General features: G+C 67.2%; 48 protein-coding genes (2 of these 48 cut by a window edge). 20 read left to right on the top strand and 28 right to left on the bottom strand.

Annotated features, from left to right (window positions below; all coding sequences use genetic code 11):
- The 17 genes from NWF24_RS15450 to NWF24_RS15530 form a co-directional block, all read right to left on the bottom strand.
- Positions 1–434, bottom strand: partial view of a type II secretion system F family protein gene (locus tag NWF24_RS15450; protein WP_258354937.1) — the beginning only. 478 nt of this gene lie to the left of the window's left edge; the window shows 434 of its 912 coding nt (coding positions 1–434); it begins with the start codon at positions 432–434; the stop codon falls past the left edge of the window.
- Between the two features lie 12 nt (positions 435–446).
- Complete coding sequence (locus tag NWF24_RS15455) at positions 447–1439, bottom strand: type II secretion system F family protein (RefSeq protein WP_258354938.1); 993 nt, start codon at positions 1437–1439, stop codon at positions 447–449.
- A 9-nt stretch (positions 1440–1448) separates the two neighbouring features.
- Positions 1449–2819, bottom strand: coding sequence for a CpaF family protein (locus NWF24_RS15460; RefSeq protein ID WP_258354939.1), 1371 nt, complete (start codon positions 2817–2819; stop codon positions 1449–1451).
- 42 nt (positions 2820–2861) lie between these two features.
- Entirely contained in the window at positions 2862–4013 is a 1152-nt protein-coding gene (locus NWF24_RS15465; RefSeq protein WP_258354940.1) for an AAA family ATPase, read from the bottom strand.
- 19 nt (positions 4014–4032) lie between these two features.
- Entirely contained in the window at positions 4033–4461 is a 429-nt protein-coding gene (locus NWF24_RS15470; protein ID WP_258354941.1) for a TadE family protein, read from the bottom strand.
- Positions 4458–4916, bottom strand: a complete 459-nt coding sequence (locus NWF24_RS15475) for a TadE/TadG family type IV pilus assembly protein (RefSeq protein ID WP_258354942.1) — start codon at positions 4914–4916, stop codon at positions 4458–4460. Before NWF24_RS15475 ends, NWF24_RS15470 begins: the two co-directional genes overlap by 4 nt.
- A 5-nt stretch (positions 4917–4921) precedes the next feature.
- On the bottom strand, positions 4922–6193 hold the full coding sequence (locus NWF24_RS15480; protein WP_258354943.1) for a pilus assembly protein TadG-related protein: 1272 nt from the start codon (positions 6191–6193) through the stop codon (positions 4922–4924).
- A gap of 42 nt (positions 6194–6235) precedes the next feature.
- Complete coding sequence (locus NWF24_RS15485; RefSeq protein ID WP_258354944.1) at positions 6236–6412, bottom strand: Flp family type IVb pilin; 177 nt, start codon at positions 6410–6412, stop codon at positions 6236–6238.
- 106 nt (positions 6413–6518) lie between these two features.
- On the bottom strand, positions 6519–6728 hold the full coding sequence (locus tag NWF24_RS15490) for a Flp family type IVb pilin (RefSeq protein ID WP_258354945.1): 210 nt from the start codon (positions 6726–6728) through the stop codon (positions 6519–6521).
- A gap of 145 nt (positions 6729–6873) precedes the next feature.
- Complete coding sequence (locus tag NWF24_RS15495; RefSeq protein WP_258354946.1) at positions 6874–7167, bottom strand: hypothetical protein; 294 nt, start codon at positions 7165–7167, stop codon at positions 6874–6876.
- Positions 7168–7178: 11 nt separating this feature from the next.
- Positions 7179–8714, bottom strand: a complete 1536-nt coding sequence (locus tag NWF24_RS15500; protein WP_258354947.1) for a type II and III secretion system protein family protein — start codon at positions 8712–8714, stop codon at positions 7179–7181.
- Positions 8715–8739: 25 nt separating this feature from the next.
- A complete protein-coding gene (gene cpaB / locus NWF24_RS15505; RefSeq protein WP_258354948.1) occupies positions 8740–9582 on the bottom strand; it encodes a Flp pilus assembly protein CpaB in 843 nt (280 codons plus the stop codon).
- Positions 9583–9615: 33 nt separating this feature from the next.
- Entirely contained in the window at positions 9616–10200 is a 585-nt protein-coding gene (locus tag NWF24_RS15510; protein ID WP_258354949.1) for an A24 family peptidase, read from the bottom strand.
- Between the two features lie 16 nt (positions 10201–10216).
- On the bottom strand, positions 10217–10363 hold the full coding sequence (locus tag NWF24_RS15515; protein ID WP_177192718.1) for a hypothetical protein: 147 nt from the start codon (positions 10361–10363) through the stop codon (positions 10217–10219).
- A gap of 210 nt (positions 10364–10573) precedes the next feature.
- Positions 10574–12316 (bottom strand): Mur ligase, encoded by a 1743-nt coding sequence (locus NWF24_RS15520; RefSeq protein WP_258354950.1) that lies wholly within the window; start codon positions 12314–12316, stop codon positions 10574–10576.
- Complete coding sequence (locus tag NWF24_RS15525) at positions 12313–13338, bottom strand: hypothetical protein (RefSeq protein WP_258354951.1); 1026 nt, start codon at positions 13336–13338, stop codon at positions 12313–12315. Before NWF24_RS15525 ends, NWF24_RS15520 begins: the two co-directional genes overlap by 4 nt.
- A 6-nt stretch (positions 13339–13344) precedes the next feature.
- Positions 13345–13968, bottom strand: a complete 624-nt coding sequence (locus NWF24_RS15530) for an aspartyl/asparaginyl beta-hydroxylase domain-containing protein (protein ID WP_258354952.1) — start codon at positions 13966–13968, stop codon at positions 13345–13347.
- 279 nt (positions 13969–14247) lie between these two features.
- On the opposite strand from NWF24_RS15530, the gene NWF24_RS15535 reads away from it, so the two are divergent.
- Positions 14248–14439: a hypothetical protein gene (locus NWF24_RS15535; RefSeq protein WP_143062559.1), complete on the top strand. Its 192-nt coding sequence runs from the start codon at positions 14248–14250 to the stop codon at positions 14437–14439.
- 58 nt (positions 14440–14497) lie between these two features.
- Here NWF24_RS15535 and NWF24_RS15540 read toward each other — a convergent pair whose 3' ends face one another.
- The 5 genes from NWF24_RS15540 to NWF24_RS15560 all read right to left on the bottom strand — a co-directional run bounded on the left by NWF24_RS15540 (position 14498) and on the right by NWF24_RS15560 (position 20250).
- The gene (locus NWF24_RS15540) at positions 14498–17125 is read right to left on the bottom strand and encodes an AAA family ATPase (RefSeq protein WP_258354953.1); all 2628 of its coding nucleotides are present in this window, start codon (positions 17123–17125) and stop codon (positions 14498–14500) included.
- Positions 17122–18234, bottom strand: a complete 1113-nt coding sequence (locus NWF24_RS15545) for a metallophosphoesterase family protein (RefSeq protein WP_258354954.1) — start codon at positions 18232–18234, stop codon at positions 17122–17124. The genes NWF24_RS15540 and NWF24_RS15545 overlap by 4 nt, the downstream gene beginning before the upstream one ends.
- A 99-nt stretch (positions 18235–18333) precedes the next feature.
- Positions 18334–18516, bottom strand: coding sequence for a hypothetical protein (locus NWF24_RS15550; protein WP_258354955.1), 183 nt, complete (start codon positions 18514–18516; stop codon positions 18334–18336).
- Positions 18517–18621: 105 nt separating this feature from the next.
- Entirely contained in the window at positions 18622–19356 is a 735-nt protein-coding gene (locus tag NWF24_RS15555; RefSeq protein ID WP_258354956.1) for a peptidoglycan DD-metalloendopeptidase family protein, read from the bottom strand.
- 96 nt (positions 19357–19452) lie between these two features.
- Positions 19453–20250, bottom strand: a complete 798-nt coding sequence (locus NWF24_RS15560; protein ID WP_258354957.1) for a class I SAM-dependent methyltransferase — start codon at positions 20248–20250, stop codon at positions 19453–19455.
- A gap of 630 nt (positions 20251–20880) precedes the next feature.
- On the opposite strand from NWF24_RS15560, the gene NWF24_RS15565 reads away from it, so the two are divergent.
- The 18 genes from NWF24_RS15565 (at position 20881) to NWF24_RS15650 (ending at position 51546) form a co-directional block, all read left to right on the top strand.
- Positions 20881–28194, top strand: a complete 7314-nt coding sequence (locus NWF24_RS15565) for an amino acid adenylation domain-containing protein (RefSeq protein ID WP_375338459.1) — start codon at positions 20881–20883, stop codon at positions 28192–28194.
- Positions 28191–33188, top strand: a complete 4998-nt coding sequence (locus NWF24_RS15570; protein ID WP_258354959.1) for a non-ribosomal peptide synthetase — start codon at positions 28191–28193, stop codon at positions 33186–33188. The genes NWF24_RS15565 and NWF24_RS15570 overlap by 4 nt, the downstream gene beginning before the upstream one ends.
- A gap of 5 nt (positions 33189–33193) precedes the next feature.
- A complete protein-coding gene (locus NWF24_RS15575; protein WP_258354960.1) occupies positions 33194–33967 on the top strand; it encodes a 4'-phosphopantetheinyl transferase family protein in 774 nt (257 codons plus the stop codon).
- Complete coding sequence (locus tag NWF24_RS15580; RefSeq protein ID WP_258354961.1) at positions 33964–34785, top strand: serine aminopeptidase domain-containing protein; 822 nt, start codon at positions 33964–33966, stop codon at positions 34783–34785. The genes NWF24_RS15575 and NWF24_RS15580 overlap by 4 nt, the downstream gene beginning before the upstream one ends.
- 1 nt (position 34786) lies before the next feature.
- Positions 34787–35725: a hypothetical protein gene (locus NWF24_RS15585; protein ID WP_258354962.1), complete on the top strand. Its 939-nt coding sequence runs from the start codon at positions 34787–34789 to the stop codon at positions 35723–35725.
- A gap of 67 nt (positions 35726–35792) precedes the next feature.
- Positions 35793–37004, top strand: a complete 1212-nt coding sequence (locus NWF24_RS15590) for a polysaccharide biosynthesis/export family protein (protein WP_258354963.1) — start codon at positions 35793–35795, stop codon at positions 37002–37004.
- Between the two features lie 37 nt (positions 37005–37041).
- Positions 37042–39375 carry a polysaccharide biosynthesis tyrosine autokinase gene (locus NWF24_RS15595; RefSeq protein ID WP_258354964.1) on the top strand — a complete coding sequence of 778 codons (2334 nt, stop codon included), beginning with the start codon at positions 37042–37044 and terminating at the stop codon, positions 39373–39375.
- The gene (locus NWF24_RS15600) at positions 39372–40088 is read left to right on the top strand and encodes a sugar transferase (RefSeq protein ID WP_258354965.1); all 717 of its coding nucleotides are present in this window, start codon (positions 39372–39374) and stop codon (positions 40086–40088) included. Before NWF24_RS15595 ends, NWF24_RS15600 begins: the two co-directional genes overlap by 4 nt.
- A gap of 79 nt (positions 40089–40167) precedes the next feature.
- Entirely contained in the window at positions 40168–41166 is a 999-nt protein-coding gene (locus NWF24_RS15605; RefSeq protein WP_258354966.1) for a GDP-L-fucose synthase family protein, read from the top strand.
- A gap of 34 nt (positions 41167–41200) precedes the next feature.
- Positions 41201–42526: a hypothetical protein gene (locus tag NWF24_RS15610; protein WP_093074422.1), complete on the top strand. Its 1326-nt coding sequence runs from the start codon at positions 41201–41203 to the stop codon at positions 42524–42526.
- A gap of 11 nt (positions 42527–42537) precedes the next feature.
- Complete coding sequence (locus NWF24_RS15615) at positions 42538–43635, top strand: glycosyltransferase (protein ID WP_258354967.1); 1098 nt, start codon at positions 42538–42540, stop codon at positions 43633–43635.
- The gene (locus NWF24_RS15620) at positions 43632–44591 is read left to right on the top strand and encodes a hypothetical protein (protein ID WP_258354968.1); all 960 of its coding nucleotides are present in this window, start codon (positions 43632–43634) and stop codon (positions 44589–44591) included. Before NWF24_RS15615 ends, NWF24_RS15620 begins: the two co-directional genes overlap by 4 nt.
- 45 nt (positions 44592–44636) lie before the next feature.
- Positions 44637–45569, top strand: a complete 933-nt coding sequence (locus NWF24_RS15625) for a hypothetical protein (RefSeq protein ID WP_093074426.1) — start codon at positions 44637–44639, stop codon at positions 45567–45569.
- A gap of 20 nt (positions 45570–45589) precedes the next feature.
- On the top strand, positions 45590–46849 hold the full coding sequence (locus NWF24_RS15630; protein ID WP_258354969.1) for a lipopolysaccharide biosynthesis protein: 1260 nt from the start codon (positions 45590–45592) through the stop codon (positions 46847–46849).
- On the top strand, positions 46846–48093 hold the full coding sequence (locus tag NWF24_RS15635; RefSeq protein ID WP_258354970.1) for a glycosyltransferase WbuB: 1248 nt from the start codon (positions 46846–46848) through the stop codon (positions 48091–48093). Before NWF24_RS15630 ends, NWF24_RS15635 begins: the two co-directional genes overlap by 4 nt.
- A 28-nt stretch (positions 48094–48121) precedes the next feature.
- Positions 48122–49246 carry a UDP-glucose 4-epimerase GalE gene (gene galE, locus NWF24_RS15640; protein ID WP_258354971.1) on the top strand — a complete coding sequence of 375 codons (1125 nt, stop codon included), beginning with the start codon at positions 48122–48124 and terminating at the stop codon, positions 49244–49246.
- Positions 49239–50018 (top strand): LuxR C-terminal-related transcriptional regulator, encoded by a 780-nt coding sequence (locus NWF24_RS15645; RefSeq protein ID WP_093058343.1) that lies wholly within the window; start codon positions 49239–49241, stop codon positions 50016–50018. The genes galE and NWF24_RS15645 overlap by 8 nt, the downstream gene beginning before the upstream one ends.
- A 31-nt stretch (positions 50019–50049) precedes the next feature.
- On the top strand, positions 50050–51546 hold the full coding sequence (locus NWF24_RS15650) for a mannose-1-phosphate guanylyltransferase/mannose-6-phosphate isomerase (protein ID WP_258354972.1): 1497 nt from the start codon (positions 50050–50052) through the stop codon (positions 51544–51546).
- A gap of 26 nt (positions 51547–51572) precedes the next feature.
- On the opposite strand, the gene NWF24_RS15655 is transcribed toward NWF24_RS15650, so the two are convergent.
- Complete coding sequence (locus NWF24_RS15655) at positions 51573–52175, bottom strand: DJ-1/PfpI family protein (protein WP_258354973.1); 603 nt, start codon at positions 52173–52175, stop codon at positions 51573–51575.
- Between the two features lie 84 nt (positions 52176–52259).
- On the opposite strand from NWF24_RS15655, the gene NWF24_RS15660 reads away from it, so the two are divergent.
- Positions 52260–53594: an aminotransferase-like domain-containing protein gene (locus NWF24_RS15660; protein ID WP_258355298.1), complete on the top strand. Its 1335-nt coding sequence runs from the start codon at positions 52260–52262 to the stop codon at positions 53592–53594.
- Positions 53595–53601: 7 nt separating this feature from the next.
- Here the strand turns inward: NWF24_RS15660 and NWF24_RS15665 are convergent, their stop codons facing one another.
- The 5 genes from NWF24_RS15665 to NWF24_RS15685 all read right to left on the bottom strand — a co-directional run.
- Positions 53602–54603, bottom strand: coding sequence for an NADP-dependent oxidoreductase (locus NWF24_RS15665; RefSeq protein WP_258354974.1), 1002 nt, complete (start codon positions 54601–54603; stop codon positions 53602–53604).
- Positions 54603–55439 (bottom strand): oxidoreductase, encoded by an 837-nt coding sequence (locus NWF24_RS15670; RefSeq protein WP_258354975.1) that lies wholly within the window; start codon positions 55437–55439, stop codon positions 54603–54605. Before NWF24_RS15670 ends, NWF24_RS15665 begins: the two co-directional genes overlap by 1 nt.
- Positions 55440–55544: 105 nt before the next feature.
- Positions 55545–56126, bottom strand: a complete 582-nt coding sequence (locus tag NWF24_RS15675; RefSeq protein WP_258354976.1) for a TetR/AcrR family transcriptional regulator — start codon at positions 56124–56126, stop codon at positions 55545–55547.
- An 87-nt stretch (positions 56127–56213) separates the two neighbouring features.
- Positions 56214–57350, bottom strand: coding sequence for a DSD1 family PLP-dependent enzyme (locus tag NWF24_RS15680; protein ID WP_375338460.1), 1137 nt, complete (start codon positions 57348–57350; stop codon positions 56214–56216).
- 11 nt (positions 57351–57361) lie between these two features.
- Positions 57362–57671, bottom strand: the end of a protein-coding gene (locus tag NWF24_RS15685; RefSeq protein WP_258354978.1) for an HAD family hydrolase. Its footprint extends 335 nt past the window's final position; only the last 310 of its 645 coding nucleotides appear in the window; its start codon lies beyond the right edge, outside the window — the gene reads right to left on this strand; the stop codon is at positions 57362–57364.

Below are 57671 nucleotides of genomic sequence, written 5' to 3' on the forward strand. Positions count from 1 at the left end.
CGCGCGCGAATGAGCAGGCGCAGCACCAGGTTGGGCAAGTAGCAGCCGGCCAGAGCCGCCACCGCGAGGTACAGCAGCATCTCCGTGCCGTCCGCCGCCCCCGTCGCCCGCATCCCCAGGAACGCGAGCGCGGCAAAGCCCAGCGGCAGCAGCGTCTTCATGCCGAAGTAGACAAGGTAGGCGTCCGGGTAGCGGATGCCGGCGTTCAGGAACCGCACGCGCAGCGGCGACAGGGCAGCGTCACTGGTGGGCGAAGACAACTGCGCGAAGGGACCGACGATCTTGACGGCAGTCTCGGCCCAGGCCGACTTGCCGGCCGACGGCGTCACCGCCTGCAGGCGCTGCTCGGTGCGCGTCGGAGACATCCAGACCGCAAGGCCGGCTATCGCCAGCGACACAGCCAGGAAAACGAGGATGGGAAACAGCATGGTCATGATCCTTCTCCTTCAGACGCGAATCTTCGCGATCTTGCGCAAGAGCACGATGCCCACGAGCATCAGCACCAGCATGTACTTGATCACCATCTGCCCGATCGGGTCCGTCCACAGCGGCGACATGAATTCGGGGTTGAAGACGTTCATGAGCGCCGCCAGGGCAAATGGCATGAGCCCCAGGATCCAGGCCGACAGCCGCCCTTCCGACGAAAGCACCCGCACCCGTGCGAGCAGCTTGAGCCGGTCGCGGATGAGCCGGCTCAGGTTGCCCAGCACCTCCGTCAGGTTGCCGCCGGAGTCGCGCTGGATCAGCACCGCCACCACGAAATAGCGCAGGTCGGTGAGCGGCATGCGTTCGCTGAGGTTGGTCAGGGCCTGCTGCAGCGAGACGCCGAAATTCACCTCGTCGGCGACCATGCGGAACTCGCTGGCAATGGGGTCGGCCATTTCTTCGCCGATCATCTGCACGCCGCTGGCGAACGAGTGCCCCGCGCGCAGCGCGCGCGTCACCAGGTCCAGCGCATCCGGAAGTTGCCTCTCCATGCGGGCCAGCCGGCGGCTGCGCTGGCGCTGCAGGTAGAGCACCGGAAGCATCGCCGCGCAGACCCCGGCGGCGAGCGCCAGCAGCATCGGCTGGCGTGCCATCGACGCCGTCACGAAGAACGCGAGCACGCCGAGCGCACCGCATACCAGCAGGAAGCTGGAAACCGTCCAGTCCAGCCCCGCCTGCAGGATGAAGCGGTCAAGCCGGTGCGCCCGCGGCAGCGTCAGCAGCATGCGCTGCATCCACGGCACCTCGCTGAGCATGCGTTCCTTGACCAGATGGGCCTGCGACGTGCGATCGACCGCGGCGGAAAACGCCTGCAGCCGCTTCTCGATCTTGCGCGCCTCGGGCCCCTTGTAGGAGCGCCACAGCAGGTACAGGCCCTCGATCATGAGCAACACGGTCACGAAGACCAGCACGGTGACGGTGATGAGGGTGTGCCCCCCCAGGTTGTCGAACATGGCTGTCTCCTATTCGTAGTGTTTGCTCGGCTCGAACATGGTGTCGGGCAGATCCACGCCGTAGGCATGGAGCCGCTCCGCGAATTTCGGCCTGACACCGGTCGCGTGGAAATGGCCGCGCACCATGCCGTCGGGCCCCATGCCGGTCTGGTGGAAAGTGAAGATCTCCTGCATGGTGACCACCTCGCCTTCCATGCCGGTGATCTCCTGGATGCTGGTGACCTTGCGCCGCCCATCGACCAGCCGCAGCACCTGCACCACCACCGTGATGGCCGACGCGATCTGCTGGCGCACAGTGCGATGCGGCAGGTTCAGGTTCGCCATGCCGATCATGTTTTCCAGTCGCGCCAGCGCATCGCGCGGCGTGTTGGCGTGGATGGTGGTGAGCGAGCCTTCGTGGCCTGTGTTCATCGCCTGCAGCATGTCGACCGCCTCGGCGCCGCGCACTTCGCCGATGACGATGCGGTCGGGCCGCATGCGCAGCGCGTTGCGCACCAGCGCGCGCTGCGTGATCTCGCCCTTGCCCTCGATGTTCATCGGCCGCGTTTCCATGCGCGCCACGTGCGGCTGCTGCAGCTGCAACTCCGCCGCATCCTCGATGGTGATGATGCGTTCGGTCGGCGGAATGAAGCCGGAGAGGATATTCAGCAGCGTCGTCTTGCCAGCGCCCGTGCCGCCGGAGATGAGCATGTTGACCTTCGCCTGGGCCAGCCCCTCGAGCATCTGCGCCATCGGCGGCGTCAGCGTCTTGAGCTCGTTCACGAGGTTCTCCATGCGCAGCGGGATCTTCGCGAAACGCCGGATCGACATCATCGGTCCGTCCAGCGCCACCGGCGCGATGACTGCATTGACGCGCGAGCCGTCGGGCAGCCGCGCATCGACCATGGGGCTGGACTCGTCGATGCGCCGCCCCACCAGCGAGACGATCTTGTCGATGATGCGCAGCAGGTGCTTCTCGTCGGTGAAGCTGACGTTGGTCAGCTCCAGCCGGCCCCGGCGCTCCACGTAGACCTTCTCGTGCGAATTGATCAGGATGTCCGAGACGGACGGATCCGCCATCAGCAGCTCGATCGGCCCGAAACCGAGCATCTCGTGCTGGATGTCGCGGATCAGCGTGCGCCGCTCGATGTCGTTGAGCGCCTCGGGCTCCTCCTGCAGCAGCCGCGTGACCATGGTCGAGATTTCCTGGCGCAGCACTTCGGGCTTCAGGGTTTCGAGCGCCGCCAGGTCGAAGCGCTCCAGCAGCTTCAGGTGCATGCGCTCCTTCAGCAACTTGTAGGCATCCGACGCAAAGGGCGACGCGGTCAGGTCGGCTGCGTGCCCATCGGGCTGCGCAGTGGGATCGGCGTCGATCGCATTGAGCTGTTCTCTGAATGACATGGGAGCCTGCCTTGCTGTTGAAGAAGAATGAGCCGGTGGTGCTCAGGCACGGCGGAAGAGCCGTCCGATGAAGCCGGGCGCCGCCTCCTGCCGCGGACTGAGTGAGTGAGCGATCTCGGCGAGCCGCTTGGCGAGCGTGCTGCCTCGCGACATCTCCGCCAGCGGCACGCCCCGGTTGATGGACGCATCCACGTCCTTGCCACCGTCGGGAACGATCGTGAGCGTCGCGCCGACCAGCGAGCGGCGCATGTCCGACAACCCGATTTCCCCGCCACCGGCGCTTCGGTTCACGAGCAGCTCGACCTTGCCGGGGGCATAGCCGAGCGACTTGAACACCTGCATCAGGCGCGTCACGTTGCGGATGTGCGGCAGGCTCGGCTGCAGCACCGGGAAGATGCGGTCGGCGCGGTCCAGCACCTTGATCGAGAGCGTGTCGATGCGCGTGCCGAGGTCGAACAGCACGAAGTCGTACATCGGCAGCGCAACCTGCAGGATCGCGTCGATGTGCTCGGCCTTCACCTCCAGCGCGCGCGAAAGATCGTCGGGTGCGGGCAGGATGCTGAAGCCCGGCGCCACGCGCACCACGCTGGCCGCGAGCAGCGACGCGTCGAGGCGGCCGATGTCGCGCGCAACGTCCGCCATCGTGGAACTCGGCCGCACGTCGCTCACGTACGACAGCGCATCGCCGAACTGCAGGTTCAGGTCGATCAGCAGCACCGAGCGCTCCCGCGAGAGCTGGTGAGCGATGTTGGTCGCGAGAAAGGTCGATCCGCTGCCGCCCTTGCAGGGCATGAACGCCACGACCTGGCCAGGGCCGCGCGCCTGGGTGCCGGCCATCTTGAGCCCGATGCGCTCGACGGCAGCCTCGAGCGCGGCAGTGTCGGATGGCGACGGCAGCACCTCGCGCACGCCAGCGCGCATCGCGTGGATCAGGAACTCCGGCGTCTGCATGGCGCACAGCAGCACCACCGCGATTGCCGGGTGCTGCATCGTGAGCTTCTCCACCAGCGCGAGCTCCTGAAGGTCGCAGCACATGCCGTCGACCAGCAGGAGCTCCGGGGCCGCCTTCTCGACGACCCATTGCATCCGGCTCTTGCCGCCCTCGAACAGCGACACGTGGTGGGAGCGCGCCTCGAGGACCTTGCGCATGTCCTGGAGATGGTTCGGATTGGGGGAAATGATGGCGATCTTCATGGTCGTGTCCGGTGCGTTGCTAGGAACAGATGGCTGCGCTGTTCGGGTCTTTGCGCATCACCTCGCGCGGCAGGTAGGTGGAAAAGCCCGGCATCGGGATCAGCGGCGCGACACCACCCGCGATGGGGGAGATCCACTGGTAGTTGAGCCCGGTGATGCTGACGGTGACGCCCTGACAGGTCGCGGCCGTGCAGCCCGACGGCGCCCACGCCACCGACACAGTGCTGATCTGCGGCAGCAGCGCCTTCATGCGGGCAAGCACCAGCGCCTGCTGGCCGGTGTCGTCGCACACCACGGCATACCTGGCCCCCGCGCGTGTTGCCTCCTGGGCCGCATTCCACGTGAACAGCATGCGCGAGAAGTCGACGATGCCCAGCACGAACATGAGGAAGATGAGCAGACCCAAGGCGAATTCGACCGTGGTCGCGCCGGTAATGCGTTTTCTCATGATGGCGCCCTCATGGTGGCTGCGATTTCGCTGAAGACGATGTTGCCGTTCGCATCGGCGAAGACGACGCCGATCACCGAGGGAAACAGCGAATGGAATGTGTAGCTGCTGACGCGCACCGTCACCGTGGTGATGATCGGATTCGCCCCTACCGACTGCCAGGTGCAGCAGCTGCCAGCCGGCACATTCGAAAGACTCAGCCCGCGCACCAGCCGCGCACCGGTGCCGGCCGTGTTGCCGTACACGATCAGGTTGCGCGCCTCGGTGACGTGCGTGCCAGGCGTCTGCACGGACAGGTAGCGCACCGCGTCGCGGGTCGACTTGACGACCGCGTTGTACTCGTACATCGCGCGGCCGAACTCGGTTGCGATGAAGGTCAGCAGCAGAAGCAGCGGCGTGATCAGCGCCAGCTCGATCAGTGCCGCGCCGTGCTGTGTGCGATGGGATCTTTTCATGGTGTTCACCTCACCAGTACCGGAACCAGCGGGCCCGCCGATCCGCCAGCCAGCCCGCTGGTGGTGCAGGGGCTGCCCACGGCGCCCGCGTTGCCGCGGAATTCCAGCTGCGTGTCGGTCATCGGAATGCTCAGCGGCTGCAGCATCAGCATGCAGGCGTAGTCGATCACGTGGTTGCTGCCGTCAATGACCGGCACCGTGACGATGCGGCGGTCGAAGCCGTACTGCATGTGGCCTCCGGCAACGTTGCCCGGGTTGGCCAGCTTCTGGAAGCTGTTGAGCGACAGCCCCGTGATCGATTCGCAGCTGTTCGCGCCCTTCACTTTGGTGCCGGTGTCGGCGCAGGACGCGAAGGCGGCCCGCTTGGTCACGAAGTTCTGAGCGGTCGCATCGGCTCCTGCACCCGGCGCGCCGTTGTAGGCATTGAACTGCGTGGGCCAGTTGGATGATGTGTAGGCATAGCCGGTGTAGTCGGGCCGGTCCACGCTCGGATCGCCGCTGTTCTTGTAGATGCCGAAGCGCTGGTTCCAGGTGTCGGCCACCGTGGTCTGTACGCCGGGGGTGCCGAGCGTGTCTCCCACCTTGGTGCCGCAGTGGTTGTTGAGCTCGGATTCGGTTTCCGAGGCGCTGTTGCTGCCGTCGAGATTGGCCCAGCCGATCTGGCCGCCCACGGCCGCGTTCTGCGCCTGGATGAGCGTCACCCAATCGCCTACGGCGAAGCCGTAGTTCGGTGCCGTGCCGCCCGGCTTGGGTTTCAAGGCGACGGGAATGGGGCACGTGGTCTGTGCGCTGGCACGGGTGGCGACTGCGCTCGCCGTGACGCTGCGCGTAGCGGGATTGCCGGCGGTATTGCCCGAAAAGGCGCCCATGGCCTTCATGAGCCAGATGTTGACGTTGGCCTGCGTGTGCGTGCACTGCGCATAGCGAGCCACGGCGGGCGTGGTCGTAAGGGCGTAGGCCGAGTCGCGGAACGTGATGTCGGCCGTGACGATCTTGCCCTGCCCGCTCCAGGTGCTCGATTGCATGTTCACGCGGTTCGCATTGCCGGCGGTCTGGCCTGCGCTCGTGGCTCGCGTGAGGGCTGTGCCCTGTCCGTCGAGCTCGCGCGCGGCGGCCAGGGCGCAGCTGTCCACCGCTGTCTGCAGTTCGGTCCTGATGACGAACAGGTGGCCGAAGTCGAGTGCGATGCCCATGAAGCCCATCAGGAACAACAGGAACAGCGCGGCTGTGACGATCATCGCGCCACGCTGGCGGCGATGCTGGCGGCAGGTGAACATGATCGGCTTTCTTGCAAGTTGGAACAACGCAGGAAAGCCGCGTCAGGTGCAGCTCGTGCCGCCCAGACAGGTAGTGACCCGGGTGATGAATGCGCCCAGGCCGGTACTGCCGGACAGCGCTTGCAACGCGACCACCAGTGCGATGGAAACCACGGCGATGATCAATGCGTACTCGACCACTTGTGCGCCGCTCTCGTCTGTCATGAATGACTTGAACATGGTGATGACCCCAATTCGGTGTTGAAGAAGAATGAGTGGGAGCGGATGGGTGGGTGGAACGAAGCGGGCCGGAAAACCGGACCCGCTTCCCTCCACGACAGACTGCTCAGGTGCAGGTCGTCCCGGTCAGGCAGGTCGTGACGCGAGTGATGAAACTCGTGAAGCCGCCGTTGTTGGCCGTAAGGCCCTTCAGTGCAACGACCAGTGCGATCGAGACGACGGCGATGATCAGCGCGTACTCGACGACCTGGGCGCCATCTTCCTCGAGCATGAAGCCGCGGGTGGATTGGCCGATGGCCTGGAGAAAGTTCTTCATGGTTCTTTCCTTTCAAGGTTTGAACAGTTGGAAATCAGGTTTGAAAACAATGACGTGATGGGGAAGAAAGTTCGTTGCAGTTCGTGGCGCTCTCCTTTCCAGGTAAAGACTTCGAGGATCGAATTCGAGAGAAAAACACAGCCCGTCACTTGCCCGAGCCGCCACCCTGACCACCGATCTGGCCGCCGATGTTGATGACGTTGACTGCCGGCGGCGGCGACTTGTAGGACTCGTGGTACTGATTCATCGACTCGCGCGCCGAGCGGCCGTCCATGCCCGCGATCGGATCGCCGTTCTTGCCGGCGTTCGGGTTCAGCGTCATCTTTTTCTTTGCGTCGCGCACCGCGTCGCCGAAGCGCGCGTCGTAGTTGGGCGTGACGGTCGAGCAACTGGCGCCAAGAAGGCAGACGAGCGCGACGGTGGTCGATCTGATGAACATGACAGTGCTCCTCACGGGGTTTCGCTGGCCGGGGCGGCCGGTGCCGGGGTGGCGCTTTCGAGGGCGCCGTTGAGGTAGACCTCGGCGCGGCTAGGAACGACGTGGTTGTCCGTCGGTACCCGCGGCGACTCGGCCAGCGGACGAACCAGGCGCGGCGTGATGACGAACATCAGCTCGGTCTGCTCGTTCTGGAATTCAGTGCTGCGAAACAGCGCACCCATCACCGGCACTTCGCCCAGGCCCGGATAGCGCTTGATGGTCTCGTTCACATTGCTCTTGATGAGCCCGGCGATGACGAAACTCTGCCCGTCGTTGAGTTGCACGGTGGTGTCGGCGCGCCGCACCGTCAGCGAAGGCAGCACGGCGGTAACGCCCGAGACCGTGGTGAAGGGCGAGCCGGTCTGCGTCAGGTCCGACACCTCGGACACCATCTTGAGGTTGATCCGGTCGCCGTTGAGCACGGTCGGGGTGAACTTGACCCCGATGCCGAACTCCTTTTCTTCCAGCGTGATGTTCGTCCCGCCGCCGCCAGCGGCGCTCTGCGCCACCGGAATGAAGATCTTGCCGCCCGACAGGAAGCTGGCCTGCTGGCCGCTGATGGCCATGATGTTGGGTTCCGCAAGAATGCGCACCAGCCCGTCGTCCTTCTGGCCGTCGATGGTCAGCGAGGTGCGGCCGATGCGCAGTGCCTGGACCAGGCCCGCGCCCGTGCTCAGGAAATTGGAAATCAGCGAGTAGTTGTTCAGCCCGCCGTTGCCCGAACGCGCAATCCCGACGCGCGAGCCCAGCCGGTCGAGCAGCGTCTTGCTGACCTCGGCGATCTTCACCTCGAGCATCACCTGCTGCGGTGTCGCGATGCGCAGCAGGTTCACCACCTTCTTGCCGTCCGCGCCGTAGGCCGACGCCAGGCTCATCACGTCGTCGAGCTTGAGCGCGTCGCTGATCTCGCCGGTGAGCACGATGGATTTTTCTGCACTGCGCACGCGGATGCGGCGCTCTTCGGGCATCAACTCAGCCAGCTTGGCCTGCAGCGCCATCGGATCGATGGTGACGATCACGTCCTTGATGTAGCAGGTGCCATCGGCGCTCTGGAGCACGACGTTCATCGAGCCCGCCTGGCGGCCACGGAAGAACAGGTCGGTCGGGCTCAGCAGCGTCACATCGACATCGGCGACGCCGTCGCCGGTATTCGCATTCGCGGCCATCGCCGGAGAGGGTTGCATGCCCGCCGGCACGGCCGCGGCCGCAGGCGCCGGCGCCCGGTTCGAAGGCTGGCCGCCGACCACGATGCGCACCACGCGCGCCTTCAGCGGAATGACCACCGACTTGCCCAGCACGGCCTGGGTCGGCTGGTCGTCCGGAATGATGGCGGTGCAGCGTCGGGCGTTGGCGGCGTTGCCCGCTGCCGCCGGAGGCGTTGCAAGTGCTGCGGCGGGCATGGCGGCCGTGGCCGAGGCGGTTGCCGCGACCTCCGCGCCCATGGCGGGAGCCGCCACTGTCGCGAGGGTCGCCAGCAGACTGGCTAGTGTTGTTGAGAGATGGCGCACTTGGTGTTCCTCCTGATGAACCGGATCAGAAACAGGTCAGCGAGCTGCCCGCGTGCTGGACGACTTCCACGCACTGGGAAGCCGGCTGCGCGGCGGGGCCTGCACGATGAATACGCGGGCGGGCCGGGGCAGGCGCCGCAGCGGTGGAGACCTGCACGATCTCCTTCGCGCCGAACAACTGGCCCTTGGTGATGCCGCCGGTGGCGACCGTGGTCTTGTCCATCTGGTTGCGAAGCACCAGGGACAGCGTTCCCACGCTGCGTGCCAGGTCGAGCTTTTCCGAGTCTTCGAGCGAGAGTTCGAGCGTCACGGCGCTCACGACCTTGGGCTTGGTGTCGTCGCGGTTGGCCTCCTGCGCCACCGCCAGCACCAGCACTTTCTCGAGCACGGTCTTGCTGATCTGCGACGCCTCCTCGCCGCGGCCCTTGTCCTGCTGGGCGTTGACCATCACGTCGACGTAGTTGCCCGGCAACGCGAAGCCGGCGACGCCGACCACGTCGTTGACGCGCACCGTCATGGCTCGCTTGCCACTGGCGATCACCGCCGACAACCCGCCCTGGGTTCCCACCGGCGCCAGCTTGCCTTCAATGAGCGCTTCGCCGCGCAGCACGCCAACCCTCACCACGCGGTCGTCCAGCGCCTTGATGTCGCCGAACGAGCCATTCGGCACGGAGCCGCTGGGCCAGTCGACCGTGGACAGCATCTGCGCGTTGACGCGGCTGCCCAGTTCGATGTCGACGGCGGCCACCACGACCTTGTTGGACGCGATGCCGCTTTGCCTGGAGATCCACCCGGCCGCGTAGACCGCGGCCGCCAGCCCCGTCAGAAGGGCCAGAAGGATCAGCCCGATCGCCTTGATGTTCTTCATACGAACCTCCGTCGCAGGTAAAAGATGGGAGGGCTAGACATAGCCCAGTTGATGCGCGAACACTTCGACCACCGTGCCCGCCGCGATGCAGATGCCGTAGGGCAGCTTTCCCACGGACTGGCTCATGTGGACGTGCCCCGTGGGGCGGATGCCCGCCATGCTCGAGAACGCCATGCCTTGTGCCGCCGTCTTGACGTTGGCCAGCATGTGAGCGAGGCGGCGACGGTGGATGGCGAACACCAGCGCCGCCATACCACCGGCAATGAAGGTGAAGAGCACCGCCATCAGCGTCTGCTGCGGACCGATGAAGGCCCCTGCCATGGCCATGAGCTTCACGTCGCCCGCCCCCATCAATCCCAGGACATAGAACGGCAGCATCGCGGCGAAGCCCACACCCAGGCCACCGAAAGCGCTCATTGCACCTGCGGCCGGCGTGCGGGCAGCGAGAGTGCCGTAGATGAGCGCGAAGAGCGCGCCACCGAAGGTCAGCCAGTTGGGAATGCGGTAGGAGCGCCAGTCGCTGACGGCGGCTACCCCGAGCAGCGCGAAAAGCGCGAGCATTCGAACGTCTGTAGCCAGCATTGCCAGCAGTTCGAGAACGGCGTCGAGTTCTTGCATGGTCGGCTCCGTGGGTTCAGGCGCTGCGCCGGATGGCGAGCAGCAGGAGCAGGCACACGACCATCACAAGAGCGCCGATCAGAGCGAACTCCATGAACGACATGCCTGCGTCTTCCCGCAGCAGGTTCATGAAGGGTCTCGGCAGCAATGCGAGCAGTTCCATGCGTGTTCCCCGGTTGTCGTGACCGGCCTGAACCGCCTCTCTGCCCGGTATGGACAGAAGCGTTCGGCCTGGGGATGACTGTAGGAATCACGCTGTCTTCGCACATGAGCGAAGCGCCCCTTTGCAGGGGAGTCAAGCGCCCTGCCCGCTTGGGCTCGGGACCATGACAAAACGCCTACCCGGAGCGTTTCCGGGCAGCAGGAGGCACCGCTACGTCTGCGCGATGGCGGCCGGTGCCGCTTGCCTTGCCTCTTCCTGTTGCGTCAGGGAAGGCCGCCCGCCGCCCTGCAGGTACTTCCAGTACGCGACGTAGCCCGACAGGTAGTGCTCCACATCGTCGATGCGCACGCGGTAGCTGTGATGGCGAATGAAGAAGCTGCCCACGATGCGCCCCGGGTTCTTGAAGAACATGGCGATCTCGGGCCAGAAATGGCCCGTCAGCAGGTAGCGCGCACGCTGCTCCAGGGCCCGGTAGAACTTGTCGATGTCGAAGCCGCGCAGCAGGTGGTCGTGCTGCGGGTCGGCCTGAATGCGCACGATCATCTTCTGCGCCGCCATCATCAGCTCCAGCAGCGTCGGAAAGGTGGTGATGCGCTCGAGCACGAAGTCGAGATGGTCGCGCACGTTGTCCAGGCCGAAGCGGTAGTAGCGCTCGTCCGATCTGTAGAGGGTGAGTTCGTTGACGCAGTAGCTCAGCCAATGATCGTGGGCCTGCCAGTGCCTGGCTTCGATGAAATGCCCGAATGCTTTCTCTACGGTCTGCAGCCAGCGCGGATCATTGGTCAGCCCGTACAGGCGCATCAAGCCGAAGGCGGCCTCGCCGTCGTAATAGATGATCCGGTTCTCTTCCTTCACGCTGAGGTCGGGGTGATTCAGCACATGCACGAAGCGGCCCGAGTTCGGGTCCTGCATGTGCACGATGCCCAGGGCCAGCTGCTCCATCAGCGGCAGGTATTGCCGGTCGCCGGTGAGTTCGGTGTACTTGACCATCGCCAGCAGGCACACGGCGTTGCCGCCCAGCTTGATCTCGTTGCCGTTGTCGACGTCCACGAGAAAAGCGCCCTGCTCCCCGCCCGGCAGCGCGGCGCGCTGGATCAACGTCTGCGTGAGGTAGGCCAGCGCCCGGTCAATGGCGGCCTTGTGCTCGGGGCGCTGCGTCAGCTCCCAGCCTTCGAGCAGCGCGTAGGTGGAGCTGGCGTGCCGCAGCGCGTTGTAGGTGGGAATGGGACGGTCGAAGCAGGGAAACCAGCCGTAGTGGTACTGGCCGGTCGGCTTGACCTGCCGTGCGAGATAAGCGGTGCTGGTTGCGACGATGTCGTGCACCTGGCTCGCATCCCAGTTCGGCATGACGCGATGGCCCTTGCCCCGCCCCTGATGCTCGATGGCATGAAGCTGCTTGCCATCGGTGAACACGGCTCGCGTGTCGAAGACCCAGATCGGCTCCTGCGCCTGGGTTGGCCACTCCAGCTCCAGCCCGTATCGATATTTGCCGTAGAGCTTGAGGTTGGCCGCATTGGGCGTCGCCTCGTCGAGTGCGCCGTCGTGCAGCACGGCATGCGCGCCGATCTCCGGCTCCAGAATGGCCACGGAAAAATCGGGCTTGAACGCGATGCCATGGCGAAAGTAGTTGCGCTTGGTTGTCGCAAAGCCCCGCTTCAGTTCCTGCCAGGACATGGCGTGCACGGTGTGCACCACGTCCACCCGCAGCCAGATTGGTGCGGCGCCCTTCTGCTTGCGCAGCCAGGCATTCAGCAACTGCGCGCCCCTGCCCCATGCCTGCTCGAAATTCTTTCCGCGGATGGTCACGACATGGGCCCGCTCCTTCCCGTTGCAGACCGACATGAAGAGCACGCCCACGGCCTCTGCGTCGATGCCGACGCTGGCGCTCGTGCATTCGTCCCACAAGGTTGCAATCGCGGGCCTGGCCGACGCCAGCAGTTCACCCAGACTCATGGCACATCCTTTTTCACAAGCGCCTCCAGTGCAAGAAATTCTTCCAGTTCGGCCGATCTCCGGGCCTTCGAGCGCGCCGCTTCAGTCCGCGTCGCCTGGAGCACGCCTTTAAGTATCTCCGCGTCGTGCGCGGAAGAACGCTGATCCTCCTCCTTCCAGCCAAATACCGGCCAGCCATTGCGTGCCGCGACCTGTCGGTCGAGCGGGCCTAGCGCCTCCAGCAGCGCCTTGATGAAGGCCGCGCCGTGCAGTTGATCGTCCTGGATGACCAGGCTGCCATCGACGTAGGTGGTCTGCGCCAAGCCCGGCGGCAGCCTGAGGCGGCCGTCGGGGTCGAGCATGCCCGCCAGACGGTTCCACATGCCACTTGCCCCGTAGGTCTGCGAGAACACCTGCTCGCGCAGTGCCGGCAGTGTGGCCGGCAACGGCTGCTGCGGTCCACTTCCGGGGCGTAGCGCGTACTCCGACCAACGCGCAGTGCCTTCCAGGAACCAGCGCGCCTTGAACATGGTGTAGCCGTACTGGTACTGGTGAAAAAGCTCGTGGATCGGAGTCACGTTCTGGTTCGCGTGGCGGTTGAGCAGATCGATGCGAAGGGCACAGCCGCCGGCCGTTTCGTCGGAGCCCAGGCGGTAGTTCATCACCTCGTCGTAGGACATTCCGTTGCCCTTCTCCATCTTCAGCAGGAACACATTGATCGAGGTGGCGCGGGCATAGCGTGGCTGGCGCATGGGGTGCGTCAGCCCCATCACATCGGTGAACAGCCTGTGACCCACGACCAGTTGCGTTGCCACGTCCTGCACCTTGTCGGGTATGCCATTGCGGTCGAGGTCACGCATGTCCGGCAGCGCGTGGGCTCCCTCCAGCGTGTAGCGGATGCGGAACTCGTCACGCACATAGACGCGGTCGAGCTGGGAGAGCGTCGCATTGCGCTCCACCCGGCAACGGCCGGCCTCGACCTCCTGTGCCGCGACGGGCAGGACGGCCGCCAGCATGCACACCAGCCATCGCGCATTCGTCATGCGAGCTCAAGCCACCAACTGCTGCTGGAGCACAGGCAGCCAGGGCTCGGTCAGCATCTCGAAAGATGGATTGGCATCCAGTCCCATCAGCAGATGAACCCGGTTGGATGGCTGCTGGCTTCGATTGACCGCTCTGTGGTTCACATCCACCCGCACCAGCCAGGCCGAGCCGTCGGCCGGCAGATGAACGCTTTCGATGCTGCCGTCGGCGCGCTGCCATTCGAAGAAGCAATTGGGGTTGGTGATGATGGGGATGTGCAGGCGCCAGGTTTCCTTGGCTGCATCGTTGTGCAGCGGCATCTCCTCGCCCTCGCTTTCGAGCTGCATGATCCGGGCCCTGAAGGGCGTCAGGCCATGGCTGCGCAGCGCATTCATCACCCTGGCCAGGTAGCCGCTGCACGCGTCTGTCGGCGTGACGCCGCGCGCATTTTTTGCGGGAATCCGCCGGATGCCGTCTACCAGAGTGCCGTCGCGACTGGTGACTGCCCAGCCGATGTAGTCGACGCGGTTGTCGCGGTATGGCGTCGACGGCAGCGGCTTGACGTGCACCAGGAAATGCTGCCTCAGCGATTCGGCGTCGATCCTGAAATCGGCCAGCCTGGCAAACATCACGTCACTCGATTGCTCCATTGTTTTCTCCTCTTCTTCGTCCTCTTGATGGCGATGTGCATCGGACGGCCATCAATGCCGACGGCGCGAGCACACGCAATGAGCAGGGCCCGAAGGCCCCAGGTCGAACTGGACGACCTATGCGAGGAAGGAGAGGAGTTGTGGCGGCCGCATGGGCCGCTCGAGAGGCGCGGACGGCAAGACCGTCACGGCAAATTCCGGGGGAGCTTCCGGTCGAAGGAGCGGCAGTGAAATCTCGCGCCTTCCGGCGGCAAGGTCCACTTCATCGGAGTCGATGCCGTGATCCAGGACCGAAGCTCCAGCGTGGCCCTGATGAAGCTCGCAGGCGCTTGCCTGATGCACCTGCGCGACGTGGGCCTGGTGCTGCCCGAAGCCCGCCATGTTCTGGGCAAGCACGGCCAGCCCGTGACAGCACAGAAAGGCGATAACTGCGGACGTACAAAGCCAGCGACGCATGACGGCGCAGTTTAGCGACCGGCCGAATATTCTGGATAGTGTGATTGCAGGTGGACGTCGCGACGCCAAGACATCACGGGATGCTCCGCGCCACCACGCCGAGATCCCGCCAGGCCTCGGGATGGCAGCTGAAGATCAATATCTGGTGTCGCGTTGCCGCGTCGTACAGCACCCGCTTCATCTGCCGCAGGCGCTCTTCGTCGGTGTTGACCAGCGCGTCGTCGAGGATGAGCAAGGTCGGCTTGCGCGCTTCTTTCAGCAGATCGGCATAGGCCAGCCGGGCGACGACGCCCATCTGTTCCCGCGCGCCCACGCTGAGCTCTTCGAATGCGCCGCTCTGCGCGCCTCGCAGGCCTTGCCGCGTGATGCGGCCCGGTGAAAGATCGTCGCCGACCTCGACCTGCGCACCGGGGAAAAGAATCTGCAGATAGTGGTCGAGGTGCTTCTGCAGCGGTGCACGCAGGCGTCGCGCCAGGGCGGAACGCTTTTCGCGCAGCAGCTTCAGCAGGTGGTCGAGCGCCTTCGCGCGGCGTTCGAGTTCGGCGCAACGGCGTGTTGCGTGCTCGAGTTCGCGCTGTTTTTCCGACGCAGCTTCTTCCTGGCCCAGCGCGCCCCTGGCTTCGAGTTCGGCTTCAAGCCGGGTGATCTCGTTGGCCCGCTGGCTGTGCGTGGCCTCGGCTTGCTTGACGCTTTGCTCCAGCCGTTCCACGTCCTGCGCGAGCACCGGCAGGTTGGCGGATTGCAACTGCTGCGCCAATTCGACGACCTTGTCTTGCAGGGCCGACTGCTGCGCGAGCGCATCCGTCAATGCGGCGCCGGCTTCCGTCTTTCGGCTGGCGCGCATCGGGTCGTTCAGCGTGGCTTTGACCGCCGCGAGTTCGTCTTCAGCGGCCTTGACCTGCTCGCGCGCATTGCCGGCGGCGACCTTGGCGTCGTTGAGCGCCGCGGATGCCGCCTCCAGCGCCGCGCGCGCGGCGCCCTCCTCCGATTCGGCCTGCGCGCTCGACGGCATCGCCGCGTCGGCCGGCGGCATGCCCTGCAGGACCTGCCTTGCTTCAGCCAGCCGGGCCTCGCGCATGGCGATGTCCGCGGCAAGCGCGCTCAGCCCCTTCGGTGCCAGCGCAGCCAGCACGGCCACCGCCGCACCGGCTTCGCCCTTGCGCAGCGCCTGCAGCCGCATGCGCTCCTCGACGGCTGCGACGCTCTCCGCGCGCAGGGCCTGCAACAGCCCGGCGAGTTCGTCGCGTGCACGGTCCCGTTCGATGGCGAGGCTTTCCAGATCAGCCCCACCCGGCAGCACCGTGATGCGGCCTACGCCTTCGATCTCGATGTCGGTCCGCGCGATGACGGTCTGGCGCTTCGAGCCGGAAAGTTCGGCGCCGGCGACCCGGACCTTCGCAGCGGGCTGCAGCTCGAACTCCAGGGCTGTCGCCACCGCATCGAGCCTGGCTTGCGCCGTGCGATGCGCGTCGGCGCAGCGCTGAAGCCGCTTGAGCTCGCCCTCCGGCACCGCGAGCGCCTGTGCCTCGGCCTGCAGGCGCGTGACCTTGTCCTGCTCGCCCTTTGCCTTCTCGTGGCTCTGTGCGAGCGCCTCAAGCTGCTCGGCCAGGCTCTCGACGGTTCTCTCCTGCGCGATGCGAGAGGCTGCCTGCCGCGCAAGGCGGAGGTTTTCTCGCGCGCCGACATCGGCCTTCGCTGCGGCCGCGTGGCGAGGCTCCCATGCCTGCAGTTCGCCCTGCGCCTTGGCCAAGCTTTCCTGCGCCGCCTGCAGATTCTTCTCACGCAGGACGACCGTGGCTTCCTCGCGCTCCATCGCCTGGAGCTGGGTGCGCCAGGAATTCACCTGCGCGACGACCTGCCTGAGCGCGGCGTCTTGCGCGGTCTTCCTGTCGTTCAAGCCCTTGGCTTCGTCCAGCCGCTGCCGTGCGGTGGCAAGCTGCTCCCGCAACGCCGTCCAGGGCCGCGCGGCTTCGTCGCGCTGGTGATCGCGGCGCAGACCGGAGAGACGGTCCACGCCCGACTGATAAGACTCGATGTCGGCACGCAGCCGTTCGATGTCGGCTTCGAGTTCCGTGCGCAGCCTGATGGCATCCGCGAAGGCGCCGCGCGGTGTTCCGGCGGCGGGCGTGAGCAGTTCGTTGCGCTCGCTCTCCACTGCCTTCAGCACCGCATCGCCGTTGCTAGAGGCCAGCTCCCCAAGCGATTCGCCGAGTGCGTTGCGCAGGTGGTCGCTGGCGAAGCCCACGGCGCTGGCAATGTCGTGCGAGGTGCCCTGTTTGATCCACAGCAGGCCCGGAATGCCCATGTGCTCCGGCGTGCTGGCGCCCTTGCCCGGAAAGCGAAAGCCCAGCAGCGCCGCCAGATGGTCTTCAGCCACCGCGCCGTCCATGGCCCTGCCGTCGATGACCAGCTCGCAGCGCTTCTTGCCGAGGAAGGCCTTGGTGAGTCGGCACGGTTTGCCGTCGAGTTCGAAATCGACTTCGACCGTGGGCGTTGCCGAGCTTTCTCCCCATGGCCGCAGATACTCGACGGCGCTGGAGCGATGCCGCTCGAAGAAGGCCGCGCGAATGGCCTCGGCAACGGTGGACTTGCCCGACTCGTTGGGTGCCGCGAAAAGATTCAGCCCATCCGTGAAGCCGTCGATTTCGAGCGGTGCGCGAAACAGCTTGAAGTTCTCGATGCGAAGACGCTGCAACTTCATGCGGCGGCTCCCTGCGCGTCGAGGATGCGGGCGAGCGTGAGCAGCGCGTCGCGGGCGAGTTCAGCATCGGCATCGCCTTGCTGCGCGCGCAACTCCTGAAGCGCCTCGCCGACGAAACCGTCGGCGTGCAACGCCTGGATGTCGTCTTCTGTCGGCTCCAACCGAAGCGCTTCGCCGTCCCACACCAGCGCACGGGCGCGAGCGCGGGCGGCGTCCAGCGCGGTACTCAGCCGGTTGTGGCCGCTGAGATCGCAAGCGCCCTGCGCGCGAAGTTGCAGCACGTCGCTGCTGCTCACCTGCTCCAGCTTTTCCACCAGTTCATCGATGTCGGAAGGCACCGTGAGCCGCGGCTCCCATTGCTGCCAGTCGAATTGGCCTGTGCGGATAGCCTCGACCGTCGGCTCCGCCCCGGCACCTGAGACGCCGACCAGCAGCGCCTGCCCCGAATCGTTGGCTCTGAAACGATCGGTCTCGGGCGTGCCCGCGTACCAGGTACGGTCGTCGATCTGCCGCGTGCCGTGCCAGTCGCCCAACGCGAGGTAGTCGAGCCGAGCCTGCGCCGCACGCCCGGTCGCGATGGGATTGGCCGAGTCGATGTCTTCGGACAGGATGCCCTGCACGCAGCCGTGCGCCAGCCCGATGCGGGGCAGCCCCTCTTCGCTTGGCGCGGTGGCAAGCCAGTCGGTGAGGTCGCCGTAGGTATGGCGCTGCGTGAGCGGCGCCGGCAGCAGCGTGAACTTGCCCACCACCGTGTGGGGCTTCGGCTCCAAGCAGCAGACGACATTCGGTGCAATGGCGCCCAGCCGCTGCGCACGGCTCCAGACCGATTCGCTCAGCGCCGAGTCGTGATTGCCCGGAATCAGCAGCCAGGGGCCCGTAAAGCCCTGCATGGCGTTGAACATGCGCCGGATGGTCTTGTCCGACACGGTCTGCAGGTCGAACACATCGCCTGCAACCAGTACGGCATCGACCTTGCGTTCGGCCGCAATGGCGGCCAGCCGCTCGACCGCCTTGAAACGCGCCTCGAACAGTGCCGCGGCGTCGTCGGGTTCGAACTGCGAGAACACGCGGCCTATCTGCCAGTCCGCGGTGTGGAGCAAAGAAATCATGCGTGGCCCTCCCTTTGCCTCTCGCGTCTTCACGTCATCCAGAAAGAGCGAGCATCTTAGAGGGCCTGGGGCTGCAGGCGGGCCGGACCGGCCGGGAGGCTAGCGCCTGGCGTCCATTCCCGATGCGCACTCTTCGAGCAGCGCGGCCGACTGCGTGACCTGTTCGGTGATCTGGTCGCGCAGCGGCTTCCACTCGAGGCTGAACGGTGCGAGAAGGCACCACTGCGTGGTCAGCGCCATCGCGATGCCAAAAATGATGAACAGCCAATGCACGAGTTCCATTACCGCCCCTTTTTTTCAGACTAAGGGCGAGAGTCTGCGCATTTCACGGGCACCGCGATATCGCCAATTTGGGGGATGCCTTTCGCCAGAGGCGGCCCCGTCCGGTCACCTCGCCGGCAGGTACTGGCGCGGATCGACCGCGTTGCCGCGGTAGCGGATCTCGAAGTGGAGGCTGGCGCGCCCACCGTCCGCGCCGCCGATCTCAGCGATCTTCTGGCCCTGCTTCACCTGCTGGCCCTGCTTCACGAGCACCGTACGCACATTGGTGTAGACCGACATATAAGAGCCGCCGTGGTCGACCATCAGCACGCTGCCGTAGCCGCGCAGCGTTTCCGTTACGGCCACCTTGCCGGCGCCGATGGATGCCACCGGGTCGCCGACGCTGCCGCCGATGTCGACGCCCTTGTTGCTGGTGCCGTTGAAGCCCGCAATGACCTGGCCCTGCGCGGGCCAGGCCCAGTCGCTGCGCCGCGACGCTGGTGGTGCGACGGGTTCGGGCGCAGCGGCCCGGGGCGGCCTCGAACGCTCAGGGCGTTCCGGACGCTCGGCACCAGCGCTCCTGGGAGGAGGCGGCTCGGACGATGAGCCGCCACCGGGCGGTACCACGCGCAGCACCTGCCCTGCTTCGAGCTTGTCGGGGTCCTGCAGATTGCTCCAGCGGGCAATGTCGCCCGGCGAACGCCCGGTCTTCGACGCGATGCGATAGAGCGTGTCGCCCGGCTGGACGACGTACTCGCCCGGCCCCGCCACTGGCGCCTTGGGGGAGGTGGAGCACGCTGCCACCATCAATGCCGCGGTCAGCGCAATGCCCGCGCGCCAGTTCCTTCCTGTCACAACCACTACCGGATTCCTTCCTGGATAACTGAATCTCGCGCTCCCGGGTGCCCGGGGCTGCGCTCGAAGAATCCGGGAAGGCTACCAGCAGTCGCCGGGCGTTCAGCCGGCCTGCGGTTTTTCTGCGGTCTTGCGCCTTGCAACGCACATCAGCGACAGCGCGCTCGCGGGTGCCTTCGGGTCGCGGCCCGACAGCACATTGCCCATGCGGTACTTCCATTGCGCCGGCCCGACGTCGCCGGCCAGCGCCTGCGCTCCTATCTGGTGGTTGTGCGGATGCACGCGGACCTCGAAGCCCAGCGGCTCCAGCGTGGATTCGAAGAATTCCTTCGTCACGCCGTCGCCGGGCCGGTGATGCACTTCGGTCTTCAGCCCCCATGACTGCTGGCTGCCGGTCTTGTGAAAACCGTGCCCTGTCGCGCGGTAGACCCACAGCCGCGCGTCCCACATCAGCCTGGCCAGGCCCTTGTAGTCCCAGGCTGTGAGTTGCGGATCGTGGTCGGTAATAAGTAAGCCATTGGGCTTAACGAGGCGGGCGCCTTCCTGCAGCACCGCCTTCATGTCGTCGCAATGGTGCAGCGATGCATTGATTGCCACGATGTCCGCCACCTGCGAGCGGAACGGCGTGTGCGCCGCGTCCGCCAGCACGGCCGTGTAGCCCAGGCCCGCGGCCAGCTCCAGCGAGCCTCCGGCCACGTCGACGCCGATCAGCAGCCTGGGCCTGCCGCCCAGCGTGGCGAAGAGGTTACCCGGCCCGCAACCCAGGTCGATAACGACCTTGTCCGTCCAGTCGCCCCCGGCGGCGAGCCAGCGGCTGCGGAAATGCGCGTCGCGGTGGCAGTAGTCCAGATATTCCTTGGCCCACGTCGCATTGCCGAAATACGTGGCGTTGGCTGTCAATGCATCTGAATTGTTCGGGAGAATCGATTCCAAATAGTAATCACAGCGCGTGAGAACTACATCGGGTAATAGGATGTCGCGGAGCATTTTTTACCCTCGGAAGATTTGAAGCCGATAACTCTTTCAGTCTTTTCGATTTTCAGAATTTGTACAGTTATTTTTTATACGGTTACAGACTAATCCAATTCATAACAGTCACGCCCGGAAGGATGTTTCACTTTTCGACAGTGACGGCAGTGCGTTTTCCGCATGACTCCCCGGCGTAGCGCGTGACCCGGGGCGGTCGTGCGCGCAAAGCGGTCGACAGCACATTTCCCCCTGTGCGCCGGCTGTTTCTCCCCAGGAGTACCCCGCTTCAGCGACCCCTTTCGGGCACTTGCGGGGCCTGCGCGACGGGCTTTTTCCTCCAAATCACGCATCAGTTACCTCGAACGGGACGATTCGGGTAGTACGTTTTCGAAATAACCTTATCCAGTTGTAACCGAGGCCTAAAGTGCACACATTGGCCAAGGGAAACCTCCTAGGATGAAGACACGAAAAGAACGCAAGTCAGCTCCACCTTATTTAATTGGGTGAATGGATTTTCCATTCATCCAATTGCTTCCATTGTATTTCTTTTGGGATATTTACATGGAAATTCAAACTGTTTCGCAAGCACTCGGTACTCCGGACCTCGCTCTGGGAGACCTGTTCGTGCCGCGATCCAATTCGGAGGGATCAGTCAGCCGTCGCAGCGCTTCGGTGGCACTCGAACCCCGCTTCGCCCAGCGTTGGACCCAGTGGCTCGCCACCACCGGCCAGCTGCCGGACACCCTCTTCGCCGGTGCATGGCTGCTGCTGCAGTCGCGCTGGCTCGGAGGCCTCTGGCCCGTGCTGCATGAGGCAGGCGCCGCGCCGATGCGCTGCTCGACCACCGTCGCCTTCGACGCCACCAAGGCCGCTGGCGCCTGGCTGGCCGAACTGGATCTCGGTCGCCGCTCGGCATCGCAAGCAACGGCACAGCCCACCTCGCTGTGGCTGCGCGAAGAAGTCGATGCCGATGCCCCGCTGCGGCTGCGCTTCGACGCTGCTTCGGCATCCCTCTATATAGATGCAGCCGCAAGCCTGATGGATGCCGCCGCGATCAAACAGCTGCTCGCAGCCCTCGTCGACACCGCCGAAGACCTGCTGAAGCACCCCGATGCAGCCCTGAACGACATCCACACGCTGCCGCGCGCCGACCAGGCCGCTCAGCTCGTCGAATGGAACACGGCCCTCGCGCCGGTGGACCCTGCCCTCACGGTACCCGCCATGTTCGCCCGCCAGGTGATGGTCGCCCCTGACGCCATCGCCCTCGCGCAAGGCGACGCGCAAATGAGCTACGGCGAACTCGACCAACGCTCCAACGAACTCGCCCAGCGCCTGCAGGGCCTGGGCGTTCGCACTGGCGACGGCGTCGGCCTGCTGCTCGACCGCTCGATGGCGGCCGTCGTCGCCCAACTCGGCATCCTCAAGGCCGGCGGAGCCTATGTGCCTGTGCCTACGGATTTCCCGTCCGAGCGCGTCGCCTACATGCTCGGCGAGGCCGGCGCGCACCACGTGCTCACGACGCAGGCGCACCAGCACCTCGTCCCCCCCCATCACGGCGTTTTGTTGCTCGACGAATACGAAGACAACACAAATCGCACTGCATGGAATCCTCCGGCCATCGATGCCGAATCGGTGGCCTATGTCATGTACACCTCGGGCTCGACGGGCACGCCAAAGGGCATAGAGATCTGCCATCGCTCGATCCTGCGGCTCGTGGTGGGCGTGGACTATGTCGCGCTCGCTCCCGGCCTCGCCATGCTGCATGCGGCGCCGCTGGGCTTCGACGCGGCCACGCTCGAAATCTGGGGTCCGCTGCTCAATGGCGGCTGCTGCGTCATTCATGAAGAGCGCGTGCCGACCGGCGCCGGCCTCGCACAAACCATCGCGCGCCACCACGTGCACACGGCATGGCTCACCGCCGCGCTCTTCAACGCCGTGGTCGACGACGATCCGGCCCACCTCGCGGGCCTGCGGCATCTCTTCACCGGCGGCGAAGCGCTGTCGGTGCCGCATGTGCGGCGTGCGCTGGCCGCCCTGCCCGGCCTCACGCTGAGCAACGGCTACGGCCCGACCGAGTGCACGACCTTCGCGGCCACGCATCGCATCGAGTCACCGTTGCCCGAAGACCTGCGTTCCGTCCCGCTCGGTCGCCCCATCAAGGACACCGTGCTGCGCGTGCTGAGCCCCTCGATGGCGCTGCTGCCGACCGGCTTCGTGGGCGAGCTCTGCATCGGCGGCCACGGGCTGGCCCGCGGCTACCTGCGGCAACCCGCACTCAGCGCCGAACGCTTCGTGCCCGATCCCTTCGGCGGCCCCGATGACCGGCTCTACCGCACCGGCGACCTCGCGCGCTGGCTGCCCGACGGCACCGTCGAATTCATCGGCCGCCGCGACGGGCAAGTGAAGATCCACGGCCACCGCATCGAAACCGGCGAGGTCGAAGCGGCCATCCTCGCGCACCCCGCCGTGCAATCTTGCGCAGTGGTCGCGCGGCCCGACGAAAGCGGGCAGCTGCGCCTGGTGGCCTATCTGGTCGCGCGCTCGGAAAAGATCTCGTGGGACGCCCTGCGCGCCCACCTCGGCGCCCGCCTGCCGGCCCCACTGGTGCCGACCGCGCAGGTGTGGCTCGCGCAACTCCCCGTCACGCCCAACGGCAAGCTCGATCGCAAGGCGCTGCCCGAGCCGGCCGGCGAGCGCCCCGAACTCGCACAGCCCTTCGAAGAAGCCCGCGGCGCCATCGAACAGCAGGTGTGCGACGCCTTCGCCCGCGCGCTGCGCATCTCGAAGGTCGGGCGCAACGACAACTTCTTCGACCTCGGCGGCGATTCGCTGCTGGTGCTGCAGGTGCTGGCCGACCTGCAGCGCGGCACCGAACTGCCGCTGTCGACCAATCTTTTCTTCCGCAATCCCACGCCAAAAGCAATGGGCGAGCGGATGCAGCCGGCGGGCGATCAGCCCGCCATGGCCGCTGCGGCCGGTTCCAAGGATCGACCGACCGCAGCGGCCACCTTTTCGGCACGGCCGGGCAGCGGCATCGATGACGCCGTTGCCCTGGTCGGCACCGCAGGCCGCTTCCCCGGCGCAGCCGACGTGGAGCAGTTCTGGGACAACCTCGTCGCAGGCCGCGACACCATCAGCTTCTTCGACGACGCCACGCTCGACGCCGGGATCAGCCAGGCCCTGCGCAGCGACCCGGCCTACGTGCGCGCACGCGGCGTGATCGACGGCATCGAAGACTTCGACGCCGCCTTCTTCGGCATCGGCCCGAAAGAAGCGCAGCTCATGGACCCGCAGCAGCGCGTGTTCCTCGAAATCTGCTGGGAATGCCTGGAACGCGCCGGCTACGTGCCCGACGAAGCGCCGGGCCCGGTCGGCGTGTACGCCGGCATGTACAACGCCACCTACTTCCAGCGCCACGTGAGCACGCGGCCCGACCTGGTGGAGCCGGTCGGCGAGTTCCAGGTGATGCTGGCCAACGAGAAGGACTACATCACCACGCGGGTGGCGAACCGGCTCAACCTCACCGGCCCGGCCGTCAGCGTGCACACCGCCTGCTCGACCTCGCTGGTGGCCGTGGCCCAGGCCTTCCATGCGCTGCGTACGGGCCAGTGCTACATGGCGCTCGCGGGCGGCGCCTCGGTCACCTGCCCGCCGCGCAGCGGCTATCTCTACAACGAGGGCTCGATGCTCTCGCCCGACGGCCGTACGCGCAGCTTCGATGCAAAGGCCCAGGGCACCGTCTTCAGCGACGGCGCGGCCGTGGTGCTGCTCAAGCGGCTGGCCGATGCACAGGCCGACGGCGACACCATCTACGCCGTGCTGCGCAGCGCCTGCGTGAACAACGACGGCGGCTCCAAGGCCAGCTTCACGGCGCCCAGCGTCGACGGCCAGGCCGCGGTGATCCGCGCCGCGCTGGCTGCGGCCGATGTCGATGCGGGCAGCATCTCGTACGTCGAGGCGCACGGCACCGCCACGCCGATGGGCGACCCGATCGAAGTCGAGGCGCTGGCCGTGGCCTACGCCGAGCACACCGATGCGCTCGGCTACTGCACGCTCGGCTCGCTGAAGAGCAACGTGGGCCACATGGTCACGGCGGCGGGCGCGGCCGGTCTCATCAAGACAGCGCTGGCGCTGCACCACGAACAGATTCCGCCGACCGCGCATTTCAGCGCGCCGAACCCGTCGATCGACTTCGCGCGCACGCCCTTCCACGTTACCGCCAGCCTGCAGCCGTGGCCCCGCGCCGACCTGCCGCGCCGTGCGGGCGTCAGCTCATTCGGCGTCGGCGGCACCAATGCGCACGTCATCGTCGAAGAGGCGCCGCCGCGGCCGGCCTCGCCACCGGCTGCGGGCGACCAGCTGTTGTCGCTGTCGGCACGCTCCGAGGCCGCGCTCGCGCTGGCCACCGAGCAGCTCGCGGCGCATCTCGAAGCCCACGCCGAACTGCCGCTGGCCGACGTGGCCCACACCCTCGCGGTCGGCCGCAAGGCCCACGCCTTCCGCCGCGCTGTCGTGGCCGGCAACACCGCCGAGGCCATCGCCGCCCTGCGCAATGCCGATTCGCCCCACCGCGTCAGCGGGCGCATCGCCTCGCGCGCACCGCAGCTCGTGCTGATGTTCCCCGGGCAAGGCGCGCAGTACGCCGGCATGGGCAAGAACCTCCGTGCGAACGACCCGGTGTTCGCGGCAGCGTTCGACGACTGCATGGCCGCCTTCGAAGGCGCGACCGATTTCGACCTGCGCGAGCGCATGTTCTCGGACGACCCGCAATCGCTGGCGCCCACGGCCGCCACGCAGCCCGCGATCTTCACGCTCGAATACGCCCTCGCGCGGCGGCTGCTGGCGCTCGGCGCACGGCCGCATGCACTGATCGGCCACAGCGTCGGCGAATTCGTCGCGGCCGTGCTCGCTGGCGTGATGCGGCTCGAAGACGCCGCCAAGCTCGTCGCCCGCCGTGGCGCTCTCATGCAGGCCCAGCCGGCCGGCGCGATGCTGTCGGTGCGCATGGGTGCGGCCGAGTTGCTCGACAGGCTCGGCCCGCAGATTTCGCTCGCCGCCGAGAACGGCCCCACGGCCTGCGTCGCCGCCGGCCCCTTCGACGCCATTGCAGCGCTGCAGGCAGCGCTGGAAGCAGACGGCGTTCCGAGCCGCCCGCTGCAGACCTCGCACGCTTTCCACTCCGCCATGATGGACGCGGCCGTCGAGCCCTTCGAGGCGCTGGTCAGCAAGGTGGCGCTGCGCGCGCCGCAGACGCCGATCTACTCAACGCTGACCGGCCAGCCGCTCGAAGACGCCGAAGCCACCAGCCCCGCCTACTGGGCCCGGCATCTGCGCGGCACCGTGCGCTTCTCGCCGGCCGTGCGCTGCGCGATGGAGCAGGTGGCCAACCCGCTGTTCGTCGAATCAGGCCCGCGAAACATGCTCGCGACGCTCGTGCGCCAGCACGGCGCAAGCGGCGTCGTGTCGCTGCTGCAGGGCGAACCGGCCGACGAGGCCCGCACCCTGCACCTGGCGCTGGGCCGCCTCTGGACCTGCGGCGCCGATGTCGAGCTGTCGCGCCTCGTCTCGCGCATCGGCGCGCAACGCGTGCGCCTGCCCACCACACCGTTCGAGCGCAAGCGCTTCTGGGTCGACATCGCCGCCGCCCCGCCCATTGCCACCGTGGCCGCGCCCGCCGCCGCCCCGGCCCCTTCCTTAGTCCCTCTTGTTCCACCTACCGCTCTGGAGTCGATCGTGACAGCAGCAACGCCCTCGCCTCTTCATCCTCCCGCTTCGAACGTGGATGCGCGCCTGCGCAGCCTGTTCGAGGACATCTCCGGCCTAGACATGGCACAGGCGGAAGGGCACGCGCCCTTCGGCGAACTGGGTCTGGACTCGCTCACGCTGACCCAGGCCGCCACACAGATCAAGAAGCACTTCAAGGTCAACCTCAGCTTCCGCCAGCTGATGGAAAGCTACCGCAGCTTCGACGCGCTCTCCACCTTCCTGCGCGAAAGCCTGCCGCCCGAGGCTGCGCCCGCGCCGGCGGTTGCACTGGCTGTTGCAGCCGCACCAGTCGAAAACGCGGTCTCTGTACCGCAGGCCGCACCGCGCCAGCAGATGCCGGTGTACATGCCGATGCAGGGCAGCAATGCGGGCGACGCCCAGTTGTCGCAGCTGATTTCGCAGCAAATGGAATTGATGCGCCAGCAGCTCGCACTGCTGTCGGGCGGCATTCCGTCCACACCAATCGTCACGCTGCAGGCCATGCCGGCCCAGGCCGCGCCCGCACCGGCCACGCCTGCGGCGACGCCAGCTGAAGAATCCGCGCAACCCGTGCGCTACGACGTGAACAAGGCCTTCGGTGCCATCGCCCGCATCCACACCCAGCGCAACGCCGAGCCCAGCGGCCGGCAGAAGGCCCGGCTCGCCGCCTTCATCCGGCGCTACGTCGAACGCACGCAGAAGAGCAAGCAGTTCACCGAAGCCAACCGCGCCCACATGGCCGACCCGCGCGTGGTCAACGGCTTCCGGCCGGTCACCAAAGAGATCACTTACCAGATCGTCATCGAACGCTCCAAGGGTTCGAAGATGTGGGACCTCGACGGCAACGAGTACGTCGATGCGCTCAACGGCTTCGGCATGAACATGTTCGGCTGGCAGCCCGACTTCGTGCAAGACGCCGTACGCAAGCAGCTCGACGAAGGCTACGAAATCGGCCCGCAGCACCCGCTGGCGGCCGAAGTCACGGCGCTGATCTGCGAGCTCACCGGCAGCGACCGCGCGGGCCTGTGCAACACCGGCTCCGAGGCCGTGATGGCCGCGCTACGCATCGCGCGCACTGTCACCGGCCGCAGCACGGTGGTGGTGTTCACCGGCTCCTACCACGGCACCTTCGACGAAGTGCTGGTGCGCGCCGGCAAGGGCGGCAAGGGCCTGTCGGCCGCGCCGGGCGTGATGAGCGGCATGTTCGGCGACATCCGCGTGCTCGACTACGGCACGCCCGAGGCGCTGGACTTCATCCGCGAGAACGCAGACGACTTGGCCGCCGTGCTGGCCGAGCCGGTGCAAAGCCGCCGCCCCGACTTCCAGCCGCGCGAGTTCTTGCACGAGGTGCGCGACATCACCGCCAAGAGCGGCTGCTGCCTGATCTTCGACGAGGTCATCACCGGCTTTCGCACCGCGCTGGGCGGCGCGCAGGAGCTGTTCGGCGTGCGCGCCGACCTGGCCACCTACGGCAAGGTGATCGGCGGCGGCTTTCCGGTCGGCGTGATCGCGGGCAAGCGCGAATTCATGGACGCGCTCGACGGCGGCCCCTGGCAGTACGGCGACGACTCGATTCCCGGCGTGGGCGTGACCTACTTCGCGGGCACCTTCGTGCGCCATCCGCTGGCACTGGCCGCGGCCAAGGCATCGCTCACGCATCTGAAGGAGGCCGGGCCCGCGCTGCAGGCCGGACTCACGGGCAACACCGCCGCCATGGCAGCGGAACTGTCGGCCTGGTGCAAGGAAGTCGGCGCGCCCATCGAGATCCGCCATTTCGCTTCGCTGTGGCGCGTGAGCTGGCTAGAAGACCACCCGCTGCAGGACTTGCTGTTCGCAATGATGCGCAGCCGCGGCGTGCACATCCTGGACAACTTCCCGTGCTTCCTCACGAGCGCGCACAGCGCCGAGGACATCGCCTTCATCCAGCGCGCCTTCAAGGACTCGGTCGCCGAGATGCAGGAATCCGGCTTCCTGCCGCGCCGCGCTCCCGCCCCCACCCGCTTCGACGTGCGCAAGCCCGTCGAGGACGGCTGCGTCCTGGCCCGCGACATCGACGGCCAGCCCTTCTGGTACGTGCCCGAGGACGCCGCCTCCCATCAACACCTCATCAATGGAAAGGCCGCAGCATGAACGCCGTCCTCAAGCCCACCGCCAGCGGTGGTGTCATCGAATGCATCATTCCGACGACGGAATCGCAGCGCGAAGTCTGGCTCGGCGCAGCCTTGAGCACAGAAGCCTCGATGGCCTACAACGAGTCGGTCGTGCTGCGCCTGCGCGGCGCGCTGGACTGCCCGGCCCTGGCGCGTGCCATGGCCCGGCTGCTCGAGCGCCACCAGGCGCTGCGCGCCACCATCTCGCCCGACGGCACCTACATGCTGGTCAGCCCTCCGGGCGAAAACCTGCTGCTGGAGCAGGACCTGGGCAGTCTCGAGCCTGAAGCCCGTGCGCATGCACTGCGCGACGCCCACGACGATGCGGTTTGCACGCCCTTCTCGCTGGAGCATGGCCCGCTCTTCCGGGCCGCGCTGTACCGCCTGGACGATGCCGAGCACGAACTCGTGATGTCGGCGCATCACGTGGTGTGCGACGGCTGGTCGTGGGCCGTCATCACCGAGCAGCTGGGCCACCTCTATGCCGAGGAAACCGGCATTGGCCTGAAGCTCAAGACCGCGCCGCTCTTCGCCGACTTTGCCGCCGAGGAAGCCGCCGCTGCCGCGAGTGCCGACATGCAGCCGCACATCGACTACTGGCTGGGCCGCTTCTCCGGCAACACGCTTCCGGTGCTCGACCTGCCGCTGGACCGCCCGCGCCCGGCTGTTCGCACCTTCAATTCGCGCCGCGCCGAGCGCCTGCTCGACAAACGCCTGGTCAGTGCCGTGCGCACGGCAAGCACCAGGGCCGGCGTCAGCCTTTTCACGGGCCTGCTCAGCGGCTTCGTTGCCACGCTGCACCGCCTCACGAGCCATGAGGACATCGTCGTCGGCATTCCGGCGTCGGGCCAGCTCGCGCACGACATGCCCGGCCTGGTCGGCCACTGCGTGAACCTGCTGCCGCTGCGTATCGCCGCTCATTCGGGCATGCGCTTCGACGCGCTGATGGACGAATGCAGCACCGCCGTGCTCGACGCCTTCGACCACCAGGCGCTTACCTATGGCGCGCTGCTGGGCCAGCTTTCGCTGGAGCGCGACCCGAGCCGGCTGCCGCTGGTGAGCGTGGCCTTCAACGTCGACCCCGACGTGGCGAGCAGCGCGCAGGCGTTCACGACCCTCGACGTCGTGCAGGACACCATCGCCCGCCAGTACGAGAACTTCGAACTGTTCGTCAACCTGCGCCCGCTCGATGGCGGTCTGCAAGTGGAGGTCCAGTACAACACCGACCTGTTCGACGAGGTCAGCGTGCAGCGCTGGCTCGGCATGTTCGAGTGCGTGCTGCAGTCGGCCTCGCACAAGCCCGACGAAACGGTCGGCCGGCTCGAAGTGCTGTCCAGCACCGCCGCGCGTTCGCTGCTGGCGCTGCAGCCCGCGCGCGTTCCGCTGGTCGGCGAGCCGCTGGCGCATGCCGGCTTTCTTGCACGCGTGCCGCGGCAATCCAACCACCCGGCGGTGCGCGACGGCGCGCGAAGCTGCAGCTACGGCGAGCTCGATGCGCAATCCAACCGTCTGGCGCGTGCACTGCGCATGCGCGGCGTGGGCCGCGGCCAGCGCGTGGGGCTGTGCCTGGAGCGCAGCCTGGAGATGGTCGTCGCGATGCTCGGCATCCTGAAGGCGGGTGCGTCCTATGTGCCGCTCGACACCGCGTTTCCGCAGGCGCGGCTGGACCACTACGCGACCGACGCCAGCCTCAGCCAGATGCTGACCACGTCGGACATCGCGGCAGCGCCGCGCGGCTGGCGTGCCGACGCGGCCCTGCGGGTCTTCGAGATCGACCGCGACACCGCCTGGCTCAAGCTGTCCGGCGATGCGCTGCCGCCGAGCACCGACGACCCGGGACCCGAAGACGCTGCCTATGTGATCTACACCTCCGGCTCGACCGGTTTGCCCAAGGGCGTCATCGCCCATCACCGGGGCGTAGCGCACCTGCTGCAGTGGATGCAGCGCGAATCGGGCATCGGCCCGGCCGACCGCATCGCTGCCGTCACGACCTTGTCGTTCGACATGGCCGTGCCCGACCTGCTGCTGCCGCTGGCGGCGGGCGCCGAGCTCGTGATGGTGAAGCGCGAAGTCGCCATGGACGGCAACCGCCTTTCCAAAGCGCTCGAAGAAGAGCAGATCACGCTCCTGCAGGCCACCCCCGGCATGTGGCAGCTCCTGCTCGATGCCCAGTGGGCCGGCGGCGCCCCCGGCTTTCGTGGCTGGACCGGCGGTGAAGCGCTGCGCCCGAGCATGGCGCTGGCGCTGTGCGAGCGCATGGAAGGCTTGTGGAACGGCTACGGCCCGACCGAGACAACGGTGTACTCCACGGCCTGGCACGTTCGTCCCGAAGAGATCGCATCGCGCGGCGTGTCGATCGGCAAACCCGTCGACAACACTGAAATCTGGATCCTCGACGCCAACCTGCAGCCCTGCCCCATCGGCGTGCCGGGAGAAATCTGCATCGCGGGCGAAGGCGTGTCGCTGGGCTACCTCGACCGCCCCGAGCTGACCGCCGAGCGTTTCGTCACGGTGCGCATCTTCGGCACCGCGAAGAAGGTGTACCGCTCGGGCGACCGCGGCCGCTGGCGCAACGACGGGCTGCTCGACCACCTCGGCCGGCTCGACTTTCAGGTGAAGGTGCGCGGCTACCGCATCGAGCCCGGCGAGATCGAAGTGCGCTGCTGCGAAGTGGCCGGTGTCTCGCGCAGCGTGGTCGTGGCCCGCGAAGACAACCCCGGTGACGTGCGCCTGGTGGCCTACCTTGCGCTCGCCCAGGGCGCCGGCTTCGACCTCGATGCGCTGATGGTGCACCTGCGCAAGCATCTGCCGGCTTTCATGCTGCCGCAGCACGTGGTGACGCTCGACGCGCTGCCGACCCTGCCGAACGGAAAGATCGATCGCGTCTCGCTGCCGCCGCCGCAAGCGGTTGCACGCAACGAGGTACGGCGCGGCGCCGCCCCACGCAACGAGCACGAACGCAAGGTGCTCGCCGTCATGGAAAAGGTGCTGAGCCTGCCGGGCCTCGACATGCACGACAACTTCTTCACCATGGGCGGCCACTCGCTGCTGGCCGCGCGGCTCACCACGCTGCTGAGCCGCGAGTTCCAGGTCACGCTGCCGCTGCGCACCCTGTTCGAGGCGCCCACGGCCGAGAAGCTGGCCGCCGCCATCCAGGCCCTGCAGGGCGCGGGCGTCGGCCTGGAGGCGCCGATTGCCCTCCGCAGCGAGCGCCGCAGCGCACCGCTCACGCTTGCGCAGGAACGCATCCGCTTCATGGAGCAGCTGCACCCGGGCCGCTCTGTCTACAACGCGCCCTCGGCGCAGCGCCTGACCGGGCAGCTCGATGCGGCGCGCTTCGAAGGCGCGCTGCGCGAGATGATCCGCCGCCAGCCCTCGCTGCGCACTTCCATCGGCATTGATGCGCAGAGCGGAAAGCCGGTGCAAATGATCGCGGAGTCTGTGGAATTCGCCCTGCCGCTGGTCGACCTGCGCGGCCTGCCTGCTGACCAGCGCGAGGCCGAGCTGGCCGAACGCATGCAGGAAATGTCGGACCGGCCGATCGACATCCATTGCGCGCCGATGATGAACACGACGCTGTTCCAGCTCGACGACAACGAGCACGTCTTCCTGTTCGTGCCGCACCATCTGATCTGGGACGGCTGGTCTTTTGACCTGATGCAGCGCGAGCTGGGCGCGCTGTACGACGCCGCCGAACGCGGCCGTCCGCACAACCTGCCCGCGCTCGCCACCACCCACGGCGACTATGCCGAGTGGCTGGAGAAGTGGCTGACCGAGCCTGCCTGCGAGGAGCAGCTCGCGTTCTGGCGCGGCCGGCTCGAAGGCGCAAAGGCCGTGCGCCCGCCAAAGACCGACATGCCGCGCCGCGCGGGCAAGAGCGGCCAGGGCGGCGCGCACTGGATCCACGTCGACCTGCAGAGCACGCAGCATCTGCGCGAGATCGCGCGCGACATGGACGTGACGCTCAGCATGCTGACCTTCGGCATCTACGCGCTGACCATGGCGCAGGTAACGGGCAACGACACCATCGTCATCGCCAACCCGGTGCGCGGACGCCAGCAGGCCGAGACGGAAGACGTCATGGGCTTCTTCAACAACGTGCTGCCGGTCTCGCTCGCGGTCGACCAGTCGCTGCCGCTGCCCGCCTTCATGCGCTACGTGAAGCAGGAGCTGCTGTCGATGATGAACAACCAGCAGGTGCCGTTCGAGCGCCTGATGGCCGAGCCGGGCTATGCGGGGCAGATCAAGACTTCCGGCCCCTACCAGGCGATGTTCTCGTTCCAGGATGCGCGCGAACGCGCCCGCAGCGTCGGCAGCCTGCAGACCCGCCAGATGCATGTGATGCAGCACGGCGCCACCGACGACATTGGCGTGTGGCTGATGGACAAGCCGCACGGCCTGGAAGGCGCGCTGATCTACAACGCCGACGTGTACCTGCGCGAGACCGGCGCCCAGCTGCGCGAGCGCTATCTCGAAGTGCTGCGCCGTGTTGCCGACGATCCCGCCGCCACGCTCGCGGAAATCGCCAGCACCGAAGGCTCGACCAGCGCGGCCTACCTGCGCAAGCTGGCAGCTGCGGATGCGGACAAGAGCGCGCCGGCCGATGCCATCAATGGCAATGGGCACAAGGCGCCACAGAGCCTGCTCAACCCCGAGCAGGCGCAGCTCGCCCAGATCTGGGCCGGCGTGATCGGCATCGACGTCAGCGACATCCGCGCCAGCGACAACTTCTTCGACCTCGGCGGCGACTCGCTGCTGGTGCTGCGCGCGGTGCAGCAGGCCGCGCAGATGCTGGGGCACCGCGTGGAGCCGCGCCGCTACCTGTTCGAGAACCTCGGGCAGATCGCTTCCTCGGCCCATGCCGCGCCGCAGGGCGTGCCCTCGGACCTCGCGGAACTGGCCGCCGGCACGGCCGCGCAAGCACAGCGCGGCGGGCTGTTCGGTGCCCTCGGCCACTGGCTGCGCAAGGGGTGAAGAGCATGAACAGCTCCGCCTACGCACTTTCCATCGACGCGCCGGTCTGCCGGTACGTCGATCTGGACAGCTTCACCGACCTGCTGCCCGCCCAGGTGCTCTCCGAGGAAGAATGCACGCGCGCCGAGAACCTGCGTTCCCCCATCGACCGCCAGCGCTTCGTGGCCGCGCACATCGCGCTGCGGCAGGCGCTCAGCGAGTACACGGGCCTGCACAACGCCGCGCTGCAACTGTCCACCGGCTCCTTCGGCAGGCCTTCGCTGTCGGGTCACACGCGCACCCAGTTCTCGCTGAGCCACAGCCAGGGCCTGGCCTTGATCGCCATCGGCGGGCGCGGCCCGCTGGGCGCCGACGTCGAGCTGCTGCGACCGGTGCCGGATGCGGCGGTGCTCGCGGCGGAATACTTCACCCACCGCGAACAGGAAGCGCTGGCCGCCCTGCCCGCGCACGAGCGCGACCGTGCCTTCCTGACCTGCTGGAGCCGCAAGGAAGCCTGCCTGAAGGCTATCGGCGTGGGCCTGCTGGTGTCGTCGCAGACCTTCGAGGTGGGCCTGACGCCGGAGCGCCGCAGCGTCGAGCTGTCGGTGGCCGGCCGCATCCTGTGGCTGGTGGTGGGGCCGGCACCCGAGCGGCTCGACTGCGTGGGCTCGCTCGCCGAATGGCGCCAGACCGAAGCCCGCGCCCAGTCGTTCGGGTCGGATGACGGCGGCACGCGCATGAGCCAGCTGACCGCTCCCAAGGCGAACACCGCAGCGCGCTACGCAGGGGCCGCGCAATGACCCGCTTCACGCCGCTCATGTTCGGACCGGCCTCGCGCCAGGTCTTCGGCGTGTTCCATGCCGCCGACGAAGACCGGGCCGAGAACACCGCGGTGCTCCTGTGCCCGCCCTTCGGGCAGGAGGGCCTGCGCACCCATCGCTTCTTCAAGGTGCTGGCCGAGCGCCTCTCGCGCGCCGGCATCGCCACGCTGCGCTTCGATTTCTACGGATCGGGCGACTCGCCCGGCGACGAGAGCGAGGGCGAACTCGACGGCTGGCGCCGCGACCTGTGCTCGGCGCACGAGGAACTGCGCCGGCGCGCACCGGGCGCCTCCATCGTGTGGATCGGCGCGCGGCTTGGTGCAACCCTGGCCGTGCTGGCCGCGCGCGGCGGACGCTGCGACCCCGTGCGGCTGGTGCTGTGGGAGCCGGTGATCGACGGACGCCGCTATGCGCGGCAGCTGCGCGAACAGCACGTGGCCGCCATCGACACGACCTTCTGCATCCCCGACCTGGCCTGGCGCCGCGGCCTCGTGCAGGAGCCCGACGCGCTGCCCGAGGAGGCCCTGGGCACCGCGCTCTCGCCCGCGCTGCGCGCTCAGCTTGCGGCGCTGGTTCCCGAGTCGCTGCCGCTCACTGCCCTGCACGACACGCTGGTGCTGGCCGAGCCCGACGACGAACGCACCGCGCAATGGGCGGCCGACCAGCAATCGCGCCACATGCCGGTTCGCCTCGCGTACTTCAAGCACCAGCTCGACTGGGCCTCCGACCCGTATCCCAACAGCGCGATGGTCCCGGCCGATGCGCTCAACCGCCTCCAGGGGGCTCTTCATGAATGACATGACGACAGCAACGGCAGCAGCAACGCAGACGCCGATGCGCTTCGGCCCCGGCGAGGCGCTGGTGGGCATGCTTACGGCGCCCGCGCAGCAGACGCCGGGCGGCATTGCCTGCCTCATGTTCAACATGGGCGCCAACCACCGCGTGGGCCCGCGCCGCATCAACGTGAAGCTGGCGCACGTGCTGGCCGCGCGCGGCGTGAGCAGCCTGCGCTTCGACCTGGGCGGCGTGGGTGACAGCGACGCGCTCGACACCTCGCCCGACCTGCAGGCGCGTGCCGTGCACGGCCTGCAGGCGGCCATGGACATAGCCGAACGCATGCTGGGTGCCCGGCAGTTCGTGATCGTCGCCATGTGCTCGGGCGTGGAACATGCCATGTCGGCGGCCCTGGCCGATGCGCGCGTGGTGGCGGTGTCGCTGTTCGACGGCTTCGCCTTCCCCGAGCGGCGCGCCCGCTGGGAGCGCAACCTGCGCCGCGCGCTGGCCGCGCCCGCGCACCCGTCCTTTCCCGGCAAGGCCAGGCGCTGGCTGCAACGCCACTTTTCGCGCAGCCACTCGACAACGGCGCTGCCCGGCTTCTTCGCGGAGAAGCGCGCGCCTGAAGTCAACGCGGCCTGGTTCGGCACTGCGCTGCAGAGCCTGGTCGAACGCAAGGTGGCGGTGCAGCTGCTGTATTCGGGCTCGCTGCATGTATGCGACCGCGGCCGCGACCAGCTCGGCGCCTTCGCCCGCCTGCCCTTCACGCAGGCAGTGCAGTACGAGTTCATGGGCGAGGTCGATCACACCGTCTGCACGGAGAAGGGGCAGCGGCTGTTCCTCCAGTGTGTCGGCGATTGGGTCACCGACCGCTGCTTCGGCGCCAGCACCGAACGACGCAGCCAGAGCCGCCCGCTCGCGGGCGCCGAACACGCCATGCCCACCACCTGGGCTGCGCCCTGAGGCGAGCCCTCTCACCCTTTCATTCACCCCGAGCACCCACCTTCAACCGGCCGTCAAGGAGATCACCATGCAACGCAAAGATCCAGCGACGCAGTCATGCGGAACGCGCCCTCTCGCAATCCGTGCCCAGGCACAGGTGGAGTCCCGCTTGCGATGGCTTGGCCTGGCCCTGCTGCTGTCCCTCGGGCTGGTCGCGCTTTCGGGCTGCGCGCCGGGCTTCGGCTCGGTGGGCCCGCTGGGCTTCGACCGCTCAACGGGTGACAGCACGGCCTCCGCCGGCAGCGGCAAGGTCATTGCGATCACGCCCGACCTGATCCGCGCGCAGATCGCGCAGAAGCCCAAGAGCGTGCCCGACAGCATCAAGCGCCTGTTCGCCGCGCCGCCGACCTACACCATCGGGCCGGGAGACGTGGTCGGCATCATCGTGTACGACCACCCCGAGCTGCTGCCGAACGCCGGCGCGGTGATCGCGCAGCAGTCCGACCCGACCGGCGTGACTGTTGCGCCCGGCTTCATCGTCGATGCCAAGGGTGAGATCTTCTTCCCCTACATCGGGCGTGCCAAGCTGCAGGGCCTGACGGAGAGCGGCGCGTCGGAGCTGGTCGCGAAGCGCATCAAGGCCTTCGTGAAAGACCCGCAGGTTTCGGTGCGCATCCAGTCGTTCCGCAGCCAGCGTGCCTACGTGCAGGGCGAGGTGCGCACGCCCGGCCTGCAGATCTTCACCGACGTGCCGATGACGCTGTCGGAGGCCATCAGCCGCGCCGGCAGCTTCACGCAGGCCGGAGACCGTTCGCGCATCACGCTGACGCGCGGCGGTGTCTCGACGGAGATCAACCTGCCGGTGCTCCAGGCCCTGGGCGCCGACGGCAACAACATCCCGCTGCGCAACGGCGACGTGGTGAACGTCGGCACCCGCGAGGACAGCCGGGTCTACGTGATGGGCGAAGTCAAGGCGCCGTCGGCGCTGCAGATGCGCAACAACGGTCGGCTGAGCCTGAACGAGGCGCTGGGAGACGCGGGCGGACCCGACCTGGCCACCTCCGACCCCGGCCAGATCTACGTGGTGCGCAACTCACCCGACAACCTCGACGTGCAGCAGGTCTACAACCTCAACGCGAAGAACCCGGTGGCGCTCGCGCTGGCCGACCGCTTCGAGCTGCAGCCGCGCGACGTGGTGTACGTCGACCGCGTGCCGCTGGTCAGCCTGAGCCGCGTGTTCGGCCTGATTCTGCCGGCCGCCCAGGTCATCAACCTTGCCCGCGACACCGCACGCCGGTAAGCGCCCAGCACCCCCGCAACAGGAAAAGGTGAATCCCATGAACGCGCGTTGGCAACCTACGCTTCCCGCACCCGCGGCAGCCCCCGTGACGGTGCTCGAGACCACCGCCTGGACCCGGGAATCCCGGTTCCACGAATACCTCGACATCCTGATCGACAGCCGCTGGCTGATTGCCATCATCGCGGCACTGGCCCTGTTGGTGGGCGTGGGCTACGCGCTGTTCGGCCAGCGCATGTACGAGGCCAACATCCTCATCCAGGTCGAGGACCCCGACCGCTCGGGCGGCAACTTCCCAGGTGACGCCAACGGCGGCGGGGGCATCAGCGTGAAGACGTCGACCGCCGGCGAGACCGAGATCCTGCGCTCGCGCATGGTGCTCGGCCAGGCCATGGAGAACACCAAGCTCTTCATCAGCGCCAAGCCGCTCTACACGCCGGTGGTGGGCGAGTTCCTCGCGCGGCATTCGAGCCATCTCTCCACCCCCGGCATCTTCGGCATGGGCAACTACGTCTCGGGCACCGAGCAGATTGCCGTGGCGCAGATGGACGTGCCGAGCGCATTCGAGGGCAAGAAGTTCACGCTGATCGCGGGCGAAGGCGGCAACTACACGCTGACCAACCCGGACCTGGAAACGCCGCTGACTGGCAAGGCCGGCGTGCCGCTGGATGCCACCGTGCCCGGCGGCGCACTGCACCTGCTGGTGGGTTCGTTCGAGGCCCAGCCCGGCGGCGCCTTCGAGCTGGTGCGCTACTCGAAGCAGCTCACCCTGCTGGGGCTGCAGAAAGACCTGCGCGTGGTCGAGAAAGGCAAGCAATCCGGCGTGATGGACGTCAGCCTGCAGGCCGAGAACCGCGGCCAGCTGGCCAACGTGCTCAACGAGATCTCGCGCCTGTACGTGCGCCAGAACATCGACCAGAAGACGGTGCAGGCCGAGCGCGCGCTGTCCTTCCTGGGCACCGAACTGCCCAAGTTCAAGCAGCAGCTGGAACAGTCGGAAGACGCCTACAACCAGTACCGCAACCAGAACGGCACCATCAACCTGGACGACGAGGCCCGCAATGCCCTGGCGCAGAACGTGGACCTGCAGGCCAAGCTGCTCGATGCGAAGCAGAAGCGGCTGGACCTGGTGGGCCGCTTTACTTCCGCGCACCCCATGGTGCAGACGCTTGACTCGCAGATCGCTTCGCTGAAGAAGGAACTCGGCGCGGTCGACGGTCGCATCCGCCGCATGCCCATGCTGCAGCAGAACTCGCTGCGCATGCAGCGCGACATCAAGGTCAACACCGACCTCTACGCGACGCTTCTGAACAGCTCGCTGCAGATGCGGCTGGCCAAGGAAGGCAAGGTTGCCAACGTGCGCGTGCTCGACCAGGCCCTGCTGGCCGAGAAGCCCGTGCGGCCGAAGCCGCTGATCGTCATCGCTCTGGCGCTGGCGGGCGGCCTGTTCCTCGGCGGCGCCGCGGCGTTGGCGCGCAAGAACCTGAAGCGCTCCATCGGCAACCCCGAGGACATCGAGGCCGTCACAGGCCTGAGCGTGTACAGCACGATTCCGCTGAGCACCCAGCAGCGCGTGCTCGACCGCGCCATCCGCACCGGCAAACCCGGCGTCAAGGTGCTGGCAGCGCTGCATGTGGAAGACCCTGCGCTGGAAGGCCTGCGCCGCCTGCGCACCACGCTGCAGTACGCGATGCTGGGCGCGCCCAACAACCGGGTGCTCATCTCCAGCGCCACGGCCGGCGCGGGCAAGACATTCGTGTCGTCGAACTTCGCCACGCTGCTCGCATCCTCGGGCAAGCGCGTGCTGCTGATCGACGGCGACCTGCGCCGCGGCAGCCTGAGCGAGGAGTTCGGCCTGCAGCGCAAGAACGGCCTGTCCGACGTGCTCGCCGGCGGCGTGCCGCTCGAGCAGGGCATCCACCACCGCGTGCTGCTGAACCTGGACGTGATGAGCGCTGGCACGCTGCATCCAGACCCCGCCGGCCTGATGGCCAGTGATGCTTTCGAGCACACGCTGGCAACGCTTTCCGCACGCTACGACGTGGTGATCGTCGATGCGCCTCCCACGCTGCTGGCGTCGGAGACCGCCACTATGGCGCCGAGCATGGGCACGCTGCTGCTGGTGGCCCGGGCCGACAGCAGCGAGATGGGCGAGCTGGTGGAAAGCGCCAAGCGCCTGGCCCACGTGGGCGCGGCCTTCCACGGCGTGGTGTTCAACGCGGTGGACACCTCGCGGCGCCAGCACCGCAGCTATGGCTACGGCTACTACGGCTATGCCCCGGCCACAACAACACGCAGCGAACCCCACTACGCGCTGGACACGGCCGACACCGTCATGCCCAAACGCATCGAACCGGAGCACGCGACATCATGAGCACGATTCGATCGACCACCTCCGCAGGGCGAGGAACAGGTGGCTCGGCGCCCAACACGGCTGCCAACACGGCTGCGTACGGGCCGCTCGGCGGCTCGCCCTGGCTGCGCCATGCCAAGCGCGCGGCCGACATCCTGATGGCCGGCTCGTTCTTCGTTTTCTTCGGCTGGGCCTACGCGCTCATCTGGCTCGGCGTGCTCTACACCTCGGGCGGCCCGGCCATCTACATGCAGCCGCGCTACGGCAAGGACGGGCGCGTCTTCAAGTTCTACAAGTTCCGCTCGATGGTGGCCGACGCCGACGCGGTGCTGGCGCGCCACCTGCGCGAGAACGAGGCCGCGCGGCGCGAATGGGCGATCTACCAGAAGCTGGTGCACGACCCGCGCATCACCCGCTTCGGCGCCTTCCTGCGCAAGTACAGCATCGACGAATTCCCGCAGTTCTGGAACGTGCTCAAGGGCGACATGAGCATGGTCGGCCCGCGCCCCTGCATGTTCACGCAGAAGGATCTGTACGGCGACTACTGGGACCACTACTGCGCCGTGCGCCCGGGCATCACGGGCCTGTGGCAGATCAGCGGGCGCAACGAGATCAGCTACCGCCGCCGCGCCGCGATGGACGCCGAGTACGTGGCCCACCTGTCGTTGTGGCGGGACCTCGGGATCCTGCTGAAGACCTTCGGCGTGGTGACCGGTGCGCGCGGGTCGCGCTAGCCACGGCCATCACCTTTCCTTTCGATTTCTTTCGATTTCGTCTCCCTCGAACTTCATCAACCTCTTCACGAAAGCTCATATGCGTATCTTTGTTGCAGGTCATCGCGGCATGGTGGGTCAGGCGACGTCAAGGCGCCTGCGCGAACTGGGCCACGACGTGGTGACGCGAACCCACAGCGAACTCGACCTTCTCGACCAGGCGGCCGTGGCCCGTTTCTTCTCGACGGAGCAGATCGACCAGGTCTACCTGGCGGCGGCCAAGGTCGGCGGCATCCACGCCAACATGACCTACCCGGCGCAGTTCATCTACGAGAACCTGGCGATCGCCACCAACGTGACGCACCAGGCATTCGTTTCGGGCGTGAAGCGGCTGCTGTTCCTCGGCTCCAGCTGCATCTACCCGCGCATGGCGGAGCAGCCGATCCGCGAGGAATACTTGCTCAACGGCAAGCTCGAACCCACCAACGAGCCCTATGCGATCGCCAAGATCGCAGGCCTCAAGCTGTGCGAGAGCTACAACCGCCAGTACGGCGCCACGCACGGCATCGACTACCGCAGCGTGATGCCGACCAACCTGTATGGCCCCGGCGACAACTACCACCTTGAAAACAGCCACGTGGTGCCGGCGCTGATCCAGCGCTTTCACCTGGCAAAGATCAGCAATGCGCCAAGCGTGCTGATCTGGGGCAGCGGCCGCGCGCGGCGCGAGTTTTTGTACGTCGACGACATGGTCGAGGGCTGCATCGAGGTGATGAACCTGTCGCGCGCCGAATACGACCGGCAGACCGACGCGATGCGCGGGCACATCAACCTCGGCACCGGCGAAGACGTGTCGATCGCCGAGCTCACCGAGCTGATCCGCGACGTGGTGGGCTACACCGGCGCCATCCGCTACGACCTCGCGCAGCCCGATGGCGCGCCGAGAAAGCTGCTCGACGTGTCGCGCGCCAGCAGCCTCGGATGGCACGCGACGGTATCGCTGGCCGAAGGGCTTGGCCGCACCTACGCCGACTACCAGACGGCGATTCGCCCGGTCGAGGAAATCGACCCGATCCAGACGGCGCAGGTCGCCGCCTGAGCCAACCCGGCAGCCACACCACAGCAGGCCCACCATGCGAACCCTCTCCTTCTGGTCCGGCATCGTCTGCGCCATGCTGTGCGGCCTGGTCGACCCCGTGTGGGGCTATGCGGCGGTGTGTGCGCTGTCGCTGATTCAGCTCTCGCTGCTGGGCTCCTCGGGCTCCAGCGTGTTCCTGCTGATCCATTACGCGACGATCCTCACGTACTTCTCGATCGCGCCGGCGATGCAGATCTCGCACGACGTGGAGTTCTGGGAGGCCGGCGTGATGAGCACGGCGGCGCACACGCAGGCGCTGATGCTCCTGCTGCTGTACATGGCGGGTGTGGAGGCCGCGCGGCTGGGCGTGCCCGACGTACCCGCGCACCTGCCCGGGGGGCACGACCGGCGCCTGGTCGGCGTGGCCCATCCTCTTCTTCTGCTGCTGAGCTGCTCGCTCGCGGCCTTCGCCACGCTGTTCATCAAGCCCGAGCTCAACTTCGTGGCGCGCGGCCTCACTGGTACCAGTGGCGGCGAAGAGAACGTGCCGATCGACTTCATCTTCTATTCCACGCTGCCCAAGCTGGTGGTGCTGATGTGCTTCGTGGCCCTGGCCATCCACGCTGTGCGCCGTCGCACGCTGTGGTCCTGGTGCGCGGCAGGCCTGGCGTTCGGCCTGGCGTTGGCTGCAGCCAACCCGGTGAACACGGCGCGGCAGGTCTTGCTGATCGGGCTGCTGCCGCTGCTCATCCACGCCCTGGGGCGCAGCCGGCGCTGGCTGCTCGGCAGCGTGATCTTCGGCTCCATCGCGGGCCTGGGCCCGGTGCTGAACCTGATCTCGCGCGGCAGCTTCTGGGGCGAGGAGCTCACGACCTTTCCGTTCAGCCAGGACTTCGACGCCATGTTCGTGGTCGCGGGCATCCTGGAGCGCGCACCCATTCCCGATCTCGGCTGGGGCCGCTACCTGCTCTCGGCGTTCTCGTTCTTCCTGCCGCGCGATCTGAAGATGTTCCCGGACTTCGACCCACTCGGCTGGTCGGCCATCCTGGGCAACTTCTCGCAGAGCAACCTGTCGCTGCCACCCTTCACCACGGCGTATTTCGACTTCGGGTTGGCGGGGCCGGCGCTGTTCGGCTATGCGATCTCGGCGGGCTTTCGCGTGGTCGACCGCGCCATCGATCCGAACCGGCCGTTGTCGGGCTCCTACCTGTCGGCACTGGTGCTGCTCGCCGCCTACGTGCCGTTCATGCGCGGCCCGATCCTGGGCTGGGGACCGTTCGCGGTTTCGGGCCTGATCGCCGCCGTCATTGCCGGCGCCCTGAGTTCCCGCGCCCGCCGGCCGCTGCCGCGCGCGGTGCGTCACGGCCTTCCGAGTGCGTGAGGACGTCGCACATGGCCACCTACCTCTACTACGACACCGTGCGCCTGAACAAGGCGGCCGGCGGCGTGCTCAACGTGTCCGAGGTGCTGCTGCGCCACATGCGGATGTCGCGGGACGACCGCATCGAGCCGGTCAGCGAGCGGCATCCGCGCATCTACGCGCTGGCGCAGCGCCTGAAGATCAGCCGCTTCGTGCTCGACACGCTGCTCTACAACTTCCACTACCTGCGCGCGCTGCTCATGGGCGAGCAGCTGTTCTCGGTGTTTCCCAACTACTTCCTGCCGCTGACGCTGTTCGGGCGGCATCGCGATTCGATCGTCATCGTCCATGACCTGCAGTACAAGGCCTACCCGCAGTACTTCAGGCGCAGCAAGCGGCTCTTCCTCGATTGGAGCCTGTGGCGCGCGGCGCACAGCGCGGCGGACGTGGTCTTCATCAGCCGCAGCAGCCAACTGGACTTCGAGCGCCACTTCGGCCGCTGCGAGCATTCGGCTGTGATCTTCAACCCGGTGGACGCGCCCCGGGTCGCGGCGGCACCCACTACACCGGGTGCAGCAACGGATGCGGCCCCGGGCGAGCGCTACCTCATCGCGGCCTACCACTACTACCCGCACAAGAATTTCGGCGGCATCCTCGCCCTCTTCGAGCGCATGAAGCGCGCGGGCCTGGTCGACTACCTCGACATCACCGGCAACGGCGCGGCCGATGTCGAGCGCATGGTGGCCGCGCTGGCGCCCGAGGTGCGTGGCTCGGTGCGGCACCGGGGGCTGGTGTCGCGCGACGAACTGCTGCGGCTGTACCAGGGCGCCACCGCGTTCATCTCGCTGTCTACCTTCGAGGGCTTCAACCTCTCGGCGGCCGAGGCAGCAACGCTGGGCGTGCCGCTGCTGCTGTCGGACATTCCGGTGCATCGCGAGCTGTTCGCGGACTACGGCTTCTTCGTGGGCAGCGCTGCCAGCGACCCGTACCAGCTGGCCAAGCACCTCGCGCGCCACGAGCGCACGCATCCGGTGTGGGTCCATGCCACTGCCTGCGCGCCAGCCGCGGTCGCGGGGCGCTATCTCATGCTCAAGCGCGGCGCGCTGTCGCTCGCCCGGGCCATGCCATGACGAAATGGCCGTTCCCCGCGATGCGTTTTCTTGCAGCGCTGCTGTTGCTGGCAGTGATGCCGCTGGCCGGCCGCGCGCAACCCGCGGGCACATCGGCGGGCGCCCCGATGCCGGGCTTCGGCGTGATGGTGCATTACCTGCCCGACAAGCAGTCGATCAACGAGATCAAGCGTTTCGACGTCGAGGCCTTCGCGTCGACGCTCGCGGACATGCGCGCTTCGCACCTGATCCTGACGCTGGGCCAGAACAACGGCCAGTACATCGCGCCCAATGCCGCGCTCGAAGTGCTCTGCCCGGGCAGCGCCGCGAACCGCTCGCCACGCGACCTGCCGATGGAAATCGGCCAGGCGCTGCGCAAGCGCGGCATCTCGCTGATCCTCTACCTGCCGTTTCGTGCGCCGCAGGCAGACCCCGCGCTGATGGATTGCCTGGGCGACGTGTCCGAGCAGGAGCCGCCGCCCGCACGCTTCATCGCCGCCTGGTCGAGCGTGATCCGCGACTGGTCGGAGCGCTACGGCTCGCTCGTGAGCGGCTGGTGGTTCGACGGCACCTACAACACGAAGGGCATCACGCCCGCCGGCTGGGAAATGCTGTGCAGCGCGGCCCGCACGGGCGCTACCAACCGCTGGCTGGCCTTCAACGCGGGCGAAGGCGCGGAGCGCTTCAGCGTCAAGTCGGCGCCCTGCCAGAACCTGATGGCCGGCGAATACATGCAACCACCCGCGCACCTCACCGCCCCGCCGTCGGAGCTCGCGCTCCATGTGCTGACGCCATTGAGCGCCTCGTGGGGCCGCGAGGCGCCGGCGCGCTTCACGGCGGCGCAGTTGCGCAGCTGGATTTCGGAAGCGGCCGCCGTGCGCGGCCTCTTCACGCTGGACATGCCCATCGACGCCGCCGGCCGCTTTCTTCCCGCGCACGTCGCGCTGATGAAGAGCGTTACGGCGCGCAAGCCCTGAACACAACGAATGCTGTCACATCCCATCAACCCTCAACCAAGCGCCATGAACCCAACCCTGCCCTTCATCGTCGTGGAAGACCGCCAGAACAAGACCCTCGCGCTGTGCCGCGAATCGGCGGCGCTGGCCGGCGAGCCGCTTTTCGTGCTGTCGGACACCGACGCGGGCCCGGCCTACGAACGCTTCTGCCGGTCCTACGTGCATCTGTCGAGCAACCCGCCGGAGTTCGAAAAGATCTGCTTTCGGCGCTACTTTCTCCTAGCGCAGTTTCTGGAATCCCACCCCGAAGTGCGCGAATTCGTGCTGATCGACAGCGATGTGCTGCTTTTTCAGGGTGCGGCGCCGCATATCGCGCGGCTTGCGGGCAAGTCCGACTTCTCTGGTTCCTGCATGCAGTCCGCGGACGGCTGGAACCCCTGCCAGATCTCGCCGCACGTGAGCTACTGGACCGCGAACGGCCTGCGCCGCTTCGTGGCCTACGTGCTCGACAGCTACGCCACCCCCTCGGGCCGCAGGAAGCTGCGTGACATCGCGGGGCGTTTTGCCGCGCGGGGCGTGCGCGGCGGCGTGTCCGACATGACCCTGCTCTATCTCTGGGCCCACGCCACGGGCAACGACGCTCCCATCAACCGCGTGCTCGACGGCACGGTCATCGACCACAACATCAACGGCATGCACAACCTCGTGCGGCGGGAGTTCAAGGTGCTTGGCGGCGCCAAGCGCATTGCGTACCGCGACGGCAAGGCCTGGCTGACGAGCACCGCCGGCGAACTGACGCGCGTGGTCGCCCTGCACTTCCAGGGCAGCGCCAAGATGGCCATGCCCTTCGCGCTGCGCGGCCACATGCACACCGTGGCGGCCGTGACCTACGCGCTGCAGATGGCCCGCCGCGCGAAGAACAACGCGTTCCGGGCCGGCGCATTCGTGCGCCGGCTGTTCGACACGGGCCGCGTGTCTCGCGCCCCGGTCGGCAAGTAAGCGTGAAGCCAGCCGACGCCATGAAGCACTTCAGCCTGTCACTTGCTCCGCCCGGCGCGCGCATGGCCTGGCTGTCGGGCCTGGGCGCGCTCGCTTCGCGGCTGTATGTGTACCTGTCGGGCTTTCTGGCGATCTTCCTGATGGCGGCGAGCATTTCGCCGGCGCGCTTCGGCGAGTACTCCATTTACCAGTCGGTCATGGAGGTGGCGCTGGTGATGGGCACGCTGGGCAGCTCGCTGCTGTTCTCGCGCAATGCGGCGAGCGTGCCGCCGGGCGTGACGCGCGGCGACGTGGTGCGCACGCTGGCCATCGGCCTGCCGCTGGCCACGGTGCTGGTGACGGTGATCCTCACGGTGCAGCACATGCCCGTGGGCGATGCGCCCTTCCTTCTGCTGGTGGCCACGCTGGCGGTCTTCTCGTTCAACAGCCTGCGGCTCTCGTTCGGTCGCGGCCTCGGCCACGCAGGGCTGCTCAACCTGGAGGGCGGCATCCGCGCGACCATCCTGGTCGTGGGCATCAGCCTGTGTGTAGCGGTGCGCTTCGACCTGGGCGTGGCGCACCTGCTGCTCATCAACCTGTTCGCCGTCGTGGTGGTGTGCGTGGCCGTCGGCCTGCCGGGCAACGGCGCAGCGCCACCAGCCGGGCGCGCCGCGCTCGGGTTGGCGTCGCAGGCCGGCGCGACGGTGTATTCGCTGCTCATGTTCCTGCTGCGCAAGTCGGACCTGCTCATCGTGGCGTACTTCATGCCGCTGAGCTACGTGGGGGCCTTCAAGCTCGCGTTCCTGCTGGCCGAGGCGCCGTCGCAGTTCGTGCAGGCCTTCCTGGTCACGAAGACGCCTGCGATGCTGGAGACGGACGCGGGCAACTTCACCGCGGCCAAGCTGCGCCTGGCGAAGCATTCCTTCCTGCTGGGCTGCGGGCTCTTCGTCGGGCTGGCCGCGCTCATCTCGGTGGCCGCGCCGCTGCTCAAGCTGGGCAACGAGGCGCGCACCATCTTCATGTGCATTGCGCCGTACTTCCTGCTGCGCACCTACACGATCCACCACGAGATGGTGCTGTCTCTGAAGACCTCGATGGGCTCGCTCGGCGCCTGGGCGCTGGTGGAGGTTGCGCTGCGGCTGGCGTCATACGGCGCGGTGGTGATGGTCTTTCCGGACAAGCCGCACTACGTGTTCTTCATTGCCTGCGTGACCGACTTCGTGCTGTACGAGACGCGCATGCGCCTGCAATTCGGCTTCTTCCCGATCGTGCGCCTGCTGACGCGGAGGCAGGCATCGTGAAGATCCTCGTCTACTCGATGAACTTCGCTCCCGAGCTGGCCGGCATCGGCAAGTACTCGGGCGAGATGGCCGAGTGGCTGCACGCCCGCGGGCACGAGGTGCGGGTGATTGCGTCGCCGCCCTTCTTTCCGCAGTGGTCGGTGCTCGAGGGCTACTCGGCCTGGGCCTACCGCAAGACCGACTGGAACGGCGTCACGGTGTGCCGTGCGCCCACCTGGGTGCCGTCGAAGCCTCGTGCACTGGGACGCATCGGGCACCTGCTGTCTTTCACGCTGTCGAGCATTCCGCTGCTGCTGGCGCAACTGCGCTGGAAGCCTGACGTGGTGTTCGTGGTGGAGCCGCCCATCTCCTGCGCGCCGGCCGCGCTGTGCTTCGCGAAGCTGCTCGGCATCCGCTCCTGGCTGCACGTGCAGGACTACGAAGTTGACGCGGCATTCGGCCTCGGCTGGGTGCGCGGCGAGCGGGTGCGGCGCTTCGCCCTGGCCGCCGAGCGCTGGCTGATGCGCAAGTTCGACCGGGTGTCGTCCATCTCCTCCACGATGTGCACCAAGGCGCTGGAGAAAGGCGTGGACGAATCGCGGCTGGTGCTGTTTCCGAACTGGGTCGACGTGCAGGCCATCCAGCCCGTTGCGCGACCGCCGGTGGTCGAAGGCGTGTCGGCACAGGGCTTCCGGGCCGAGCTGAACATTCCCGCCGACGCGGTGGTCGTGCTCTACGCGGGCAGCCTCGGCAGCAAGCAGGGCATCGAGCTGCTGGCCGAGGCGGCGCGCCTGCTGGTGTGCTCCCACAACATCCACTTCGTGTTCTGCGGCAACGGCCCGAGCCGTGCCTCGCTGATGGACGCCTGCACCCGGCTGGGCAACACGCATTTTCTCGACCTGCAGCCTGCCGAAAGACTCAACGAACTGCTGGGCATGGCCGACATCCACGTGCTGCCCCAGCGCGCCGATGCCGCCGACCTCGTCATGCCGTCGAAGCTGGGCGGCATGCTCGCGAGCGGCCGCGCCGTGATCGTGACCGCGCACGCCGGCACCGCGCTCAGCGAGGCCGTGTGGGGCCGCGGCGTGGTGGTCGAGCCGGGCGATGCGGCCGCGCTGGCCGATGCCATCGAACAGCTCTCCATGTCGCCCGAAACGCGCGAGCTGCTGGGTTCCGCCGGCCGCCGTTTCGCCGAGGCCGAACTTGACCGCAACGCAATCCTGCAGCGCCTCGAAGAGGAACTGCAGCGCTGCATCGCCGGCTGACGCGGCACCCCACACGAGGACCACGACCATGCCCAAGTCCACATCCGCACCCAGGGTCCTCGTGACCGGCGGCGCCGGCTTCATCGGCAGCCACACCTGCGTGGCGCTGATCGCGGCGGGCTATCAGCCGGTGGTGCTCGACTCGCTCGTCAACAGCGACGCGCGCTCGCTGCAGCGGGTGGCGTGCATCACGGGGGTCGAACCCGTTCTCGTGCGCGGCGACGTGCGCGACGCGGCGGCGCTCGACCGCACGTTCGCGGCGCACGGGGTCGAAGCGGTCGTGCATCTCGCAGGGCTGAAGGCGGTCGGTGAATCGGTGGCCGACCCGGTGAGCTACTACGACGTCAACGTGGCCGGCACCCTGGCGCTGGTGCAAGCCATGGGCCGCGCCGATGTGCGCACGCTGGTGTTCTCCTCGTCGGCCACGGTGTACGGCGACTCGCAGCCCTCGCCCATTGCGGAGAGTGCACCTTACGGCGCGGTCAACCCTTATGGCCGCACCAAGGCGATGGTCGAGACCGTGCTGGCCGACCTGGCTCAGGCCGACGCACGCTGGGGCATTGCCTGCCTGCGCTACTTCAATCCCGTCGGTGCGCACGAAAGCGGCCTGCTCGGCGAGCGCCCGCACGGGCCGCCCAACAACCTGATGCCCTACATCTCGCAGGTTGCGGCCGGCGAGCGCGAATGCCTGGTGGTGCACGGCGCCGACTACGAAACGGCTGACGGCACCGGCGTGCGCGACTACGTGCACGTGATGGACGTGGCCGAAGGCCATGTGGCGGCGCTGCGCCATGCAGTGCGCCACAGCGGCATTCTCATGACCAACCTTGGCACCGGCCGTGGCGCCTCGGTGCTCGAAGTGGTGTCGGCCTTCGAGCGCGCGAGCGGTCGCCGCATTGCCCTGCGCATCGGGCCGCGCCGCCCCGGGGACGCGCCCGCCTACTGGGCCGATGCTCGCAGTGCATTTCTCGCCTTCGGCTGGCGCGCGCGCCGCGACCTCGACCAGATGTGCGCGGACAGCTGGCGCTGGCAGGCCGCGAACCCGCACGGCTTCGACGACCCGGCGCCGGCCTTTGCCGCGGACTTTCCGCGCTTTCAGAGCAACGGCACCAGCACGCATATCAACTCCAACCTGGGACACACCCATGTCTGACAACCCATCCCCCTTTCTTGGCGAGCAGGCCGATGGCCGCTCGGGGTTTCCACCGGGCATCGTTCCGCCTGTTGCGCCGCTGTGGCCCGGCTTCCTGACGGGGCAGGAGGATGCGCCGGTGCGCGTGCTGCTCGTGGATGACGACGAGTTCATGCGCCGGGTGATCGCGCAGGAGCTGCTGTCTGACCTGCGCATCCAGCTCGAAGGCCAGGCCGGCAGCCTGCGCGACGGCCGCCGTCTGCTGGCCACGCACGAGTTCGACGTGTTGATGGTCGACCTGCGGCTGGGCGACGGCACCGGCTTCGACCTGATCCAGGAAGCCCGCGAGCAACATCGCACGGGAGAAATCATCGTGATCTCCGCGCTCGAGGACGAGTCGCACGTGCTGCATGCCTTCGAGCTGGGCGCCACCGGCTACCTGCTGAAGGACGCGTGGCTCCAGAGCTTCGCGCAGGCCGTTCTGCAGGTGGTCAACGGCGGCGCGGCCATCACGCCCCGGCTGGCGCGCCGGCTGCTCTCGCGGCTGAGCCACCGGCCCGACAGCCGCACGCCGCCGTCGGTGGAGCCGCCCCCGCGCGAAGCGACGCTGACGGCGCGCGAGTGCGAGATCCTGCGCTTCGTGGCGCGCGGCCACGTCACCGAGGAGATCGGCGTCAAGCTGGGCATCTCGGGGCAGACCGTCAACGCCCACATCAAGAACATCTACAAGAAATTGCACGTGCATTCGCGTGCCCAGGCCGTGAGCTATGCGGCGTACTCCGGCCTGATCTGAACCCCCACATCCCACCACAACGCAAACGATCATGAACACCCCCCTCATCCATCCCGTGGTCCTGTGCGGCGGCAGCGGCACGCGGCTGTGGCCTCTGTCGCGCAAGGCGCTGCCCAAGCAGTTCGCGCCGCTGATCGGCGGCAAGAGCCTGCTGCATCTCACGCTCGAACGGCTGGCGGTGCTGAATGCCGACATCACCTGCGTCACGTCGGAAGACCATCGCTTCCTGGTGAAGGAAGCGGTGGAAAACGCGCACGCCACGGGCCGGCAGATCCTCGAGCCGGTGGCGCGCAATACAGCCGCGGCCATGGCCTCGGCCGCCCTGCTGGCCGAGCCCGACGACCTGCTGCTGTTCGCGCCCTCCGACCATCACATTCCCGACGCCGCGCTGTTCGCCCGCACCGTGCGCACCGGCATCGAGGCTGCACAGGCCGGCAAGATCGTCACCTTCGGTGTGGTGCCGAGTTTCCCGAGCACCGCGTACGGCTACATCGAAGCCGGCGAGCCCTCGGCCGACGGGCGCAGCCAGGCCGTGGTGCGCTTTGTCGAAAAGCCGACAGCTGCGGTGGCTGAACAGCTGATCCTGCATGGCGGCTACAGCTGGAACGCGGGCATCCTCCTCGTGCAGGCGCGCACGCTGATCGCAGCGCTGCGCGGGCACGCGCCCGACATCCTGCTGGCCTGCGAGCGCGCCACTGCCGCCGTTGCAACCGACGGCAGCTTCCTGCGGCTGGACCGCGCAGCCTTCGAGGATTGCCGAGCCGACAGCATCGACTACGCCGTGCTCGAAAAGCACAAGGACATCGCGGTCGTGAAGTTCGAAGGCCTGTGGAGCGACGTCGGCAGCTGGAACGCGGTTGCCAGCCTGCACCCGGCGGACGACGCGGGCAACCGGCTGAGCGGCAAGGCCAGCGCGCTGAACTCGCGCAACACCTTCATCCACGCGCCGCACCGGCCGGTGGTGGCACTGGGCACCGAAAACCTGATCATCGTGGACACGCCCGACGCCGTACTGGTGGCCGGCGCTGGCTGCGCCGAGCAGGTGGCCGACGTGGTGCGCAAGCTCTCGCTGGAAGGCTGCGCCGAGGCCACCGAGCACCGCCGCGTGGTGCGGCCATGGGGCGCGTACGACAGCATCGACCTGGGCGAACGCTTCCAGGTCAAGCGCCTGACCGTGAAGCCCGGCGGCAAGCTGTCGCTGCAGATGCACCACCACCGCGCCGAGCACTGGATCGTGGTGAAGGGCACGGCGCGCGCCACCTGCAACGGTGAAGTCACGCTGGTGCGCGAGAACGAATCGATCTACCTGCCCTCTGGCGCGATCCACCGGCTGGAGAACCCGGGCAAGACCGTGCTCGAAGTGATCGAAGTGCAGACCGGCGGCTACCTGGGCGAAGACGACATCGTGCGCTTCGACGACACCTACGGACGCTGCGCACCGGTCAGGACACTGGCCGATGCGTCGCCGACGCAAGCCTCGGCCGGGTCGGGGGCGAATGCCGTGCTGCATGCGCCCATAAGGCGCTGAGCTGTGGATTCAGCCCGCGCAAGAGGTCATTGCGGCAGGTACGGCGTGATGTTCCCCAGCGCGTTGGCCAGGTAGGCTTCCTTCTCGCCCACGGGGGCGACGTAGTGAAGCGCCGCGGCGGCAGCCTCCAGCCCTTCGGTGCGGGCGATGATCCAGCCGGCCAGGTAAGGCGCAGCAAAGCAGCCGCCTGCGGTTGCGACATTGCCGCGCGCATAGAAGGGCTGGTTCAAGACCTCCACGCCGGCCTCCTGCACCCAGGGCTTGGTGGTCAGGTCGGTGCAGGCCGGTATGCCGCCCACGAGGCCGAGCTTCGCCAGGATCAAAGTGCCGGAGCACTGCGCTGCGATCAGCTGGCGGGCCGGATCGAGCGCCAGGCGCCCCATCAGCTCGGGGCTGGCGACGACCTCCCGTGTCTTCACCCCGCTGCCGACGACAACTGCATCCGCAAGGCGCGCATCCTCCAGCAACGACTGGGCGCGAACGGTGACGCCGTTCATCGATGTGACTTCCGGGGTCGGACAGCACAAGCTCACGCGCCAGCCCGGCTTCTTGATGCGATTGAGCACGCCCAGCGCGATGAGCGAGTCCAGTTCATTGAAGCCGTCGAAGGTGAGGATCGCGATGTGCATGGGATTCGTACGTAGGGGTGAGATGCGCTCATCGTAGGCCGGACGATCAATACAATCAAAAAATTGTCATGGATACATCGCACGATGGCCGAAGCCCGCTACAAGCAACTGGTCGATGAACTCGCCGCCGAGATCCGCGCGGGACGCCTGCTGCCGGGCACCCGCCTGCCCACGCACCGGCGGCTGGCCGAGCGCCATGGCCTGGCGCTGGTTACTGCGTCGCGCGTCTATGCGGAGCTGGAGGCGATGGGACTGGTCAGCGGCGAGGTCGGCCGCGGCACCTTCGTGCGCGAGGCGGCGATGCACGGCGGTGTTGGCGTCGATCAGCGGACCATGGCACCGGACCTGGTGGACCTGAACTTCAACTACCCGTCGCTGCCCGGACAGGGCGAGCTGCTGCGCGCCGCACTACGGCAGCTCGCCGCCGGTGGCGAGCTGGACGCGATGCTGCGCTATGCGCCCCATGGCGGGCGAATGCATGAACGCGCCTGCGTCGCCCGACATCTCGCGTCGCGCGGGCTGGTAGCCGAGCCGTCGAGAGTGATGCTTGTCGACGGCGCGCAGCATGGCCTGGCGGTGACAGTGATGGCGCTGCTGCAACCGGGCGACGTGGTCGCGGTCGATGCTCTCACCTACCCCGGCTTCAAGGTTCTGGCCGAGGCACACCGCCTGGAGCTGGCACCCATTCCGGCATCCGGACAGGGGCCGGACCTGGACGCGCTGGAACGCCTGTGCGCGCGCCGCCGCGTGAAGGCCATCTACGCGATGCCGACCCTGCACAACCCGCTGGGCTGGGTGATGAGCGCGAGCCGGCGCCGGCGGCTGGCCGCCATCGCAAGGCGGCATGGCCTGCTCGTCATCGAAGACGCGGCCTACGCCTTTCTGGCCGACGATCCACCGCCGCCGCTGGCAACGCTGGCACCGGAAACGACGGTGTATGTCTCCGGCTTGTCCAAGAACGTGGCGACAGGGTTGCGCGTGGGCTTCGTCGTTGCGCCGGAGGCGTGGGTGCCGAAGATCGAACGGGCGATACGGGCCACGACATGGTGCACGCCGGGCGTGACCACGGCGATCGCCTGTGCGTGGCTGGAGGACGGCACGGTCGACCGGCTCGAATCCGAGAAGCGCCGCGACGCTTCGATGCGGCAGATCATCGCCAGCGAAGCGCTCGCGGCGCTGCGATGCGTGCGCCATCCCGCGTCGTACTTCGTCTGGCTGCCCTTGCCGGAAGAAACACGCGCCGACCGGGTCGCGGCGGCGCTGATGCGCGAAGGCGTTTCGGTGTCGACGGCCGAGCCCTTTGCCACGTCGCAGCATGTGCCGCATGCCTTGCGGCTGGCGCTCGGCTCCGTTGGGCTGGACAGCTTGCGCAGTGCGTTGCTGACGGTGCGACGGGTGGTCGAGGAGCAGTCCTGCTGAGGGCGCCCTATCTAACCTTCACAACGACCTTGCCCTTTGCACGTCCGGCATCGACATACGCAATGGCTTCATTGGTGGATTCGAACGGAAAGATCCGGTCCACGACCGGACGGATAGCCCCGGATTCGATGAGAGCGGTGATCCTGCGCAGCTGCGCTCCGTTCGCCCTCATGAAGAGAAACGAATAGCTCACGGAGTGGCGTCGTGCGTTCTTCCTGATGCGACGGCTCAAAAGCCGCATCGCCAGTTTCAGGAACCAGGAAGCACCAATGTCTTGCGCATAGGCGGGATCAGGCGGCCCCGAGATCGAGATGAGCTTTCCGCCAGGCTTCAGGACGCGCAGCGACTTGTCGAGCGTTTCGCCATCCAGGCTGTTCAGGACCACGTCGTAGTCGCGCAGGATCGCCGAGAAGTCGCCCTTCTTGTAGTCGATCACGACATCGGCGCCAAGGCCCTTCACCCAATCGACGTTCGCCGTGCTCGTTGTGGTGGCAACAAACGCACCGGCATGCTTCGCCAGCTGAATTGCCAACGTCCCCACGCCACCTGAGCCTGCGTGGACAAGAACCTTCTGGCCTTGCTTGAGCTGCGCCATCTCGATCAGCGCCTGCCAGGCAGTCAACCCCACAAGGGGGATTGAAGCGGCCTCTTCCATGCTCAGGTTCTTCGGCTTGAGCGCAAGCGAGTCTTCCTTGATCGCAATGAACTCCGCAAAGCCGCCGATACGATCCTGATCGGGTCGCGCATAGACCTCGTCTCCGGGTCGGAATCGCCGCACCTGCGATCCGACTTCGACCACCACGCCAGCCACGTCGTTTCCCAGGATCAGCGGCAAGCGATAAGGCAGGAGGAGCTTGAATTCTCCGTTGCGGATCTTGGAGTCCAGCACATTCACGCTGGCAGCGTGGATCTCGACCAGCACGTCGTCAGGCCGCAGTTTCGGACGCGGCATCTCGGCAGCGCGCAGCCCACTGTTGCGGCCATAGCGATCGATGATGAACGCTTTCATCACATGTTCCCTGCCGGATTCGCGTCGAGTCGCAGGTCTTTTCGGATGCCGGCATCGAGAAGACCGGCAGGCGCAAACCGGCGCAGTAATTGCAGGCGGCTTGCGAGGCTGCCGGCGGTGTACCGGAGTTTCGGGCGCTCCGCAGTGGCGGCTTTCAGCACAGTGTCGGCCACGACGTCTGGCTGGTCAGCGGTTGCCATCACCTCCTTCACCCTCTTGATCACACCCGTGCGAGCCTCGCGATATTCGTCGAGCTTGGCGTCGGGCTCCAGAAAGTTCGCGTCGAACGGCGTCTTCGTGTACGCGGGCTCGATGACCGAGACGCGGATGCCTCTGGTGCGCAGCTCATGGTCCAGTGATTCGGAATAGCCTTCGATTGCGTGCTTGGTTGCGGCATAGAGCGCTCCATATGGCATCGGCAGGAAACCGAGCACCGAGCCGATGTTGATGATGCGGCCGCTCCCCTGGCGCCGCATGTGGGGCAGGACGGCGCGCGTCATGCGGATAAGCCCGAAGAAGTTCGTCTCGAAGATCGAGCGGGCCTGTGCAATCGAGCTCTCTTCCGCACCGCCGGGTGCGACGCCGAACCCTGCGTTGTTCACGAGCAGGTCGATGCGGCCGTTCAGTCGCATCACTTCATTCACCGCAGCTTCTACGGATTCGTCGCTGGTCACGTCGAGGGACAGCATGTCGAAGGGTTGCCTGCTGCCCGCCGTGGCTCCGCGCCTGCTGGTGCCGTAGACCTTGTAGCCGGCCGCCGCGAGCCGATGCGCGGTGGCTTCACCGATGCCTGATGAGGCACCCGTGACGAGTGCGACGGAACCTTCGTTTTTCATGGGATGCCTCTTGGGGAGTTGGGGATATTGGTCATTTTTTGATAATTAGATGATGAATGTCATATTTAAAGGCGAGCGCGATCTCAGCTTGGTCTGCGTGAGAAATCAGGCGCCGGACGGAGCGAAGTGCTCCAGCGTCGCCTTGCGCAACGCTTCAGAGAGCTTGGGATCGTCGACGGCGCGTGCCATCAGCAATGTTCCGACTGCCGTAGCGACGGTTACGAGCGCACGCTCGTGCGCGCCCGGCTGCCCCCAGTCGGGCGACTGCCGGGCAACGAGATCGATCATCTCCTTGATACGGCGGGTGGCCGCGCGCCGCACCTCGGGCGCCTGGCGTGGCATCTCGGAGCCGAGGGCTGCTATCGGGCAGCCAGTCTCGACGCCTTCGATGTGCTCCTTGGAAAGATAAGCCTGCAGCAGAGCTTGCAGCGCCTGGTCTGGCGGTGCTTCGGCCGCGATGCTTGCGGAGGCTGCGACCGCTTCTGCTCCCGCACGGTCCGCTGCTTCGGCAAGCATTGCCTCGCGTGAAGCGAAGTGCGCGTAGAAGCCGCCGTGGGTCAGGCCGGCGCCTTTCATGATGTCGGCGACGGCAGTGCCGCCATAGCCACTGCGACGTATGGCGCGCGCGGCAGTCTCCACGATGCGTTCGTGCGTGGCTTCCTTTTGCAGGCGGGAGGTTCTCGGCATGATTGGGCCATTTTACATGATATTCATCATGTATATGTCAGACCATTCGATTCGCCCATGCCTCCCGCGTGGGCATACCGGGGCCGCTCACCAGCCGTGGAAGCGCCCCCAGGTTTCCAGCGAGCCGTCTTCAGACAGCGCCTGATATTCCGGAAACTGCGCGCCAGTCGCACAAGCGTGGTTCGGCAATATGCGCAGCCGCGTCCCGATGGGAAAGCGTGCCGCAATGCCCGTGTCCGGCGCGCCCTCGCGCGACAGGATGCCGTGCTCCTGGTTCGCACCGCTGAGCACATAGCCGTCGAGCACCTTGCCATCGACATCGCAGACCTGCCCGTAGCCGAAATCGCGCTTCTGCTTCTGCGTGCCACGGTCGCGGCTCATCGCCATCCAGCCTGAGTCGACGATGGCCCAGCCCTTGTCGGCCTGGTGACCGATCACCGTGGTGAGCACGCTCAGGGCGATGTCGTCCTCGGCACACACGCCGATGTTTCGCATCACGAGGTCGAAGAACACATAGACGCCGGCCCGCACTTCGGTAACGCCTTCGAGCGCTTCCGCCATCAGCGCCGTGGGCGTGGAGCCCACGCTGACCACCGGGCACGGCAGGCCCGCTTCGCGCAGCCGCTGTGCGGCGTGCACGCAGCCCGAGCGCTCCTGTTCGGCCATGGCGCGCAGGGCTTCGGGCGTGTCGAGCTCGTAGCTGGAGCCGGCATGCGTCATCACGCCGCCGAGGCGCATGCCACCGTCGTGCAGCACGTGCGCCACTTCGAGCAGCGCGTCTTCTTCGGGCCGGATGCCGGAGCGATGGCCGTCGGTATCGACCTCGATCAGCACGTCGAACACTTCGCCGTTCGCGCGGCCGAACTCGGCGATTGCGCGCGCCGATTCGACACCGTCCGTGAGGATGCCCAGCGCACAGCCGCGCCGGCGCAGGTCCATCGCATGCTGCAGCCGGTGCGGCGCCATGCCGACGGCATAGAGGATGTCGGTGAAGCCCTCGGCGAAGAACTGCTCGGCCTCCTTCAGCGTGGAAACGGTGATGCCCTGCGCACCCGCCTCGCGCTGCGCCTCGGCAACGGCTATGCACTTGCTGGTCTTCACATGCGGGCGAAAGCGCACGCCGAGTTCACTCATGCGCTGCTGCATGCGCGCGATGTTGCGCTGCATGCGCGAGCGCTCGATGAGGGCCGCGGGCGTGTCGATGGTGGCGAGGGTGTTGTTCATGAGCGAGCTCGTCATTTGCTGAAGGATTGGAGCCAAGGCAGCGCGGGTGCCAGTGTTGCCGCCTGCAGCTCGGGCGTGGAAGCCCCCTGCGGCAGCGCCAGCCCGACACGGTTGTGCCAGTAGGTGCGCAGCCCAACCGCCGATGTGCCGAACATGTCATAGCCCGAACCGGCGGCAAAGGCTGCGGCTTCTGCCTTCACACCCAGCCGATCGAGCGCCATGCGGTACGGGCGCGGATCGGGCTTGTAGAAGCCGGCCTCCTCCGAAGTGACGACCACGTCCCAATCGATGCCCAGCCGCGCCGCCGCGCGATGGCCGAGC

The sequence above is a fragment of the Variovorax paradoxus genome (assembly GCF_024734665.1).
Taxonomy (GTDB): Bacteria; Pseudomonadota; Gammaproteobacteria; order Burkholderiales; family Burkholderiaceae_C; genus Variovorax.

Bases quoted from the DNA above. Each gene is read 5' to 3' on its own strand.
- NWF24_RS15515 (WP_177192718.1), bottom strand. From the start codon at position 10,363: ATGGAACTGCTCGCATTGCTGCCGAGACCCTTCATGAACCTGCTGCGG.
- NWF24_RS15630 (WP_258354969.1), top strand. From the start codon at position 45,590: ATGAAGCACTTCAGCCTGTCACTTGCTCCGCCCGGCGCGCGCATGGCC.
- NWF24_RS15625 (WP_093074426.1), top strand. From the start codon at position 44,637: ATGAACCCAACCCTGCCCTTCATCGTCGTGGAAGACCGCCAGAACAAG.
- NWF24_RS15610 (WP_093074422.1), top strand. From the start codon at position 41,201: ATGCGAACCCTCTCCTTCTGGTCCGGCATCGTCTGCGCCATGCTGTGC.
- NWF24_RS15670 (WP_258354975.1), bottom strand. From the start codon at position 55,439: ATGAAAAACGAAGGTTCCGTCGCACTCGTCACGGGTGCCTCATCAGGC.
- NWF24_RS15615 (WP_258354967.1), top strand. From the start codon at position 42,538: ATGGCCACCTACCTCTACTACGACACCGTGCGCCTGAACAAGGCGGCC.
- NWF24_RS15530 (WP_258354952.1), bottom strand. From the start codon at position 13,968: ATGGAGCAATCGAGTGACGTGATGTTTGCCAGGCTGGCCGATTTCAGG.
- NWF24_RS15595 (WP_258354964.1), top strand. From the start codon at position 37,042: ATGAACGCGCGTTGGCAACCTACGCTTCCCGCACCCGCGGCAGCCCCC.
- NWF24_RS15520 (WP_258354950.1), bottom strand. From the start codon at position 12,316: ATGAGTCTGGGTGAACTGCTGGCGTCGGCCAGGCCCGCGATTGCAACC.
- NWF24_RS15550 (WP_258354955.1), bottom strand. From the start codon at position 18,516: ATGGAACTCGTGCATTGGCTGTTCATCATTTTTGGCATCGCGATGGCG.
- NWF24_RS15460 (WP_258354939.1), bottom strand. From the start codon at position 2,819: ATGTCATTCAGAGAACAGCTCAATGCGATCGACGCCGATCCCACTGCG.
- NWF24_RS15575 (WP_258354960.1), top strand. From the start codon at position 33,194: ATGAACAGCTCCGCCTACGCACTTTCCATCGACGCGCCGGTCTGCCGG.
- NWF24_RS15620 (WP_258354968.1), top strand. From the start codon at position 43,632: ATGACGAAATGGCCGTTCCCCGCGATGCGTTTTCTTGCAGCGCTGCTG.
- cpaB (WP_258354948.1), bottom strand. From the start codon at position 9,582: ATGAAGAACATCAAGGCGATCGGGCTGATCCTTCTGGCCCTTCTGACG.
- NWF24_RS15485 (WP_258354944.1), bottom strand. From the start codon at position 6,412: ATGTTCAAGTCATTCATGACAGACGAGAGCGGCGCACAAGTGGTCGAG.
- NWF24_RS15480 (WP_258354943.1), bottom strand. From the start codon at position 6,193: ATGTTCACCTGCCGCCAGCATCGCCGCCAGCGTGGCGCGATGATCGTC.
- NWF24_RS15570 (WP_258354959.1), top strand. From the start codon at position 28,191: ATGAACGCCGTCCTCAAGCCCACCGCCAGCGGTGGTGTCATCGAATGC.
- NWF24_RS15465 (WP_258354940.1), bottom strand. From the start codon at position 4,013: ATGAAGATCGCCATCATTTCCCCCAATCCGAACCATCTCCAGGACATG.
- NWF24_RS15510 (WP_258354949.1), bottom strand. From the start codon at position 10,200: ATGCAAGAACTCGACGCCGTTCTCGAACTGCTGGCAATGCTGGCTACA.
- NWF24_RS15545 (WP_258354954.1), bottom strand. From the start codon at position 18,234: ATGATTTCTTTGCTCCACACCGCGGACTGGCAGATAGGCCGCGTGTTC.
- galE (WP_258354971.1), top strand. From the start codon at position 48,122: ATGCCCAAGTCCACATCCGCACCCAGGGTCCTCGTGACCGGCGGCGCC.
- NWF24_RS15605 (WP_258354966.1), top strand. From the start codon at position 40,168: ATGCGTATCTTTGTTGCAGGTCATCGCGGCATGGTGGGTCAGGCGACG.
- NWF24_RS15470 (WP_258354941.1), bottom strand. From the start codon at position 4,461: ATGAGAAAACGCATTACCGGCGCGACCACGGTCGAATTCGCCTTGGGT.
- NWF24_RS15585 (WP_258354962.1), top strand. From the start codon at position 34,787: ATGACGACAGCAACGGCAGCAGCAACGCAGACGCCGATGCGCTTCGGC.
- NWF24_RS15655 (WP_258354973.1), bottom strand. From the start codon at position 52,175: ATGCACATCGCGATCCTCACCTTCGACGGCTTCAATGAACTGGACTCG.
- NWF24_RS15660 (WP_258355298.1), top strand. From the start codon at position 52,260: ATGGCCGAAGCCCGCTACAAGCAACTGGTCGATGAACTCGCCGCCGAG.
- NWF24_RS15455 (WP_258354938.1), bottom strand. From the start codon at position 1,439: ATGTTCGACAACCTGGGGGGGCACACCCTCATCACCGTCACCGTGCTG.
- NWF24_RS15565 (WP_375338459.1), top strand. From the start codon at position 20,881: ATGGAAATTCAAACTGTTTCGCAAGCACTCGGTACTCCGGACCTCGCT.
- NWF24_RS15590 (WP_258354963.1), top strand. From the start codon at position 35,793: ATGCAACGCAAAGATCCAGCGACGCAGTCATGCGGAACGCGCCCTCTC.
- NWF24_RS15600 (WP_258354965.1), top strand. From the start codon at position 39,372: ATGAGCACGATTCGATCGACCACCTCCGCAGGGCGAGGAACAGGTGGC.
- NWF24_RS15525 (WP_258354951.1), bottom strand. From the start codon at position 13,338: ATGACGAATGCGCGATGGCTGGTGTGCATGCTGGCGGCCGTCCTGCCC.
- NWF24_RS15675 (WP_258354976.1), bottom strand. From the start codon at position 56,126: ATGCCGAGAACCTCCCGCCTGCAAAAGGAAGCCACGCACGAACGCATC.
- NWF24_RS15475 (WP_258354942.1), bottom strand. From the start codon at position 4,916: ATGAAAAGATCCCATCGCACACAGCACGGCGCGGCACTGATCGAGCTG.
- NWF24_RS15580 (WP_258354961.1), top strand. From the start codon at position 33,964: ATGACCCGCTTCACGCCGCTCATGTTCGGACCGGCCTCGCGCCAGGTC.
- NWF24_RS15540 (WP_258354953.1), bottom strand. From the start codon at position 17,125: ATGAAGTTGCAGCGTCTTCGCATCGAGAACTTCAAGCTGTTTCGCGCA.
- NWF24_RS15495 (WP_258354946.1), bottom strand. From the start codon at position 7,167: ATGTTCATCAGATCGACCACCGTCGCGCTCGTCTGCCTTCTTGGCGCC.
- NWF24_RS15650 (WP_258354972.1), top strand. From the start codon at position 50,050: ATGAACACCCCCCTCATCCATCCCGTGGTCCTGTGCGGCGGCAGCGGC.
- NWF24_RS15490 (WP_258354945.1), bottom strand. From the start codon at position 6,728: ATGAAGAACTTTCTCCAGGCCATCGGCCAATCCACCCGCGGCTTCATG.
- NWF24_RS15680 (WP_375338460.1), bottom strand. From the start codon at position 57,350: ATGAACAACACCCTCGCCACCATCGACACGCCCGCGGCCCTCATCGAG.
- NWF24_RS15665 (WP_258354974.1), bottom strand. From the start codon at position 54,603: ATGAAAGCGTTCATCATCGATCGCTATGGCCGCAACAGTGGGCTGCGC.
- NWF24_RS15645 (WP_093058343.1), top strand. From the start codon at position 49,239: ATGTCTGACAACCCATCCCCCTTTCTTGGCGAGCAGGCCGATGGCCGC.